The organism is Citrobacter cronae (assembly GCF_016893685.1).
Lineage (GTDB): Bacteria > Pseudomonadota > Gammaproteobacteria > Enterobacterales > Enterobacteriaceae > Citrobacter > Citrobacter werkmanii.
Window position 1 is genome coordinate 3,683,686 of record NZ_CP069763.1, and the last position, 57,457, is coordinate 3,741,142.

Consider the following 57,457-nt stretch of genomic DNA (forward strand, 5'->3'; position numbering starts at 1 on the left):
TGGTTTGCCGTGTTGCTCAAGATACTCGCGGGTGGCCATCATGTAATCAAAGGCTGATTCAGTCTCGCCGAGGCGGAGGTGCATCAGACGGCCAGTAGCATCATCAATAAAGACAAGCAGGCAGCATTTTGGTGCGCGTCCTTCAAACCAGTCATGTGGAGAACCATCAATCTGAACAAGTTCTCCGAGGCAGTCACGTCGGTATCTGGGCTGATGAACGCGAGGCCTGCGACGTGAATAAGGAACCCAGAGTCCATCAACTGTCATCCATTTTCTGAGCGTCTCAACAGATACTCTGATGTTATGACGTTCGCGTAATTTTTCTGCGGCCAGGGTTGGTCCAAAGTCGCTGTAATGATCGTGAAGTAACGACAGAACACGCAGCTTCAGTGACTCAGGAAGCCTGTGATTACCGGGGAGTCCACGCCGAAGGTTTGCCAGACCTGCGGCACCAGACTCACGAAAACGGTTCATTAACCGCTGTGTCTGACGTTCGGTCAGAGCAAGCTGATGAGCAGCATCACGACGGCGCATGCGTTTTTCAATAACTGACTGAATGATGTTGATCCGACTGAGTTCTTTATCTGACATGGTCACAAGCATCCTGATGTCTCCATRGCCTGAGGATTGGATCCTTTATGCMAGAAAAAGTGACATCACTAAATGGGTTAAAAGTGACATTAGAATATTGCAGTTACATTACTGGTGCGCATAATGTATATTATGTTAAATCGTGTGATGTGCACAAAGTCATAGAGTTAAGTCCCCATTAATCTTTCGTTTGCTGGCATTTGGACATTGGTTGACACCACTACTAACTCATCGTTTNATTACGATGTTACCACATCAGCCTATGCTGTCGGTTATGAAAGCCTGTCCCATTTCAGCTGGGAATATTCGAGAATGTTCGGGGAGTTAAATTTTGTAGAACAACGTATTTGCTGCTATCGGAGACTGAACGAAGCCGAAATACTCATAGAATGCCCGAGCTTTGCCATCAATAGCATGTACCATGATGGCTTTGATGCCCACTTGATCGGCTAAGTTGGAAATTCGCAGTACCGCATCATTAAGTAGCCATTTTCCGAAACTATGCCCCTGAGTACAGACATCAACAGCAAGACGTCCCAGCAGAACGACCGGAACCGGATCGGGCATATTCTGACGTAAACTACGGCCTAAATCAGCATGGCTCACGGACCCGGTTGCAATGGAATAGTAACCCACAACACGCTGAGTAGATTCAAGACAAATGACGAATGTGCGCGATGCGTTGAGGTACTGATTTTTAATCGCCCGTCGACGTAGCCAATCATTTAACACGTCATTACCGCAATCAAATGGCTGGAGATCATGCCCTTCGGTCAGCAACACCGGTGTCGTGACGTTTATTTCCATTCGGGCTTCACATTCATCAGGCGTTGACGCCCTTCAACGTTCTGAACCGGCGCTTCAAGCTGTTCAATGAAAGACTGATAACGGGCATCGTCAAGGACGAATACTCGTTGATCCAAAATGATATTCTGGGCCTCATGCACGGCCTTCTCAATGATGAAGTCAGTACGGTTTTTATTGACCAAACTTGCGGCGTAGTCAATTACCGCACGTTCCTCATCAGTAGCCCGGATATTAATTTGCTTATCACGAGTCGGCTTACGGGCGCTGCTTTGCATGGTTATCTCCTGTTGGTAACAAATTGCTATACACTACTTTAGCTAAATTGGTAACGGATTGCTATACGAGAAAGAGTTCTTCTATCGTGATTAGCCTGAAGTGTCAGGTCTGTCCGCCCTCTTCTTTTTACAGTTTCAGCGAATGTTCCTTGGAAGATCAGTGTCGATTTGGGCCATTGCTGGTCGTTCCGCTTTCTTGTAATCTGTCTCGTTGCACGACTGACAAAATCTGGAAATACCGAACTGGACTTCATATGAATGCTCATACTTCAAAAGACCCTTTACATGGCGTAACGCTAGAAATGCAGGTCAATGCACTGGTCGATCGTTTTGGTTGGGCCGAGCTTGCTCAACGCATTAACATCAACTGCTTTAAAAATGAACCGAGCGTTAAATCCAGTTTAAAATTTCTGCGCCGTACGCCGTGGGCGCGTGCTGAAGTTGAAGCGCTCTATCTTGATTCGCTGCATGACGTGACCCCGTTCAACAACACTACACCTGCTATTGATCCCTGGGCTAACAGCCGCAACAAGAAAAAATAAGAGCATAGTCTGATGCCAGCATCCGGTTTCTTTTCAGGAAAATATCAGAAAAAACTGGCGAATATCTTCGTCCGTTGCCATGCCAGATTACCGCGAACCAATCTGAAATGGTTCGCGGTACTTGTGGGCGGTATGTTGTTACTTGGCAGTTGCTCTTCACAGCCGCCCGGTCCCAAAGTCGCCCCACTACCTCCGGTGAGTAAACCGCAACAGAATAAGGAGCCGGTGCGCGGAATCTGGCTGGCGACGGTTTCCCGTCTGGACTGGCCGCCGATCTCATCAGTGAATGTCAGTTCCCCTGCCATCCGTATCAGCCTGCAGCAGAAAGCGTTGACGGATAAGCTGGATAACCTGAAACGTCTTGGCATCAACACCGTTTTTTTCCAGGTCAAACCCGATGGCACCGCATTGTGGCAATCTAAAATCTTGCCGTGGTCAGATACGCTAACCGGCACGATTGGTCAGGATCCGGGTTACGATCCGCTACAGTTTATGCTCGATGAAGCGCATAAACGCGGCATGAAAGTTCATGCCTGGTTTAACCCTTACCGCGTATCCGTTAATCTCAAACCATCAACGATCACCGAATTAAACAGCACGCTGTCGCAGACGCCCTCCAGCGTTTATGTCCTGCACCGGGACTGGATCCGCACCTCGGGCGAGCGTTTTGTGTTAGATCCCGGTATTCCCGAAGTACGCGACTGGATCACCAGCATCGTGGCGGAAGTGGTGGAAAATTATCCGGTCGACGGCGTGCAGTTTGATGACTACTTCTATACCGAGTCTCCCGGTTCAGCGCTTAACGACAGCCAGACCTTCAGAAAATATGGTCAGGGATTTGATTCTAAAGCTGACTGGCGGCGCGATAACACGCAACGATTGATCGCCCAGGTTTCGCGGACCATCAAGAAACTTAAGCCTGAGGTGGAATTTGGCGTCAGCCCCGCCGGTGTATGGCGCAATCGTTCTCACGATCCTGCGGGTTCCGACACCCGTGGCGCAGCAGCGTATGATGAATCTTATGCCGATACTCGTCGCTGGGTACAATTAGGCTTGCTGGACTACATCGCCCCTCAGTTGTACTGGCCTTTTGCCCGTGATGCGGCGCGATACGATGTGCTGGCGAAGTGGTGGGCAGATGTTGTGAAATCAACCAACACCCGCCTTTATATTGGAGTGGCGCTGTATAAAGTCGGCGAACCTTCACGAAAAGAGCCGGACTGGACAGTCAAAGGCGGCGTGCCAGAGCTGAAAAAGCAGCTCGATCTGAACGAGTCCGAACCACACATCAACGGCACCATCCTGTTTCGCGAAGATTATCTCAATCAGCCGCAAACGCAGGAGGCCGTAACCTATATTCACAGCCGTTGGGGGCGTTAATGGTTATCTTTAGGTCAGTGTAGCGACTGAACCTGCATCACCGGGACAGTAACCGGCGGACATTATCGTTAATTTGTTTCTGGATCGTATCCAGCGTGGTTTGCGTTATCTGATCGGGGTATTTGTCACTGGCGATAGCGCTCAGCCCTATCGCAGAGTGGCAGATCTTTTCGATTATGGCGTTCACCTGGTCAGCAGAGAGCTCAGCTTCCTGAACGCCAAGCAACTGAAGGTGCTTTCTTTTGATATCCAGCGCCTCCCCCAGCACGTCCATTTGGTGGTACCCGCCGGGTCCTTCACACCAGGTGACGTCGTAAGCCGGAGCCAGAGTCCAGTTTCCATCGGCTGACATTAAATAAGCAAAGTTCTTCGGATGATCGTCACGATTGTTGAATGCCACGTTGAAAACCACGCGTTCGAACGCTTTCGCCTTTTCTCTGACATCATTGGTACAGATCTGCGTGGCGCGCAGAAAATCCCGGTAATCTAAAGCGCCGGGTAACTGGTAATTTGCGCCGGTTAGAGCCGCCAGACTCTGCATTGGAATACGTATTGACTGGTCACGGTCGAAACGGCGGGTGGCAAAGGCCGCCTGCCCACCAGGCAGATCAAAATATGCCGTATCGGGCGTGCTAATCCCACATTGACGCAAGCATTCAGCATAAACCGCTTCGATGGCGCATACTTCAGCATGCTCATGCCTGGCGGGAAATTTAATCAACCAGCTTTCGCTCCCGGGTAACGGCGCAGTAGTAAATTTTGACGTGACACTGTCACGATAAAGTAGCGCTTTTGGCCTTGCCCCTTGTGGCGAACCGCCCATCTGAAGCAATTTTTGCAAGAATTCCCCGCCGTCTCCACTCAGGACTTCCTGCACCTCAGCGGCCAGTTGTTCGAGAGGCACATCCTCTTTTGAAATCTTCTCGACATCTGACTGAACGGGCTGGAAAGTCATGGCGCCCATCGCGTTGTTGCCGACCCATGTTAAGCGCTCCAAAGGACCTATGCGCGCTGCGTTTAGTCCGCGGCGTTTAAATAATCGGTCCATCAACAGCATACCCCAGCCATCAGGTAACGAATCATAGACTGGTCCAGGCAATCCCAATTGATGAGCCGGGAAATCCCTGCGTAAACGTGGGCCGTTCAGCGGTAACATCAGCCGGGACAGTTCCAGTCCCTTACGTATGGCGTCTTCACTGTATTCAAAGGCGATCAACGGGCGTCCGGTCAGGGCTGTGGAAGACACCAGTTTTCCCCACAGCCATTTTTCACCCCAGCCTTCATAAAAGACATCAACTTGTTCAGGCATCAGAATTTTTCCTTTTCACCCGCTGGCGTGCCGCGCTCTTCTCGTAACGCAAAATATCATCCAGACTGTCAATCCTGGGTTTGAATAAACCCTCCAGCGCATCGCCATAACCTAACACCATTGCGACTTTGACCAGATTCTCAAATCCTACATTCTTACCTGTTTCCAGATTCGAAACGGTATTCACACCGACACCTGAACGCGCGGCAACATCTGCCTGCGTCATTTGCCGCGCGAGTCGTTCTTTACGCAATCTGTCACAGAGTAGTTTGACGATATCAGCAGCCGTATTGAGTGTTAAATCCATAATATTGGCCCTTATTTGGATAAATGCCAGTTTACACACAATATTATAGAGTTAAAGTGAGATTGATACAAAGCAGATAACATATGTTTTGATGGATTTAACGTCATAAATCCGTCATAAGACCCATCATACTATATTTAAATCATGGACGGATGCGGTGGTTAATCTGCCGAAATGCAGATTAAATGCCCGCGATGCAACTGGATCGCCCCCTGTCGTTTTAACCTGGCAAGCGTATCCATAATGGTGCTGCGGGAAAGCCCGGTTCGCTCCCTGATATACTGTACCGCCGGGATTCTTTTTCTGACGTCATCCGGCTCTTGCTGTAAAAGTTCAAGATGTCCCCAAACCATATCAGTTGCGGTTCGACTGGTGATCAGGCGATCGCGCTGGCTCATTACCTGAATAATATACGCTTCAACTATTGCCACAGATTCCCAGAGTCGATCGCGATTAACGATAGTCATGAAATCCGTTTTCTTCACTACGTGAGTAGTACATGGGCTGACTGCTTCGATATCATAAAAGTTATGCCCAGTGGGAAGAAAGAACTCGGCCATTCCCAGCATCATTGGCGCCTGCTGACTGGCCAGGATGAGCCCATCAGTGCGCCGGCGAATGACTATTCTACCTTCGGTCAACAACCAGATCCCATTCTCACCCTGAGAGTCCATAATAAAAGAACCGCTACGATATAGCGACTGGGCTTCAGAAAGTGGCAGTAATGCGTTGAAAAAGTTGATAATAATCAGGCTGAACAGCAACTCCCAGACGGTGTTGCCGCTCAGGTTGCGGTCTATTCAGCTCAGCATTTTGAAGCATTATCATTGCTACGGAAAATACTCTTGCGCATGACCAGTTGGATGCACTACCTGTACCTTGATCATTAATCGACTGTCCGGGTGCAGTGATTGCGCCCGGACCTCACTCGACGCTCAGGCGGTAGCAGGTTCTGGTAATCTAAATGAAGAGACCAGCAACGCCAGTTGTTCCGCCTCTTCTTTCAGGGCCTGGGTACGTGCTGCGGCATCATCAATTAACGAGGCATTCTGCTGAACGGTGCTGTCCATTTCGGTAACGGCCAGCGTGACTTCGGAAACGCCTTTACGCTGTTCTTCGCCTGCAACGCGTATTTCCCCCATCAACTGACGCACCTGCCGTACGTTATTGACCAGTTCTCCCAGCCGTTCGCCTGCATTGTGAATTTGCTGACTTCCGCTACCAACATGAGATACGGATTCATCAATCAATGCTTTAATTTCTTGCGCGGCGGTGGCGCTACGCTGGGCCAGCGTACGTACTTCAGAGGCGACAACGGCGAACCCTCTACCCGCATCGCCCGCTCTGGCGGCTTCAACGGCGGCGTTCAGGGCCAGAATATTGGTCTGGAACGCAATGCTGTCAATCACCGCGACAATTTCCACCATTCTGCCGGATGACGCGCTGACGTTATCCATTGTTGAGATCACGCCCTGCATAACATCGCCACAGCGGTTGGCCGTTTGCGCGGTGCTATCGGATAGCTCATCCGCCAGTTGCGTATTACTGGCATTTTGATGAACGGTCGCATTTAACTGTTCCATCGCCGCCGAACTCTCTTCCAGCGCAGCGGCCTGCTGCGTGACGCGAGATGAAAGTTCCATATTGCTGTCTGCCAGGCTGACGGCATTATTCGCCACCACCACGCTACTGCTTCTGACGGTGATCAGAATGGCTGAGATTTTATCGACGAACAGATTAAACGCCTCGGCGATAGCCGAAATCTCATCTTTGCCGCGCACATCCAGGCGACGGGTAAGATCGCCTTCGCCCTGCGCAATATCATCGAGCGCCTGGCGGGTATCATCGAGACGCGAAATCAGTCGGCGAACCACCAGCCAGGATCCCACCAGCAATAGCGTCATAATTGGGATCAACACTTCCAGCACGTCCTGCATCATCACTTTGGCGAGACCGACGATGCGTGATTCAGGCGTCACCAGCCCCACGACCCAGCCTGTATCCGCCATCGGGAATAGCATTACCCGGGTCGGCGTATTCAACACATTGTCGTTGGCAAGCGTAATCGTCTTAACCCCATCTGCCGGACGTAAAGATTTAAGACCGTTTTCCACCGGGATAAGCCATTGCGCGCTTTGCGCCAGATCGTTAATGGTTTTGTGTTTTGTCAGGTCTGCCTGCGGGAAATAGAGAATTTGTCCCTGTTTATCCACCACGAACGCGTAACCGCCGGTGCTGTTTCCCTGCTGTTGCATAAAGGTGGCAACGTTATCGAGACGAATATCGGTAGTGGCGACGCCGGCAAACTTACCGGCCAGTTGATAAGGAACGCTGCAGGTTACCATGTTGACCCCGGAACTGGCATCCTGGTAAACATCAGACCATAAGCAGCTGTTTTGTGAATGTCCCTTGGCATGCTGATACCAGCTTTCATTGTGGTATCCGCTTGATCCTTCGACGTTATAGTCGTTGGAGTACATCAGCTTTCCTTCAGCGTTACGCGCCCAGAAAAAGCTGCGTTTTTCTACGCCTGCGGTGAAGGCGTCTGGTTCTGGCCAAATGCCGCCGCCGGTAATGATCGATTCTTTATCTTCACCTATCAAATGTGGAACAACGCTTTGATATAGCGATTCATCGTTGGGCAGCACTTCGGCCAGTCGCGACAAACCGACGGTCTCACCTTCAATTCGCGACAACACGGTACTTAACTGGCGGGTTAAACCTTGCCCCGTTTCTTCGATCAGGGCGGTATTGATTTCAACGACGCGCGGCTGCCCTCGCCAGAGCATAATCGCAACAATAACAAGTGTAGTGACTGCAAGCAGCAGAATGCCGCCAATGGTTAAACGCGTTGAAATACGAGTAGGATACCAGGCCATACAAACTCCTTCTGCAAAAGGCTAACTTTTACCCAGTATCGGCACCGGCGTTTTTATCTTTATAAAGTTTCCTTAAGTATTGCAAAATAAATAAGTGACGGCGTCACAAATAGCAAAACCCAGCACTTTGGCCGGGTTTTAATAACGCTTTAATTTTATTTTGATAATTCTTTTTTGATTTCGTCTTTTATTTTACTTAATTCGCTCTGCGGATGTTTTTTACAAAGTTCTACGGTCAGAGGTACTGCGGTCGTGACGGTTTCGTTATAGTCGACGTAATCACCACCTTTGAAATCTTCGTCTTCATTAAGCACCCAGAAAGCCACCGGAGCCATGGTCTGCGGGTTCAGATCAATGAATTCCTGGCAGCTCATGCCTTTCGGCGTCACTTCAGTTTTCGCGCTATCAGTGGCTGCATTGACGCTAACACTGGTTAACAGCGCTGCGACCAGAATACCTGCTGTAGAAAGGGAGAATTTATTCATTGTAGTACTCCATTTATAATATAGATAATATCTACACTCGCGCTTCAAACCGTTAATGTAGTTCGCAAAAAATAATACCCCTACCGTTATAAGAATAAAGATTGCCATTATTGATTTGGCTGAAATTGATATTTCCCATTACCGATTCTGATGTTTGAGGGGAAATGTTGCCGACAATGTGATCGTTCCGACGAAATCAGCAGATTTATACCCCGCTCTCCTGTCGCTGCACCAAAACTGAACTACGCTGCACAAATGTTGATCATTAGTTAATGAATATGGTTTGTGTTTTAACAAAAACAGCCAGCGTATCGCTGTTAGCGACCTGGCACGCGTCCTGCATTGTTAATTCACTAACAGTGAGCCGTCATCTGACAGACAACTAACAGCGAGAAGGTAATGACAGCGAAACCTGAATTATTTACCCGCATAGAACAGACCTTCAGCCAGCTTACGCCGAGCGAAAAGCGCGTAGCCGGATGGCTGTTAGCCCATGGTGTACAGATCCCTTTTGAAACCGCGGATGGCATCGCTAAAGCAGCAGGAACCAGCGGCATTACCGTAGGACGCTATCTGCGTAAGCTGGGCTTTCGCAATCTGGAGGATGCAAAAGCCAGCCTGCGTGAGCTGCCCGTCGTCCCCTATCAGCCCTGGGGAATGAACGAACGGCTGGATTCCTGGCACCAGCAGCAAAGCCTGCCGGATCGCGCGCAGCAGTCGCTGTTACTGGAAATCGACGCCATTACCCATGTCTATCAACTCGCGCAAAGCGAAACATTTTTACGCATTGCGCAGCAGCTGGCGCATGCGGAAGCGGTTTACATCCTCGGGATCCAATCTACACGTGGGATTGCCAACGCCTTTTTTAGTCATCTTGAATACCTGCGGCCTAAAGTCAGCTACTCCGAAGGGCTTTCCGGCAGTTGGGTCGAGTCGCTGAATTCGGGATTTAACCAGCCATACGTGGTGATCACCGACATGCGCGCCTACTCCGCTATCTCCCGACAATATTGCCGTGTCGCGACAGAACGCCATATTCCACTGGCGCTGATCACCGATGTGTGGTGTCCGTGGGCCAGAGATTATGCCCTTGATTTACTCCAGGTAAAAACTGACACCGGACATTTCTGGGATTCTCTGGCTCCCGTGAGCTGTCTGTTCAACTTATTACTTTCTGCGGTGGTGGAGCAACTTGGTGATTCCCTCGCAGGACGCCTGCAAACCAATCGCCAGTTACAACAACAGTTTGGTCAATTCGAACAATAAACAGGAAATGTGCTATGTCAGAAACCCCAGAACTGGTCGATCTGTCGGTGATATTCCCGTCACTGCATATCGATCTCAAATACGCCACTGCCGACAACATTACCGGCGCGCCTATCTACCGGGAAGCGCGCTGCCTGTTACACCGCGAGGCGGTAACCGCGCTGGCTAAAAGCATCAGTATCGCGCAACTGGCGGGCCTGAAGCTTGTCGTGTATGACGCGTATCGCCCCCAGCAGGCGCAGGCGGTGCTGTGGAATGCGTGCCCGGATCCCCAGTACGTCGTCGATGTGGCGATTGGATCCAATCACAGCCGTGGGACGGCCATCGACGTTACGCTGATGGACGATCGTGGCAATGTTCTTGATATGGGCGCTGATTTTGATGAGATGCACGACCGTTCTCATGCCTGGCACCCTTCTGTTCCACCAGCCGCGCAGCGTAACCGGTTGTTACTCAACGCCATTATGTTCGGTGGCGGTTTTGTCGGCATTAACAGCGAGTGGTGGCATTTTGAATTACCTGATGCCGCGCGTTATCCGCTGCTTGACGACCAGATAGCCTGTTTCCCTGTTCCCCCCATAACAACACAACATCCCTTTTAATTCTGGAGCCTGGTTATGAAGACTACACCTGCGTTAAATGCGTTTTTTCGCCCCGCTCTGATCGCCATTGCGCTGGCATTTGCCCTCCCTGCCGCGCAGGCCGCCGTGCCTAAAGATATGTTGGTCATCGGTAAAGCCGCCGACCCGCAGACGCTCGACCCCGCCGTGACCATCGATAACAACGACTGGACGGTCACCTATCCCTCTTATCAGCGTTTGGTTCAGTACAAAACCGAAGGCGGTAAAGGCTCAACGGAAGTTGAAGGTGATTTAGCCAGCGGCTGGAAAGCCTCTGACGATCAGAAAGAGTGGACGTTCACCCTGAAAAACGATGCCAAATTCGCCGACGGTACGCCGGTGACGGCAGATGCAGTAAAACAATCCTTTGAGCGCCTGCTCAAAATTGGCCAGGGACCCGCTGAAGCATTCCCGAAAGATCTGAAGGTTGAGGTCATTGATGACAACACGGTGAAATTTACCCTCAGCCAGCCGTTCGCGCCATTCCTGTATACGCTGGCAAATGACGGGGCCTCAATTATCAACCCGGCAATCTTAAAACAGCATGCCGCAGACGATGCCCGCGGATTCCTGGCGCAGAACACGGCAGGCTCCGGTCCTTTCATGCTGAAAAGCTGGCAAAAAGGACAACAACTGGTGCTGGTGCCAAACCCGCATTATTCCGGGGCCAAACCAACGTTTAAGCGGGTTTCGGTAAAAATCATTGGTGAAAGCGCCTCCCGTCGCCTGCAATTGTCGCGTGGCGATATCGACATTGCCGACGCGCTTCCAGTCGACCAGTTGGCCGCTTTAAAACAGGAAGGCAAAGTTAACGTAGTGGATTATCCCTCGCTGCGCGTGACCTATCTGTATCTGAACAACAGTAAAGCGCCGCTCAATCAGGTGGATTTACGCCGCGCCATCTCATGGGCCACCGATTATAAAGGCATGGTGAATGGGATCCTCAGTGGCAATGGTAAACAGATGCGCGGTCCCATCCCTGAAGGTATGTGGGGTTTTGATGACAAGGCTATGCAGTACAGTTTTGATGAAGCCAAAGCGAAAGCCGCATGGGACAAGGTTGCGAACAAACCCGAGAGCCTGAGTTTCTTGTATTCAGATAATGACCCTAACTGGGAGCCGATTGCCCTCTCTACCCAGGCCAGTCTCAACAAACTGGGTATTAAGGTGAAGCTGGAAAAACTGGCGAATGCCACCATGCGTGACCGCGTGGGTAAAGGGGATTACGACATTGCTATCGGCAACTGGAGTCCGGATTTCGCCGACCCGTACATGTTCATGAACTACTGGTTTGAGTCAGATAAAAAAGGTCTGCCGGGTAACCGTTCATTCTATGAAAACAGTGAGGTCGATAAGCTGCTGCGTAGCGCATTAGCCACCACCGATCCTGTCGCCAGAACCAATGATTACCAGCAGGCGCAAACCATCGTGATTGATGAAGCGGCCTACGTCTATTTATTCCAGAAAAACTATCAACTGGCGATGAACAAAGACGTCAAAGGATTTGTATTTAACCCCATGCTGGAACAGGTCTTCAATATCTCCACCATGAGTAAATAAGCCACGTTGATGCGGAGCCACCCAGGCTCCGCAAGGGGAAGCTAATGACGTTCTGGAGCATTTTACGCCAGCGATGCTGGGGACTTATTCTGGTGGTTATCGGTGTTTGCGTGATCACCTTTATTATTTCGCACCTGATCCCAGGCGACCCCGCGCGGTTGCTGGCGGGCGATCGCGCCAGCGATGAAATTGTTGAAAATATTCGCCAACAGCTGGGGCTGAACCAACCGCTGTATGTGCAGTTCTTTCGCTATGTGAGCGATATCTTTCAGGGCGACTTAGGCACCTCTATTCGCACCGGACGCCCGGTACTGGATGAACTGCGTATCTTCTTTCCCGCCACCCTGGAGCTGGCTTTCTGCTCTTTGTTGCTGGCGCTGGTGATCGGTATTCCGTTAGGTATTTTATCTGCAGTCTGGCGCAACCGTTGGCTTGATCACCTCGTTCGCCTGATGGCGATTACCGGCATCTCCACGCCTGCATTCTGGCTGGGGCTGGGGGTTATCGTGCTGTTTTATGGTCATCTGCAAATTTTGCCCGGTGGTGGACGGTTAGACGACTGGCTGGATCCACCGGCTCATGTCACCGGGTTCTACCTGATTGATGCCCTGCTGGAAGGCAATGGCGAAGTCTTTTTCAATGCGCTCCAGCACCTGATCCTGCCGTCACTGACGCTGGCTTTTGTGCACTTAGGGATCGTTGCCCGCCAGATTCGCTCCGCCATGCTGGAGCAACTGAGTGAAGATTACATTCGTACCGCGCGCGCCAGCGGACTACCGGGCTGGTACATCGTGTTGTGTTACGCGTTGCCGAATGCGCTTATTCCATCAATAACCGTGCTCGGCCTGGCATTGGGCGATCTGCTCTACGGTGCGGTACTGACCGAAACGGTCTTCGCCTGGCCGGGAATGGGCGCCTGGGTGGTAACGTCGATTCAGGCGCTCGACTTCCCGGCGGTGATGGGATTTGCCGTAGTGGTCTCTTTCGCTTATGTGCTGGTCAACCTTGCGGTTGATTTACTCTACCTGTGGATTGACCCACGTATTGGACGCGGAGGTGCTGAATGATGCTCACTCAAGAAACGCCGACCGCCCCACAGACTGCTCGTCGTCGTACGGACTGGGCGAAATTGTTGTGGATGATGAAAAGCAGCCCGCTGACGCTGATAGGCGGGGTCATCATTGTACTGATACTGTTGCTGATGGTGCTGTCACCGTGGATTACGCCTTACGATCCTAATGCCATCAATTTAAGTGCGCGCCTGCTGCCACCGTCTGCGTCCCATTGGTTTGGTACCGATGAAGTGGGCCGCGATCTGTTCAGCCGTGTTCTGGTCGGAAGCCAGCAGTCGGTCGTCGCTGGTCTGGTGGTGGTGGGAATTGCCGGCGGATTGGGTTCGCTGCTGGGTTGTCTGTCTGGCGTCATGGGGGGACGCGCCGATGCAATTATCATGCGAATAATGGACATCATGCTGTCCATCCCTTCGCTGGTACTGACAATGGCGCTGGCCGCTGCGCTGGGACCCAGCCTGTTTAACGCCATGCTGGCGATTGCCATCGTACGTATTCCTTTTTATGTGCGCCTCGCCCGCGGCCAAACGTTAGTGGTGCGTCAGTTTACCTATGTCCAGGCTGCGCGGACCTACGGCGCTTCTCGCTGGCACCTGATTAGCTGGCACATTTTACGTAACTCTTTACCGCCGCTGATTGTGCAGGCGTCGCTGGATATCGGCAGCGCGATCCTGATGGCCGCCACGCTCGGGTTTATTGGTCTGGGCGCACAGCAGCCCAGCGCGGAATGGGGAGCGATGGTGGCGATAGGCCGCAACTACGTGCTTGATCAGTGGTGGTATTGCGCTTTTCCCGGCGCCGCAATTCTGATTACCGCCGTGGGCTTTAATCTTTTTGGCGATGGTATTCGCGACCTGCTGGATCCGAAAGCCGGAGGAAAACAGTCATGACACAACCCGTACTGGAAATTGAGGATTTGCATCTGAGTTTCCCCGGCTATAAAGCTGACGTGCATGCGCTGAATCATGTTTCGCTGCATATCAACCGTGGAGAAATTGTCGGCGTGGTCGGTGAATCCGGTTCCGGCAAGTCCGTGACGGCGATGCTTACCATGCGGCTGCTGCCGGAGGGCAGTTATCATATTCACCAGGGACGCGTTTCGCTGCTGGGTGAAGATGTGCTCAACGCCAGCGAAAAGCAGATGCGCCAATGGCGTGGCGCACGCGTCGCCATGATCTTCCAGGAGCCCATGACCGCGCTTAATCCCACGCGACGTATCGGCCAGCAGATGGTGGAAGTTATCCGCCATCACCAGGCGCTAAGCCGCACGGATGCTCGCCAGAAAGCCATCGCTTTGCTGGAAGAGATGCAAATTCCGGACGCGGCGGACGTGATGAAACGTTTCCCGTTTGAGCTTTCCGGCGGTATGCGCCAGCGGGTGATGATTGCGCTGGCCTTTTCCTGCGAGCCGGGGCTTATCATTGCCGATGAACCGACCACCGCGCTCGACGTCACGGTACAGCTACAGGTGCTGCGTTTATTGAAGCTAAAAGCGCGCGCCAGCGGGACAGCCGTACTATTTATCAGCCATGATATGGCGGTGGTGTCACAATTGTGCGACCGGTTATACGTCATGTATGCCGGAAGCGTGATTGAGAGCGGCCCAACACCAACCGTTATTCAGCATCCCACGCATCCCTATTCCATCGGCTTGCTGAAATGTGCGCCGGAACACGGTGAACCGCGCGCATTGCTGCCTGCCATTCCCGGCACCGTACCGAATTTAACCCGCTTACCGAGCGGATGCGCATTTCGCGAACGCTGTTTTGCCGCCGGTCCTCGCTGTGACGAGACGCCTGCATTAAGCAGTCAGGGAGGCGCGGATCAACAATCGGCCTGCTGGTATCCGCAACTGGAGACAACACATGTCTGAATTTTTACTGGCCTTGCAGGATGTTCATGTCAGCTTTCCCGCGCGTAAAAACTGGCTCGGCAAGGTTACCGAACGGGTGCATGCGCTCAACGGTCTGGATTTACAGATTCGACAGGGAGAAACGCTGGGGATTGTCGGTGAATCCGGCTGCGGAAAAAGTACGCTGGCGCAACTGCTGATGGGGATGCTGCAACCCAGTCAGGGAAACTACTCTCGCCGCGATGGCAAGCAGCACAATGGTATGCAGATGGTCTTTCAGGACCCGCTTTCATCGCTTGATCCGCGCTTACCGGTGTGGCGAATTATCACCGAACCGGTGTGGATCCAGAAGCGAAGCTCCGAGCGTGAACGCCGCATTCTTGCCGAAGATTTGGCGCAACAGGTAGGGATCCGCCCTGAATATCTCGACCGTCTGCCGCATGCGTTCTCCGGCGGGCAGCGTCAGCGTATTGCCATTGCCCGGGCGTTGTCGTCAGAGCCGGACGTGATTGTACTGGATGAACCCACTTCGGCGCTGGATATCTCCGTGCAGGCGCAAATTCTTAACCTGCTGGTGTCATTGCAGGCACGCAGAAATCTGACCTATGTGCTGATATCGCATAATGTGTCGGTGGTTCGCCATATGAGCGATCGCGTGGCGGTGATGTACCTTGGGCAAATTGTTGAACTGGGAGAAACGCAGCAGGTTCTTACTCATCCTGCCCATCCCTACACGCGATTATTACTGGACTCCGTCCCTAAAACGGGAGCACCGCTGGCGGAGGATTTAGTGTTACGGAAAACCGAACTACCGGGGAACCGAACGCTGCCTGAGGGCTGTTTTTTTCGTGACAGATGTCCGTTGGCGATCCGTGGCTGTGAGAATAAACAGATCTTGCTGTCCAGCGAATCAGGATGTGAGGTTCGCTGCTGGCGGGCGGTTAACGTGAGCTGAACGCGGCGGAAAATCAGGCGCAATACGCCTTTTTCAGGGTATCCACCAGCACTTCTGAGGCGGTAGATAACTTATGATGTGCCGAACGCAGAACGCCGATCCGACGCTGGATCACCGGCGTGTCCAGATCGATACAGGTTGCGCCTAATTCAGTCATTTGCGTACGGCACAGCGCGGGTACCGCGCTGCCGCCCAGGCCCTTAGCCACCAGCCGGCCAATGGTCACCAGTTGATGGCTCTCCAGCGCCACCTCCAGCGAATGCCCGCTTTGCACCAACTGTTCTTCCAGCATCAGACGCACAGCGGAAGGTCGTTGCAGAGTGATGAAATCCAGCGTCAGCAGTTCACGCCACGCAATACGATCCCGCCCTGCCAGTCGGCATGTTGGCGGGACAATCGCGATAAAACGATCCACACCAAGCGGGGTGAAATGCAGATGTCCGGAATAGTCTGGTTCGAAGGCAATGCCCATCTCCACCCGCCCTTCACTCACCATCTCAATGACTTGTTCGTTGATCACATCGTGAACCGTTACGTTGATACCGGAATAGGAATCACGAAACGTCTTCAGTACTGACGGCAGGACGTTAGCAGCAAATGAAGGCATGGCGGCAATAGAGATTTTACCGCGTTGCAGCGTGAATCGCTGGCGCATTGCCTCTTCCGTGTTCTCCCAGTCCGCGAGCAACTGTCGCCCCATGTTCAGCAACGTTTCCCCTTCCTGTGTCAGGGTCACCTTGCGGGTGGTTCTCAACAGTAAAGCCCCACCTAACGAATCCTCCAGTCCTTTAATCGCCAGACTTAATGCGGGTTGCGACATATTCAGTCTTTCACTGGCATGAGCAAAATTCAGAGTGTGAGCTACCGCTAAAAACGCGCGTAACTGTTTGATGCTCATTCCCATTTCGCATTCCTTTAACCTGTTGAATACCTTTAATTAACATTAAATTGATAAAAAAACCCAATGAGTGAGTCACAAATTTAAAATTAACAAATCATTTTTCTCCCCCAATGATGTCGGCAAGGACAACAGGAGGGGCAAGTATATGGCTGGACTGGATAAACGGGTCGCCACGTATCAAGAGGCGCTGGAAGGACTGACCGACAACATGACGCTGCTGGCGGGCGGTTTTGGCTTATGTGGCATCCCTGAAAATCTGATTGCCGAAGTACGTCGTCGGGAGGTTCAGGGTCTTACCGTGGTGTCAAACAACTGCGGCGTGGACGGTTTTGGCCTCGGCGTACTGCTGGAAACGCGTCAGGTGCGCAAAGTGGTTGCATCCTATGTGGGTGAAAACGCGCTGTTTGAAAAGCAGGTGCTTAGCGGCGAACTGGAAGCCATCCTGACGCCGCAAGGCACGCTGGCGGAGCAGTTGCGCGCTGGCGGCGCGGGGATCCCCGCTTTCTTCACCGCGACCGGATACGGGACCCCCGTGGCCGAAGGAAAAGAGGTGCGCGAGTTTGCCGGACGTCCGTACATTTTAGAACAGGCTATAACCGGAGACTTTGCGCTGGTCAAAGGCTGGAAAGCCGACTGGTACGGCAATGTTATCTATCGCCATACCGCACAGAATTTTAATCCGCTGATGGCCGCTGCCGGGCGCGTTACCGTGGTGGAAGTTGAAGAGATTGTCCCCCCTGGCGAGTTGGATCCCGCTGCGATTCATACTCCCGGAATTTTTGTTAACCGCATTATTCAGGGGCAATTTGAAAAACGTATTGAACAACGCACCCTGCGCCAGAAAGGAGCCTGACCATGTTAACGCGTGAACAAATGGCAATGCGTGTCGCCCGTGAGCTGCGCGACGGTTATTACGTCAATCTTGGGATTGGTATTCCCACTCTGGTAGCGAACTACATCCCCGATGGTATGGACGTGATGCTGCAATCGGAAAACGGTTTGCTGGGTATGGGGCCGTTTCCCACAGAAGACGAAATTGATGCGGACATGATCAACGCCGGAAAACAGACCGTGACGGCGCGCAAAGGCGCAGCGATTTTCGACTCGGCGCAATCCTTCGCGATGATCCGCGGCGGCCACGTTGACCTGACGGTGCTCGGCGCGTTTGAAGTCGATGTAAACGGCAATATCGCCTCGTGGATGATCCCCGGAAAAATGGTGAAAGGCATGGGCGGCGCAATGGACCTGGTGGCTGGAGCCGACAACATCATCGTGGTGATGACCCATGCCTCCAAAAACGGTGAGTCAAAATTGCTTCCCGCCTGCACCCTGCCGCTGACTGGCGTGGCCTGCATCAAACGCGTACTTACCGATCTGGCGCTGCTGGAGATTGCCGATGGGGCGTTCATTCTGCGTGAACGCGCCCCGGGTATCAGCGTGGATGACATCGTCGCCAGAACCGCCGGCAAGCTGATCGTTCCTGAAAATGTCCCCGAGATGCAATTTAACTGAGGAGCTGACCATGCAGGATGTTGTTATTGTCGCGGCAACGCGCACCCCGATTGGCAGTTTTCATGGCGCGCTGGCGCCGCTTTCGGCGGTTGAACTCGGTTCGGTGGTCATCCGTTCCCTGCTGGAAAAAACGGCCGTGGCGCCTGAGCAAATTGATGAAGTGATTTTGGGTCAGGTGCTCACGACGGGCAGTGGTCAAAATCCGGCCAGACAGACGGCGTTACGCGCGGGCTTACCGGTCACTACGCCAGCGCTAACCATTAATCTGGTGTGCGGCTCGGGCCTGAAGGCGGTGCATCAGGCGGTACAGGCGATTCGCTGCGGTGATGCGCAAATTGTGATTGCCGGTGGGCAGGAGAGCATGAGCAATGCGCCCTATTTCCTCGATGGCGCGCGGGCCGGTCTGCGCCTGGGTCATGCCAGCCTGAAAGACAGCGTAGTGCATGACGGTTTATGGGACGCCTTCAACGACTATCACATGGGCATTACCGCGGAGAATCTGGCAGATAAGTTCGCTATCAGTCGTGAGCAACAGGACGCATTTGCTCTGCATTCCCAGCAAAAAGCAGCTGCCGCGATTGAAGCCGGTCGTTTTAGTGCGGAGATTACCCCGGTCAGCGTTCCGCAGGGGAAAAAAACGCCGCGTGTAGTGGACCGTGACGAACAACCGCGCCCGGATACTCAGGCTGATAAGCTGGCGCAGCTGAAGCCAGCGTTTCGGCCAGGAAACGGCACGGTGACCGCCGGGAATGCTTCTTCAATCAATGATGGCGCCGCGGCGGTGATGCTAATGAGCGCCGCCAAAGCCGCAGAACTCAATTTGCCGGTTCTGGGACGGGTTGCGGGCTACGCGGTCTCCGGCGTCGATCCGGCCATTATGGGTATTGGGCCAGTAGAAGCGTCACTTCAGTGTCTGCAACGGGCAGGCTGGGCGCTGAACGATGTTGATCTCATTGAAGCCAACGAAGCGTTTGCCGCACAAGCGCTGGCGGTTGGCGAATCACTGAACTGGGATAGCAGCAAAGTTAACGTCAATGGCGGCGCGATCGCGCTGGGTCATCCGATTGGTGCCTCCGGGTGCCGGATTCTGGTGACCCTGCTGCATGAAATGGCCCGCAGCAACGCCGCCAAAGGGTTGGCCACACTGTGCGTAGGCGGTGGTCAGGGTGTCGCGCTGGCAGTAGAGCGTCCGGGGGGATCTCATGAAAAATAAGCAAATTTGCGTACTGGGCGCGGGTTTAATGGGCGTCGGCATCGCCACCCACTTTGCCCGCTTTGGTCACGATATCTGGTTGTACGACACCGATAGCAGCCGAATTGCGGAAATTAGCCTTATTGCCAGCGGTATTGTGGATGAGCTTATTGCTACTGAACAATTTGCTCTAAGCGAAAAAGCATCGGTTATGAACCGTCTACACGGTACGACGTCGCTACAGGATATTGCCGCGTGCGGATTGCTGATTGAAGCCATCCCGGAACGCCTCGAACTTAAACATGCGCTGTATGCGCAACTGGAAGAGCTGATCGCACCGGAGGCGGTGATCGCCAGTAATACCAGCGGACTGCCACCCGATGCCCTGGCAGAAAAGCTTGCCTATCCTGAGCGGTTGCTGATTGCCCATTTCTGGAACCCGCCGCACTTTATTCCGCTGGTTGAAATTGTGCCGGGGACGGCAACGAAGGCGGAATATCTCCATGAATTACAACAACTACTGCTGTCGATGCAACTGGAAGCGGTCGTGCTCGATCGCGCCGCGCCAGGGTTTGTCGGCAACCGTCTGCAATTCGCCCTGCTACGTGAAGCGTTGCATATCGTTAAAAGCGGTATCGCCAGCGCGGAGGTGGTGGATCAGGTAATGCGTGCCTCGCTCGGACGACGCTATGCCATGGTTGGTCCGCTGGAGGCGGCTGATATGACCGGTCTTTCTACGGTACAGGACATTTGTCAGCATCTGTTACCCACGCTCGCCACCGGTAGCGACATGATGTCGCTGGTCGCTGACAAGGTCGCCAATGGTGAAACCGGTTTGCGCAGCGGCCAGGGATTTTATCGCTGGGATGATTCGCGCAAGAAGTACATCCAGCAACGCAGAGAGCACCAGCTGCGCTTTGCCCTGAAACCGTAACTTCTCTTTCTGTACCCCACTATAACAATGATATTGAGGAGTCATGATGAGTGTATTAATCGCCCTGGCAGCGCTGGGCCTGCTGATGCTTGCAGCCTATCGCGGATACAGCGTCATCCTGTTTGCCCCCATCGCAGCATTAGGTGCTGTATTGCTTACTGAACCCAGCGCCGTCGGCCCTGCCTTCACCGGCCTGTTTATGGAAAAAATGGTCGGTTTTGTGAAGCTTTACTTCCCGGTATTTTTGCTGGGTGCGGTGTTTGGCAAGTTAATCGAGTTGTCTGGTTTTTCCCGCTCTATTGTTGCCGCCGCCATCAATATTCTCGGGCGGCGTCACGCCATCCCGGTGATCGTGCTGGTGTGCGCACTGTTAACCTACGGCGGGGTATCGCTGTTCGTCGTGGCGTTTGCGGTGTATCCCTTTGCGGCGGAGCTGTTCCGCCAGAGTAATATCCCTAAGCGCCTGATCCCGGCCACCGTTGCGCTGGGCGCGTTTTCCTTCACGATGGACGCCTTGCCGGGCACGCCGCAGATCCAGAATATTATTCCGACCAGCTTCTTTGGGACTAACGCCTGGGCCGCGCCGTGGCTGGGGCTGATAGGCTCGCTGTTTATTATTTTCGTCGGTCTGGTTTATCTCGAACGTCAGCGTCGTAAAGCGCAGGCAAAGAATGAAGGCTATGGCACTGAACTGTTAAACGAGCCGGAAACGCCGGATAACATTAACCTGCCGAACCCGATAATCGCTATCTCTCCGCTGATTCTGGTTGGGGTATTTAACCTGCTGTTTACCCGCTGGATCCCACAGTGGTATGGCGCAACACATCAACTGGAACTGCCAGGCCTTGCCAAACCGATTACCACCGAAGTCGGTAAAATTACCGCTATCTGGGCGGTGGAAGCGGCGCTGATTTCAGGGATCCTGCTGGTGGTGCTGTTCGGCTATCGCAACATTAAAGGTCGCCTGGCGGAAGGCAGTAGAACGGCGGTTGGCGGCGCGATCCTCGCGGCGATGAACACCGCGTCGGAGTATGGTTTTGGTGCGGTGATCGCTGCCCTGCCGGGTTTCCTTGTGTTGTCAAAAGCGCTGGCGGCGATCCCCGACCCGCTTCTTAACGAAGCCATCAGCATCACCACGCTGGCCGGGATCACCGGCTCGGCGTCTGGCGGAATGAGTATTGCCCTCGCCGCCATGTCTGACACTTTTATTGCCGCTGCCCATGCCGCCAATATTCCACTCGAAGTCTTCCACCGCGTGGCGTCAATGGCCAGTGGCGGCATGGATACCCTGCCGCACAACGGCGCGGTCATTACCCTGCTGGCTATTACCGGCCTCAGCCATCGTCAGGCGTACGGCGGGATTTTCGCCATCACCGTGATCAAAAGCCTGGCCGTGCTGTTTGTTATCGGCGTCTTCTACACCACCGGAATTGTTTAAGGAGAATCATCATGAACTTAACGGGAAAAACCGCCCTGGTTACCGGCTCGACCAGCGGTATTGGATTAGGCATCGCTCAGGTGCTGGCACAAGCGGGCGCTTCGTTGATCCTCAACGGGTTTGGTGATGTCGAAGCTGCCAAAGACGCCGTGGCGCAGTATGGCAAAACGCCAGGCTACCACGGCGCGGACCTGAGCGATGAAGCGCAAATTGCTGACATGATGCGCTATGCCGCAAGCGAATTTGGCGGTGTGGATATCCTGGTCAACAACGCCGGGATCCAGCATGTGTCTCCGGTAGAAACCTTCCCGGTTGAAAAATGGAACGCAATTATTGCTATTAACCTCTCATCCGTTTTTCACACTACGCGACTGGCGCTGCCAGGCATGCGCGCACGGAACTGGGGACGCATCATTAATATCGCCTCGGTTCACGGCCTGGTGGCTTCTAAAGAGAAATCCGCGTACGTGGCAGCCAAGCACGGCGTGGTGGGATTAACCAAGACCATTGCGCTGGAAACCGCGCAGACCGGCATCACCTGCAATGCGCTATGCCCCGGTTGGGTGCTCACACCGTTGGTCCAGCAGCAGATTGATAAACGTATTGCCGAAGGCGCTGCGCCTGACGTCGCACGTGACGCCCTGCTGGCGGAAAAGCAACCGTCGCGCGAATTCGTCACGCCGGAGCAGTTAGGGGAACTCGCGTTGTTTTTATGTTCAGACGGTGCGGCGCAGGTACGAGGCGTTGCGTGGAATATGGATGGCGGCTGGGTGGCGCAATAACATCATCGGGTGCCGGATAAGACGTAGTCGCATCCGGCACGCCACGATTAAGACTTCAGCTGATAATCCAGTGTAATTTCCGCGTTCAGTACCTGCGAAACTGGACAGCCGGCCTTCGCTTTCTGGATGATGCCGTCAAACGTGGCGGCGTCTATCCCCGGAACGCTTACCTCACTGTGCAGCGCTACTTTGGTTATCGCAAATCCCGCATCCACCTTATCCAGAGAAACATCGGCAGTGGTATCAATGGCGTCTGGCGTAAAGCCCGCATCGCCCAGCATTAACGAAAGCGCCATTGAGAAGCAGGCGGCATGGGCCGCGCCAATCAACTCTTCAGGATTGGTGCCTTTTACCCCTTCGAACCGCGTATTAAACCCATACGGTTGCTGATTCAGCACGCCACTTTCGGTCGATACGGTACCTTTACCGCGTTTAATGTCGCCTTCCCAGTGTGCCTGACCCTTCTTATGGATAGTCATTACCGTTCTCCTGTGTTGTCGTTGAAGTTACAAGTATAGGACGCCTGAGAAAATGCATGATCCATCCGGGATAGTTCTGCATTTACCGCTTAAGCATTGACCTTTCAGACAAAATGACCGACCATCCTGAAAGCCGTTATTTTAAACATCGGCTTTCTATCAGGTTGTATTTCGTCCGTTGTTATACGGGCTCGCCCTTGAAACCAGAAACAGGATTAAGGAGTTAGAATGAAATCGAACCGTCAGGCCCGTCATATTCTTGGACTGGACCACAAAATCTCAAACCAACGTAAAGTCGTGACCGAAGGTGACAAAACCAGTGTGGTCAACAATCCTACCGGAAGAAAACGCCGCGCTGACGGCAAATAGTCTTTCGCAGGTCTGACTGAATAACGAGATAAACACCATTGCAACCGCAGTGGTGTTTTTGCTTATAAAACCCCATACCCCATTCACAATGCTTTATACTTCGCCCGTTTCCCTGGCGGACAGGCCACATACGATCATAAAGAACGCCAGGGACGGTTATTCAAAAAAGAGTGAGTGACATGGAAAACGAAACTAAAAAACTGCGTTCCCTTTACATCCCCTACGCTGGCCCGGTACTGCTGGAATTCCCTTTACTGAATAAAGGGAGCGCTTTCAGTGTGGAAGAACGCCGTAACTTCAACCTGCTGGGGTTACTGCCGGAAGTGGTCGAGACGATTGAAGAACAGGCTGAACGCGCCTGGATCCAATATCAGGGATTCAAAACCGAAATCGACAAGCATATTTACCTGCGTAACATTCAGGACACCAACGAAACACTGTTTTACCGACTGGTGCATAATCACCTTGATGAGATGATGCCGGTTATCTATACCCCAACGGTAGGTGCTGCCTGTGAGCGTTTCTCTGAGATCTACCGTCGCGCGCGCGGTGTGTTTATCTCTTATCAGAACCGCCACAATATGGACGATATCCTGCAGAACGTACCTAACCACAATATCAAAGTTATCGTCGTCACCGACGGTGAACGTATTCTGGGCCTTGGCGACCAGGGGATCGGCGGGATGGGTATTCCGATCGGTAAGCTGTCGCTGTATACCGCGTGTGGCGGAATTAGTCCGGCCTACACCCTGCCGGTCGTCCTGGACGTCGGTACCAACAATCAGCAACTGCTGAACGATCCGCTGTATATGGGCTGGCGTAATCCGCGTATCACTGATGATGAATACTACGAATTTGTCGATGAATTCATCCAGGCTGTGAAGCATCGTTGGCCGGACGTGCTGCTGCAGTTCGAAGACTTCGCGCAGAAAAATGCGATGCCGTTGTTGAACCGCTATCGCGATGAAATTTGCTCGTTTAACGACGATATTCAGGGCACCGCAGCGGTTACCGTTGGTACGCTCATTGCCGCCAGCCGCGCGGCGGGTAGCCAGTTAAGTGAACAGAATATCGTGTTCCTGGGAGCGGGCTCAGCTGGTTGCGGGATTGCCGAGCAGATCATCGCGCAAATCCAGCGTGAAGGTTTAAGCGAGGAAGCGGCGCGTCAGCGCGTGTTTATGGTCGATCGCTTCGGCCTGTTAACCGACAAAATGCCGAACCTGCTCTCCTTCCAGACCAAACTGGTGCAAAAACGCGAAAATCTGCAGCACTGGGATACGCAAGAGGATGTGCTGTCGTTACTCGACGTGGTGCGTAACGTTAAGCCGGATATCCTGATTGGTGTTTCCGGACAGACCGGCCTGTTTACCGAAGAGATCATCCGCGAAATGCACAAGCATTGTTCGCGTCCCATCGTCATGCCGCTGTCTAACCCAACTTCACGCGTGGAAGCTACGCCACAGGATATTATCGCCTGGACCGAAGGTAACGCGCTGGTTGCGACCGGTAGTCCGTTCGCGCCGGTAGTGTGGAAGGAAAAAGTCTTCCCGATTGCTCAGTGTAATAACGCCTATATTTTCCCGGGTATCGGGCTGGGTGTTATTGCTTCCGGCGCATCGCGCATTACCGATGAAATGCTGATGTCGGCCAGTGAAACACTGGCGCAGTATTCACCGCTGGTGCTGAACGGCGAAGGACTGGTGTTACCGGAACTGAAAGACATTCAGACAGTTTCCCGTGCGATTGCTTTTGCCGTGGGTAAAATGGCCCAGCAGCAAGGCGTGGCTGTGAAAACGTCCGCCGAAGCGCTGCAACAGGCGATTGACGATAATTTCTGGCAGGCGGAATATCGCGACTACCGTCGAACTTCTATTTGACGGTTTGCCCGGCAGCAGAGTCTGCCGGGCAATTTTAAGCGTTCGATGAACGAAATACAGTATGTAGATTACTGTTCTGAAAGTTCCAGCTCAGCGATAACCGGCAGGTGATCGCTCGCCGTAGACCACGTAAATTCGGGTGAGTTATGTGGAATTTCCAGATTTTTGACGTTCCACTTCTGCCCTTTAAACGTGAAAATATGGTCTATATCGATCGCAGGGTTAACGGCTGGCCAACTGCGGGTATCAACCCCTTCTTTCGTCACTTCGTTGAAAAAGTAACGTATTTCTTTCAGCGGCTGCTCGTCCCGGGTCGAATTAAAGTCCCCTGCAAGGATTTTAATTGAGGAGGCGATATCCGGGAAATCTGATGTCGCGTCGCCAATGCTGATATCTAAAAGATAGCGGGCTTGTTCCGTACGCATGGTAGGATCTTTTTGCCAGTCGAGATGGGTCACCATAATGATGGGGGCAGAATCAAACCCAGGCACGTCAACCTGCGCCAGTAACGCCACGCGTTGTTCAGCATTACCCGACGGTAATTTTACCACCTGCGTGTGCAATATTTTATATTTGGAAAGCAGTCCTAACCCGTACTCACCGCCATCAAAATCGAGTGCTTTACCAAAGGCGTAATACAGTTTATTGGCATCAGCGATTTTTTTGAGTTGATCGATCTTTTGACTGCGCCCTGTTTTATTATCAACCTCTGGCACTGCTATAATATCTGCATCTATTCTTTTAATAGCTGAATTAAGTGCCGTAAAATCCGCCACATCAGCAGATGCTTCATTTTTACCAATGTTATAGGTGGCAATCTTTAAATGCGGGTTATTCTGCGTGTAAATTTTGTCAGGAACACCACCCTTTTGCACTTTAAGTATCTCATTACCAGCGAGTTTTTCACTTGCTTGTGCATTTGCAAATAAACATCCCAGCGCAATCATCGTCAATGTCATTGTTTTTTTCATGTCATCTATTCTCCAAATAATAAAATAGTGAGCGACAGCGTACCGGAGAACAGCGATCGTTATTGTGATCCTTAACTCATGCTTTCGACGCGACGAAAATTAACTTTTGCCTGATTTATTTGTCTTGTGATCTGCTGGGCGTTCAAAGCTTGCGCTACCGCGTATGTTGCGCTTACACTTTCATCACCGATTAACATTCTGAAAAACAAAAGGAGGATACTTATGCTGTACTGTGAACGTTTTATCGTTTCACATGCTTTTGGCGATCGCCAGTGCTCAAGCGTTATCGGTATCGTGCTGCGATAACTTCTGCTTGAGCGAAGCTAACTTCTCAATCCCCTTCTCTCGGGCTTACCGGGTTATCGTCAGCGATGTTTGACGAGGCGTTTTTACGCCTGTAACTCTTGAGTAAGCAACAATGAGCACATTACTAACCGCACAATCCTTACACGTTGATACGGCATTTGGCACGCTATTCGACGATCTTTCCTTCACCCTGAAAAAAGGTGACCACATCGGGCTTATCGGTTACAACGGCTGCGGCAAAAGTACGCTGTTAAAACTGCTTGATGGCACGATTTCACCCACCAGCGGGTCTATCGCGCAGGCGAATCACTGTCATCTCGCACGAGTGGAGCAACATTTACCTGACGATATACTGCCGCTTACGTTGCAAGAGGCGGTGCTTGCTCAACTTCCCGAGCATGAACGCGCGAGCCAGCAATGGCGAGTTGAAGCGTTGCTGGCCGAAATGGGTTTCACGCCGGAGAATTTATCTCTGACAGCACAAACGCTGAGCGGCGGACAACACACGCGCCTGTTATTAGCGCGGGCGCTGATGCGAAATCCTGACCTGCTACTGCTGGATGAACCGGGTAACCACCTGGATTTGCCTACATTACTGTGGCTGGAACAGTTCTTACAGAACTGGTCTGGTAGTTTTGTGGTGGTTTCCCACGACCCGCAGTTGCTGGATGCCGTAACTCACGGGACCTGGATCCTGCGCGATCGCACCCTGCATGCCTTCGATCTGCCCTGTAGCGCGGCGCGTCAGGCTCTGGTAGACAGAGACGCCAGCGATGCTTTGCGCCATAAGGCTGAACAAAAGGAGATCGACCGCGTCACCGCCAGCGCCAAACGGCTGGCGACCTGGGGGCGGGTCTACGACAATGAAGACCTTTCCCGTAAAGCCAAGCAGATGGAAAAACAGGTGCTGCGCCTGAAAGAGGTACAAACCGAAGTAACCTCGGGAAGTCAGTGGACACTAACATTGCAGGGTGATGCCCTGCGTGCGGATCGTTTGCTGGAGATGACTCATCTGTCCGTGGCCCCTGCTCCTGGCGCAGATTCGCTGTTTTCGATAGCCGGTATCCGCGTAAAAAGCGGCGATCGCGTGGCGATTGTCGGGCGCAATGGGTGTGGGAAATCATCGCTGTTAAGGCTTATCTGGCAACAGTTTCACTCACAGCTGGCATCGCCTTCATTGGTGTTACACCCGCGCGTTACGCTGGGGTATTACGATCAAACGCTGCACCAACTCGCTGATGACGACTCGCTGTTTGACGCGCTGGAAGCGTTTGCTCCTCAGCCTGATATTCGCAAAATGGCCTTGATTAGCGCGGGCTTTCCATGGGTTCGTCACGCACAGCGGGTCAGTACATTAAGCGGTGGCGAGCGTTCCCGGTTATTGTTTGTGGGACTGACGCTTGCGCGTTATAGCCTGCTGATGCTTGATGAACCGACCAACCATCTGGATATGGAAGGCAAAGAGGCGCTGGCAGAAACGCTGCAAAGCTATCACGGCGGCGTGCTGCTGGTCAGTCACGATCGCCAGCTTATCAGCAAAAGCTGTAACCGGTTCTGGTTTATTGAGAACGGCGAACTCAGCGAATGGCACGATCTCGACGCGATCAACGCGCGAATTCGGGAAACATCTGCTGAGATACCCGTCCCGAAAACGGTGGTTGAAGCGAGAAATGAAATAAGCCGCGACAGTGATGCGTTACTGGAACAACTTCTCGAACTGGAGCAGCGGCTGGCCGACGATCTCGCTCGTAAGCCGAAACATCAAAAACCGCTGTTACAAGCGCAATGGCGTCAGGAGATTGCGCGTCTGAACTCAATACTGGAGTAAACCGCGTAGCCGGATGGCGGGCCTACATCAGCAAAATGCGCCTGTAGGCCCGTCATCCGGCATGCCATGTATTACTGCGGTTTTTTCTCTTTCCAGGCATCCCAGGCCTGTTTGATCTCTTGCTTTGCCGTAGCGGCGTCGTTGAAACCGTTTAATTCTACCTTTTTGCGCCCTTCCGGCAGATCTTTGTACACGCGGAAGAAAGATTCCAGGCGTTGCACTTCAATCTTGGGCAGATCGCTCAACTCTTTGATGTCATCATAAGTCGGGTCAATTTTACTGGCCGGAACGGCGACAATTTTGTCGTCCTTTTCTCCGCCGTCGATCATCTTCAGCACGCCAATCGCGCGCAGCTTAATCAATGTTCCTGGGGCCAGTGGCGCACGGGTATAAAAAATGACGTCCAGCGGGTCGCCGTCACCGGCTAAAGATTGAGTCAACGAGCCGTAGTTGGCGGGATAGGCAACCGGCATTGACTGGAAGCGATCGGCAACGATAAAACCGGTTTTGGCGTCGGTTTCATATTTAATCATTCCACCTGCCGGGATTTCAGTTACGGCATAAAACTCTTCCGGGTTATTTTCCGGCTGAGGAAATTCGAGGATGTTCTGCGCCTGAGCGGACGCACAAAGAAACACGCTGACTGCGAGTAATTTTTTTACCAGATGCATTGTCTTTTAACTCTTCTATTATTAAAGACAACACCTTACGTTGAGCAGATGACAGAAACATGACGTTTTTTTGGCAAAAAAATGGCGCTACTGATGTAGCGCCATTACGTGGAGGTAACGTCAGGGATTAGTTAACCCCTTCCTCGCTCTCTTTTTTCGCTTCTTGTCTTTCGACTTCGCGATACCAGCGCGGGTGATGTTTCTTCGCCCAGCGACGGCTCACTTTCCCTTCGATCATGCCTTTAATAGAGCCTTTCACCCAGAATGCCATATACATATGGATGAGGATGGCGTGCATCAGGATAATGCCTGCCGCCGCATGGATCAGCAGGCTATAACGCACGACCTGCATCGGGAAGAACTGTGCAAAGTACGGACGCCAGATAATAATGCCGGTAATCAGCAGCACGAAAATCATGCTCATGATCGACCAGAACATCATTTTCTGTCCGGCGTTGTACTTGCCCACATCCGCCACTTTATGTTCATTGCCTTTCAGCACTTCCACAATGTTTTTCAGCCACGGAATATCTTTTTTATCCGGGATGTTGTGGTGAACAAAGCGTACAAACATGAACATTAACGCCACGAAGATCAGCAGCCCGAAGAACGGGTGCAAAATACGCCCCATCTGCGGCGTACCGAAAGTTTGCGTCAGCCATTGCAGAGTCGGGAAGAAAAATGAAATCCCCGACAGCGCCACCAGGAAGAAGCAGATCACCACCGTCCAGTGACAGGCGCGGTCGATAAACTTCGTGCGCACAATCATTTTCGACTTACTCATGATGATCCTCCTCGTCGTCGTCCACTTCCTTATTCGGACCAATACCAACGTAGTGGTAAATAAGTCCGGCGAAGGTGGCGATAAATCCGGCTGCGGCCAGCGGTTTCAGCGCCCCTTTCCACAGATTGATAGAGGTATCAATCTGCGGATCTTTCGGCAGGCCGTGGTACAGCTCCGGCTGGTTGGCATGATGCAGAACGTACATCACATGCGTCCCCCCCACACCTTCCGGGTTGTAGAGTCCGGCGTGTTCGAAACCGCGAGCTTTCAGTTTGGCCACCCGCTGTTCGCCCATTTCCAGCATTTCCTGCTTGGTGCCGAAATGTATTGCCCCTGTTGGACAGGTCTTGACGCAGGCAGGCTCCTGCCCGACGCTGACGCGGTCCACACACAGCGTACATTTATACACGCGGTTATCCTCTTTATTGAGGCGCGGAATATTAAATGGACACCCGGCAATACAGTAGCCGCAGCCAATGCAGTGCTCTGACTGGAAATCGACAATCCCGTTGGCGTACTGAATAATCGCCCCGGCAGACGGGCACGCCTTCAGGCAGCCCGGATCTTCACAGTGCATACAGCCGTCTTTACGAATTAGCCACTCAAGCTTGCCGTTCTGTTCGGTTTCGCTAAATCGCATCACCGTCCAGGATTTGGCGCTGAGATCGGCGGGGTTGTCATACACCCCGACGCAATGACCGACTTCATCGCGGATATCGTTCCACTCTGAACATGCCACCTGGCAGGCCTTACAGCCTATACAGGTGGACACATCGATCAGTTTCGCGACCTCTGCTTTGTAATCACGGGCCTGAGGCGGCGGCGTGATGGAGTTTGTTGCGGACCGTTTGATGATGTCCTGCGTTTCCATAGACATATATTCGCCCCCTTACGCCTTCTCGATGTTTACTAAAAACGCTTTGTATTCCGGCGTTTGCGAGTTTGCATCACCGACATTCGGCGTCAGGGTGTTGGCGATATAGCCTTTACGCGCGACTCCTTCAAAGCCCCAGTGGATCGGGATCCCAACCGTTTCGACCTGCTGACCATTGACGTTCAGGGTACGCAGACGACGCGTAACCACCGCAACTGCGCGAATAAATCCACGCTTGCTGCTGACTTTCACGCGATCGCCGTTATTGATACCTTTCGCTGCCGCCAGCGTTTCGCTGATTTCCACAAACTGTTCTGGTTGAGCAATCGCATTCAGCAATGCGTGCTTGGTCCAGGTATGGAAGTGTTCGGTCAGACGATAAGTCGTCCCAACGTACGGGAAGTCCTGTTTGGTTCCCATGCGTAGCTTATCCGCCTCGTACAGACGGGCTGCCGGGTTGGAGATTACGTTTGGGTGCAGCGGGTTGGTACCCAGCGGCGTTTCCATTGGCTCGTAGTGTTCCGGGAACGGCCCTTCCGCCATCTTATCAATGGCGAACAGACGACCCAGACCTTCCGGCTGCATGATAAACGGATTGGTGCCGCTGCCAGGCGCCGCGGTGTTGAAGTCCGGGATGTCGTTCCCCGTCCACTTCGTACCGTTCCACTGGATCAGCATGCGTTTGGGATCCCACGGTTTACCCTGCGGATCCGCCGACGCGCGGTTATACAGAACGCGACGGTTCAGTGGCCATGCCCATGCCCAACCCAGCGTGTTACCCAGCCCTGACGGGTCGGCGTTATCGCGGTTGGCCATCTGGTTGCCCTGCTCGGTCCAGCTCCCGGTATAAATCCAGCAGGAAGATGAGGTTGTGCCATCATCACGCAGAAGCGCAAAGCTATTGAGCAACTGGCCTTTCTTCGCAATCAGCACACCGTTGGCATCATAGAGATCTTCCAGCGCATAGCCGTTGTTCTCTTTCGCCACTTCCTCTGAATGCGGTTCGTCCGGCTGCTTATAGTTCCAACTCATTTTCAGCACGGGTTCAACTGCTTTACCGCCTTCAGTGCGGTACATGTCGCGCAGACGGTGGTAAATGCCGGCCAGAATTTCGCCGTCGTTACGGGCTTCGCCCGGCGCGTCCTGACCTTTCCAGTGCCACTGCAACCAGCGACCGGAGTTGGCAATTGAACCGTCCTCTTCCGCAAAGCAGGTTGACGGCAAACGGAAGACTTCGGTCTGGATAGATGCCGGATCAACGTCGTTTGATTCGCCGTGGTTTTGCCAGAACGTTGAAGTTTCTGTCACCAGCGGATCGATAACGACCAGATACTTCAGTTTGCTCAGGGACTGCACCACTTTGTTTTTGTCCGGGAAGGACGCAACCGGGTTAAAGCCCTGACAGATGTAACCGGTGACTTTTCCGCTGTCCATCATGTTGAAGTATTTGATCACGTCGTAGGACTGATCCCACTTCGGCAGCCACTCAAAGCCCCAGTCATTCTCTTTCTGCGCCGCATTGCCGTAGAAAGATTTCATCAGGCTAACGAAAAACTTCGGATAGTTGCCCCAGTAGTTAACCTGATCGGCCAACGTCGCTTTTGGCGTGTTCGCGGCCAGATAGGTTTGCAGATCTGTCTGTTTCTCTGACGGCAGCGTCAGGTAGCCCGGCAGGCTGGTAGAGAGCAGACCTAAGTCGGTTAACCCCTGAATGTTGGAGTGACCGCGCAAGGCGTTGACACCACCACCGGCCATCCCCATATTGCCGAGCAGCAACTGGATCATCGCCATGGTGCGGATGTTTTGCGCCCCGACGGTATGCTGCGTCCAGCCCAGCGCATACAGGAAGGTGGTTGTACGATCGGCTGCGCTGGTGGAAGCCAGCACTTCGCAGACTTTCAGGAAGTCTTCTTTTGGCGTACCGCAGATATTTTCCACCACATCTGGCGTGTAACGGGATACATGCTGTTTCAGCAGGTTCCACACGCAGCGCGGATGGCTTAATGTTTCATCGCGTTTGGCGTAGCCGTTTTCATCGAACTGATAGTTCCAGGACGATTTATCGTACTGACGTTTTTTCGCGTCATACCCGCTGAACAGACCCTCTTCGAAAGCAAAATCATCCCGCACCAGCAGGCTGGCGTTGGTGTAATGCTTAACGTATTCAGCGTTGATTTTGTTATTTTCAATCAGGTACAGCAAAACGCCGGACAGGAACGTAATATCCGTGCCGGAACGAATCGGTGCGTAAATATCCGCCACCGAGGCTGTACGTGTAAAACGTGGGTCAACAACAATCAGCGTGGCGTCATTGTTGTTTTTAGCTTCCATCGCCCAGCGGAATCCCACCGGATGTGCTTCAGCGGCGTTACCGCCCATCACCATCACGACGTTAGCATTTTTAATATCAACCCAGTGGTTGGTCATCGCACCGCGACCAAATGTTGGAGCAAGACTTGCTACCGTTGGTCCGTGTCAGACGCGCGCCTGGTTGTCTACTGCCAGCATGCCGAGTGAGCGCACAAATTTTTGCGTCAGCATGCCGGTTTCATTACTTGCTGCAGATGCGCACAGCATCCCGGTTGAAAGCCAGCGGTTAACCGTTACGCCCTGCTCATTTTTCTCAATAAAGTTGGCGTCACGGTCAGTTTTCATCAGCTTCGCGATGCGGGAGAAAGCTTCATCCCAGCTGATACGCTGCCATTTGTCGGAACCAGGAGCGCGATATTCCGGGTAACGCAGACGGTTTTCACTGTGTACGTAATCCAGTAATCCTGCGCCCTTAGGACATAATGCCCCCCGGCTCACCGGATGATCCGGATCCCCTTCAATATGGTAAATCGACTCTTTGGCGTTTTTTGCTCCATCACCCAGGCTATACATTAATAGCCCGCAACCTACGGAACAGTATGTGCAGGTGTTTCGGATCTCTTTGGCGCGTAATAACTTATAGTTTCGTGCCTGAGCCAGTGCCATTTTGGGTGCAAAACCCAGAGCGGCTACTGTTGTTCCCGCCATACCGCCCGCGCAGATTTTAAAAAATTGTCTGCGGCTGACGTCCATTGCTTTCCTCTTTTTTGCAGGGATTCGTACAAGAAATCTCTCAAAGTGCGTAATCGAGGCAGCCTGAAAGATGACATGTACAACTTCGCGACGAAACTATCAGCTATATCCATATTTTTTTTGCGTCAAATCAAAAACGAAACGGTTCCGCTACTAAATAGTGCACTTTGTTTAACCCTTGTACCCATAAGGAGGTATGCAAAAGGTAATTAATTAGCGTGCTATGGTGTAAAAGTGCTATAAATTTCAGCTTATTTTTTGCCAGTGGTATGGACAGAGAAACAGAATGACAAAACAAAAAGCAACGTTAATTGGTCTGATTGCCATCGTACTCTGGAGCACGATGGTTGGACTTATTCGGGGAGTGAGTGAGGGACTGGGACCTGCTGGCGGCGCAGCGATGATTTTTTCATTAAGCGGCCTGTTGCTCATATTTACTGTCGGATTTCCAAATATCAGAAAAATTCCTGTTCGCTATTTAATCGCCGGTAGCGTGCTTTTTGTTAGCTATGAAATTTGTTTAGCACTGGCCCTGGGTTATGCCGCTACCCGTCATCAGGCTATTGAAGTCGGGATGGTAAATTATCTCTGGCCAAGCCTGACGATATTGTTCGCCATATTATTTAATGGTCAAAAATCAACCTGGCTGGTCATTCCTGGATTAATTATCGCATTGACCGGTGTTTGTTGGGTATTAGGTGGTGAAAATGGCCTCAATCCTGGCGAAATTATCAGCAATGTTGCCAGTAGTCCGCTCAGTTATTTTCTCGCCTTTCTGGGGGCTTTTATCTGGGCCACATATTGCACAGTGACCAATAAATATGCAAAAGGCTTTAACGGCATCACGGTGTTCGTCTTACTGACAGCCGCAAGTCTGTGGGTTTACTATTTTGTCACCCCTCAGCTGGAAATGGTTTTCAGCACTCCGGTGACGATTAAAATGTTCACTGCAGCATTAACGTTAGGATTTGCCTATGCTGCGTGGAATATTGGTATTTTGCACGGTAATGTCACCATTATGGCGGTGGGTTCTTATTTTACGCCCGTACTGTCCTCCGCGCTTGCCGCCGTGCTACTCAGCGCCCCGCTATCACTTTCTTTCTGGCAAGGCGCGCTGATGGTTTGCGCTGGCTCGCTACTTTGCTGGTTGGCAACGCGCCGCGCCTGAAAAAAAACCGGGTTTTATCACAAATAAATAAAATCCGGCTATACTTTAGCCAGGCTGATGGATAATTATTGCGCATTGCACTTGTGTTTTTTGTTTATATTTGTTTAATTAAATGTTAAATATATGATTATTAGTTAACGCGTGAAAGTATTTCATGTTTATCTATAACCCTCTGCATGTATATATTATACAAGCGAAACTAACGCCATTTAAACCATAGCTGCCATAATAGTCCCCTGCGTAAATATATCTCATCAGATTTGTCACATATTAAGATTAATACAATCAGCTGTATTATGTAGATCTGGATCACACAACTTCAAATATTTCGCAATATTATGAAACTTATTATTGAACTTATACCACTGCGTCATTTAAAAATGGTTTGCCATTGACGAACCCCTTCGTTTAGCAATGGTTTAGGAAACACACCAAGAAAAAATTATAAGGATTATTTAGAATGAAACTTAAATTAGTTGCAGTGGCAGTGACTAGCCTGTTGGCGGCAGGTGCAGTAAACGCGGCTGAGGTATATAACAAAGACGCAAACAAACTGGATATCTACGGTAAAGTTCACGCTCAGCATTATTTCTCTGATGACACCAGCAGCGATGGCGACAAAACCTACGCACGTCTGGGCTTCAAAGGCGAAACTCAGATCAATGACCAACTGGTTGGTTTTGGTCAGTGGGAATATGAATTCAAAGGCAACCGTTCTGAAGATCAGGGTTCCGAAGCAGACAAAACCCGTCTGGCATTCGCTGGCCTGAAATTCGCTGAATACGGTTCTTTCGACTACGGTCGTAACTACGGCGTAGCTTACGACATCGGCGCATGGACCGACGTTCTGCCAGAGTTCGGTGGCGATACCTGGACCCAGACTGACGTATTCATGACTCAGCGTGCTACCGGCGTTGCAACCTACCGTAACACCGATTTCTTCGGTCTGGTTGAAGGTCTGAACTTTGCTGCTCAGTATCAGGGCAAAAACGATCGTAACAATGAAGTAGAAGCAAACGGCGACGGTTTCGGTCTGTCTACTACTTATGAGTACGAAGGTTTTGGCGTTGGTGCGACCTACGCGAAATCTGACCGTACCGACCGTCAGGTTCGTAACGGTAACAACGGTCTGTACGCATCCGGTCAGAATGCGGAAGTATGGGCTGCTGGTCTGAAATATGATGCGAATAACATCTACCTGGCGACCACCTACTCCGAAACCCGCAACATGACTACGTTCGGTAAAATCGACGGTATTGCTAACAAAGCTCAGAACTTTGAAGCTGTTGCTCAGTACCAGTTCGACTTCGGCCTGCGTCCGTCCGTTGCTTACCTGAAATCCAAAGGTAAAGATCTGGGTTATTTCGGCGACCAGGATCTGGTTGAATACGTAGACTTGGGTGCTACCTACTACTTCAACAAAAACATGTCTACCTTCGTTGATTACAAAATCAACCTGCTGGATGACAACAACTTCACCCGCTATGCAGGTGTAAGCACTGACAACATCGTGGCTGTTGGTCTGAACTACCAGTTCTAATTTTGTTGTAGTCTGAATACAAAGCCAGTCCTTTCGGGGCTGGCTTTTTCTCTTGATGTAGTCTCGGTCATAAGGAGTATGCCGTGCAGACGTTCACTGGTCGTTGTCTTTGCGGACAGAGTCATTTTACCGTTGACGTCGAAATGCTGGATGTCTATGCCTGCCACTGTACGTTGTGTCAGAAATGGTCGGGTGGCATCGCTATGTATCTGGAGGCCAGCGCTCATCCGCAGATGTCGCCGGATTCAGCCCAACCCTCACACTTTCCTTCTTCAAATCGTGGTGAACGTTTCTTCTGTTCCGGCTGTGGGTGCCCGCTGTGGTTTACCCTGACGGGTAGCGAACGCTATTTTGTGCCGTGGACGCTACTGGAACTTAACGAGGTAGATCGCCGCCGCCTGGTGTTAGCGGCAGAAATCTATACGGAAACTCAACCTGCATTCTGGAGACTGACGGGGCAATACGCTCGCTTGAGTGGAAAAGAAGTCGAAGAGATGGATTACCCCTGTCATTTAGCCCACTAGTTATTGACGCTGTAGCTTTGCCAGACTGAACCACATCCCTATCGCTAATACGATAAGCATACTGCCAGCGCTGCTTAAGGCCACGCTATGTGACCAGGTAAAGGCTTCTCTGGCAGCCGCCAGCAATGCCTCACTCAGCGACGACGGGAGCGAATGCGCCAGTTGCACCGCTTCACCCATTGATGATGAGGCGCGCTCTATCTCCTGCGGATTAAGTCCGGCAGGTGGCAGAATCGAGGCAGAAAAGCTACGGCTCAACAGTAAGCCAAAGATAGCGATGCCAAGCCCGGCGCCAAGTTCATAAGCCATCGTCTCAATGGCGCCAGCCGCTGCCGCTTTTTCTGCCGGGGCTGCTGCCATGATTGCCGCAGTTGAGGCCAAAAGCGCACTTGCCGCGCTGAATCCGAGCAAGGCCATCAATATCCACGCTTGTATTTGCTGCGTACTGAAATCCGTCATCGCCAGACCGTAAAAACTGACGGCGCTGAGCGCCATGCCCGCCGTTGCCACACAACGTAATCCCAGACGTGACACCAACATGCCGGCAATGGGGCCGCTGAAACCACTTGCCAGCATCACCGGCAGCATAAACAGACCGGCCTGATACGGCGTCAAACCGTGCACAAACTGGAGCTCCTGAGCCATCAGCAATTCGAAACCAACCAGCGTAATCATCGCGGTCATCGCCATCACTACGCCGCTTAAGATAATGCGATGCGTAAACAGCCGCATATCAATCATTGGCCGCGAAGCTGCTAGCTGGATACGGACAAACTGCCCCAACAGCAATGCTCCGGTTAATAATGTCAGCACGATGGCAGTGGTCGCCATATGACCTTTCAGTGCGGTTTTGGCGCTATAGACCAGCAGCAGAATAGCGACAATCAGCATTATCGCATGACCAAAATTTAACGATTGATCGCGACGTCCAGCCTGGCGTGGCACGAAACGAGCCGTCAATGCCATAACCACCACAACAATAGGCACATTGATTAAGAACACGGATCCCCAATAGAAGTGCTCCAGCAGTATGCCGCCTACTAATGGCCCAAACGCCGCGCCGCCGGAACCGACAGCGGCCCAGACGCCGAGCGCCATATTGCGATGACGCTGTTCGGCAAAGGTGGCGCGAATACCCGCGAGCGTAGCCGGAACAATCATCGCCGCCCCGATCGCTAATACCGCCCGCGTGGCAATCAGCCAACTGGCGCTGTGGGCAAACGCTGCGGCCAGAGATGCCAGGCCAAATAACCCCCCGCCCAACAGCAGCAGACGTTTAAAACCGATGCGATCGCCCAATGCCCCCATTGGCAACACCATGCCAGCCATGACCAGCGAATAAATATCAATAATCCACAGCAGCTCGTTACCACTGGCACCCAGCGTCATACTCAGCGTGGGCGCGGCAACGTGCAGCACCGTTGCATCAATCGCAACAGGGATGTAGACCAGTACAATAATGACTAACGTTAACCACTGACGAAACATAAAACTCCCTAACAAAACCGAAACTGGACACATGTCCAGCTTTAGCGATCCTACGGAAAATTGAACGTATGTCCAACTTTTTGTTAGACTGCGTGCTATAGAGATACAGGAGGAATGATGAGCTATCTGAACCGGGATGAACGTCGGGAAGTGATTCTGCAAGCGGCGATGCGCGTTGCACTGGAAGAAGGGTTTACTGCCATGACCGTACGACGTATAGCGGCGGAAGCCCATGTGGCGACGGGTCAGGTGCATCATCACTTTTCCTCTGCCGGTGAACTCAAGTCACAGGCTTTTGTGCGCCTGATCCGTACCCTGCTTGATGCTGAACTGGTCAGCGAAAACGCCAGTTTTCGGGAACGGCTGCATGCCATGCTGGGCAGCGAAGATGGCGGGTTCGAACCCCATATCAGGCTGTGGCGTGAAGCACAGGTGCTGGCAGATAAAGATCCTGAGATCAAAAGCGCCTATCTGCTGACCATGCGGATGTGGCATGAGGAAACGGCTAACATCATCACTCAGGGACAGAAAGCCGGTGAGTTTTTATCCAACCCAGATGCCGCCGATGTCGCATGGCGTTTAATCGCAGTGGTCTGCGGCCTGGATGGTATGTATGTGTTGGGCATAGAGGAAATGGCCGATCCCGCTTTCGAGCACCACCTGGATCGTATGATTACGCTGGAGTTATTTAGTTGATGTTATAGATGAACAAACAATACATCATTTAAGTTTACAATTAGTAACACTTAACCAACATGTAATTCTCCTCTTATCCCGCGTTATTGCGCTTTTTTATCTATTCTTTCAGTCAATATTCCCAAAACCTTTCAATAGTTTCTAAAAAGAAGCCGCGCGGCCTGTATGCGTTTATTTCTTTTTCATGAACGGCATGTGCATGGAGAATAATATGTCATCATCAAATGAGAAAAATAATCGTTATCTTTTGACTGACTGGAAACCAGAAAACCCTGCCTTTTGGGAAAACAAAGGCAAGCACATTGCCCGTAGAAATCTTTGGATATCAGTAAGTTGCCTTTTGCTTGCCTTCTGCGTCTGGATGCTGTTTAGCGCCGTAGCCGTCAATCTGAATAAAATTGGTTTTAATTTCACCACCGATCAACTGTTTTTATTAACGGCATTACCCTCCCTTTCTGGTGCAATATTGCGCGTTCCCTACTCCTTTATGGTACCTATATTTGGCGGTCGCCGTTGGACCATTTTTAGCACGATTATTCTGGTTATTCCCTGCGTCTGGCTGGGATTTGCCGTGCAAAATACCGCTACTCCGTTTGGAGTATTTATTATTATTGCGCTGATGTGCGGTTTTGCTGGCGCTAACTTTGCCTCCAGCATGGGCAATATTAGTTTTTTCTTCCCCAAAGCAAAGCAAGGCAGCGCGCTGGGCGTTAACGGCGGTCTTGGCAACCTCGGCGTCAGCGTGATGCAGTTGATCGCGCCGCTGGTGATTTTTCTGCCCATATTTACCTTTTTGGGCGTCCAGGGCGTACCGCAAGCAGATGGCTCGTTATTGTCGCTGGCCAATGCCGCATGGATTTGGGTTCCACTTCTGCTAATAGCCACCCTGGCGGCAGGTATGGGAATGAATGATATTGCCAGTTCGAAGGCTTCTATTGCTTCCCAGTTACCGGTCCTCAAGCGTTTTCACTTGTGGCTGTTAAGCCTGCTGTATCTTGCAACTTTCGGGTCATTTATCGGCTTTTCGGCGGGCTTTGCCATGCTGGCGAAAACGCAATTTCCTGACGTGGATATTCTGCAACTGGCGTTCTTCGGCCCCTTCATCGGCGCGCTTGCGCGATCGGCGGGCGGCGTTATCTCTGACAAGTTTGGCGGTGTACGCGTCACGTTAATTAACTTCATCTTTATGGCACTGTTCAGCGCCCTGCTGTTTCTTACTCTGCCGGGGTCCGGTGAAGGAAACTTTGTCGCCTTCTATCTGGTGTTTATGGGGCTGTTCCTGACTGCGGGTCTGGGAAGCGGGTCGACCTTCCAGATGATTGCGGTGATCTTTCGCAAAATCACGATTTACCGGGTGAAACTGCGCGGTGGTACAGAGGAACAGGCCCAGCGTGAAGCGGTAACCGACACCGCCGCCGCGCTTGGATTCATCTCTGCCATTGGCGCAGTGGGGGGCTTCTTCATCCCCAAAGCGTTTGGTTCATCCCTGGCGCTAACCGGCTCTCCGGTGGGGGCTATGAAAATATTTTTGGTGTTTTACATCGTCTGTGTGCTGGTGACCTGGCTGGTCTATGGCCGTAAATCACAAAAAAAATAACGAAATGGATACCGCTGGATCGGACATTCAGGCAGGCCTGGTGTGCGATTCATCGTCGGCAATATTATCGAAGCAGGAGTTATGTCATGAGTAAACTGTTAGATCGCTTTCGCTACTTTAAACAAAAGGGCGATACGTTTGCCGAGGGGCATGGGCAAGTGATGCACACCAATCGGGACTGGGAAGACAGTTATCGTCAGCGCTGGCAGTTCGATAAAATTGTGCGCTCTACCCACGGCGTGAACTGTACCGGCTCATGTAGCTGGAAAATCTACGTCAAAAACGGACTGGTGACCTGGGAAACGCAGCAAACTGACTACCCGCGCACCCGCCCTGACCTGCCAAATCATGAACCCCGCGGCTGTCCGCGCGGCGCCAGCTACTCCTGGTATCTTTACAGCGCCAACCGCCTGAAATATCCGTTAGTGCGTAAACGTTTGATCGAACTGTGGCGCGACGCCCTGACCCGCCAGTCCGACCCGGTGCTGGCCTGGGAATCGATTATGAACGACCCGCAAAAATGCCAGAGCTACAAGCAGGTACGCGGTCGCGGTGGTTTTATCCGTTCTAGCTGGAAAGAACTTAATCAGTTGATTGCCGCCGCCAACGTCTGGACGGTAAAGACCTACGGCCCGGATCGCGTGGCCGGATTTTCACCTATTCCGGCAATGTCGATGGTCTCCTATGCCGCAGGCACGCGTTATCTTTCCCTTCTTGGCGGCACCTGCCTGAGCTTTTATGACTGGTATTGCGACTTACCGCCTGCGTCGCCAATGACCTGGGGCGAGCAGACCGACGTTCCTGAATCCGCCGACTGGTATAACTCCAGTTATATTATTGCCTGGGGTTCTAACGTCCCACAGACCCGTACGCCTGACGCGCACTTTTTTACCGAAGTGCGCTACAAAGGCACTAAAACCATTGCCATTACGCCAGACTACTCGGAAGTCGCCAAACTGTGCGACCAGTGGCTGGCACCAAAACAAGGCACCGACAGCGCGCTGGCGATGGCCATGGGCCACGTCATCCTGAAAGAGTTCCACCTCGACAGGCCCAGCGACTACTTCCTCAATTACTGCCGCCGCTATACCGATATGCCAATGCTGGTTCTGCTGGATGCGCGTGAAGACGGCAGCTACGTTCCTGGCAGAATGATGCGCGCTTCAGACCTTGTTGACGGTCTGGGCGAAAGCAACAATCCGGAGTGGAAAACCGTGGCCTTTAACAGCGCCGGTGAGCTGGTCGTGCCGAACGGCTCCATCGGCTTTCGCTGGGGTGAGACGGGCAAATGGAACCTCGAGTCGTTGGCCGCAGGGGCAGAAACAGAACTTTCCCTCTCGTTGCTGGGTCAGCATGATGACGTGGCGGGGGTAGCATTCCCCTACTTTGGCGGTAACGAAACCCCCCATTTTCGCAGCGTCAAACAAGAACCTGTACTGGTACGGCAACTTCCGGTAAAACGCCTCACCCTCGTCGATGGCCGCAGTTGTCCGGTAGTGAGCGTTTATGATCTGGTGCTGGCGAATTATGGCCTCGATCGTGGTCTGGATGACGTTCATAGCGCACAAGATTACAGCGAAGTGAAAGCCTACACCCCGGCCTGGGGGGAACAAATCACCGGTGTGCCACGCCGTCATATCGAACAAATCGCCAGGGAGTTTGCCGATACGGCACACAAAACTCATGGCCGGTCGATGATCATCCTCGGGGCTGGCGTTAATCACTGGTATCACATGGACATGAACTACCGTGGCATGATTAACATGCTGGTGTTCTGTGGCTGCGTGGGGCAAAGCGGCGGTGGCTGGGCGCACTATGTGGGTCAGGAGAAACTGCGTCCGCAAACCGGCTGGTTACCGCTGGCGTTTGCGCTGGACTGGAACCGCCCGCCGCGTCAGATGAACAGCACTTCTTTTTTCTACAACCACTCCAGCCAGTGGCGTTATGAAAAACTCACCGCGCAGGAGCTCCTCTCTCCGCTGGCCGACGCGTCGAAATTTAGCGGGCATTTAATCGACTTTAACGTACGCGCCGAAAGAATGGGCTGGCTGCCGTCCGCCCCGCAGCTTAACCTCAACCCATTGACCGTGAAAGCGAAGGCTGAACAGGCTGGCTTGTCCCCTGTGGAATACACCGCACAGGCGCTGAAATCGGGTGATATCCGTTTTGCCTGCGAGCAGCCGGACAGCGGCCACAACCATCCGCGCAACCTCTTTGTCTGGCGCTCTAACCTGCTCGGCTCCTCCGGTAAAGGGCATGAATACATGCTCAAGTATTTACTGGGTACCGAAAGCGGGATCCAGGGAGAAGCGCTCGGTTCAAGCGAGGGCATTAAACCTGAAGAGGTGGAATGGCAGGCGGCGGCGATTGAAGGCAAGCTTGATCTGCTGGTCACGCTCGATTTCCGTATGTCCAGTACCTGTCTGTTCTCCGATATCGTTCTGCCGACCGCCACCTGGTACGAAAAAGATGATATGAACACCTCGGATATGCATCCGTTTATTCACCCGCTGTCGGCGGCGGTCGATCCGGCGTGGGAATCGAAGAGCGACTGGGAAATCTATAAAGGCATCGCCAAAGTGTTCTCGGAGATCTGTGTCGGGCACCTTGGGCAAGAAACCGATGTCGTCCTGCAACCGCTGCAACACGACTCACCAGCAGAACTGGCGCAGCCGTTTGACATCCTCGACTGGCGCAAAGGCGAATGCGATCTTGTTCCAGGAAAAACTGCGCCTAATATCGCCGTCGTGGAGCGTGACTACCCTGCCACCTACGAACGTTTTACCTCGCTCGGCCCGCTAATGGACAAGCTTGGAAACGGTGGCAAAGGTATCTCCTGGAATACCCAGACCGAGGTCGATTTCCTCGGCCAGCTGAACTACACCAAACGCGAAGGTCCGGCGAAAGGTCGCCCGCTGATCGACACCGCACTGGATGCGTCGGAGGTGATCCTCGCCCTGGCGCCGGAAACCAACGGTCAGGTGGCAGTCAAAGCCTGGGAAGCGCTGGGCGCCATGACCGGACGCGACCATACGCATCTGGCGTTGAACAAAGAAGATGAGAAGATCCGTTTTCGCGATATTCAGGCGCAGCCGCGCAAAATTATCTCCAGCCCGACCTGGTCCGGTCTTGAAAGCGAACATGTCTCCTATAACGCAGGCTATACCAACGTCCACGAGCTGATCCCATGGCGCACCCTGTCCGGTCGCCAGCAGTTGTATCAGGATCACGCGTGGATGCGTGCATTTGGTGAAAGCCTGGTGGCCTACCGTCCGCCTATCGACACCCGCAGCGTTAGCGAAATGCGCGACGTTCCGCCTAACGGTTTCCCGGAAAAAGCGCTCAACTTCCTGACGCCGCATCAGAAATGGGGGATCCACTCCACCTACAGCGAAAACCTGCTGATGCTGACGCTGTCGCGCGGCGGCCCCATCGTCTGGATCAGCGAGACCGATGCCAAAGAGTTGGGTATTGAAGATAACGACTGGATCGAAGCCTTTAACGCCAATGGCGCGCTTACCGCCCGTGCGGTAGTGAGTCAGCGCGTGCCACCGGGAATGACTATGATGTATCACGCTCAGGAGCGAATCATGAATATTCCCGGCTCAGAAGTCACCGGGATGCGTGGCGGGATCCATAACTCGGTCACCCGCGTCTGCCCGAAACCGACGCATATGATCGGTGGCTATGCGCAGTTGGCGTACAGCTTTAACTATTACGGTACGGTCGGCTCTAACCGCGATGAGTTCATCATGATTAGAAAAATGAAAAATATTAACTGGCTGGATGATGAAGGTCGCGATCAGGTACAGGAGGCGAAAAAATGAAAATACGCTCACAGGTAGGCATGGTTCTTAATCTTGACAAGTGTATCGGCTGCCACACCTGCTCCGTCACCTGTAAAAACGTCTGGACCGGGCGCGAAGGGATGGAATATGCATGGTTTAACAACGTCGAGACCAAACCAGGCATTGGTTATCCGAAAAACTGGGAAGATCAGGAAGAGTGGCAAGGCGGCTGGGTTCGCGATGTCAACGGCAAGATAAGACCGCGTCTGGGCGGCAAGATGGGGGTGATTACCAAAATATTCGCCAACCCGGTGATCCCGCAAATCGATGATTACTATGAGCCGTTTACCTACGATTATCAGCATCTGCATAGCGCACCGGAAGGCAAAAACCAGCCCACTGCGCGTCCACGTTCGTTGATCGACGGTAAACGGATGGACAAGATTATCTGGGGCCCCAACTGGGAAGAGCTGCTCGGCGGCGAGTTCTCAAAACGCGCCCGTGACCGAAACTTCGAGAAAATGCAGAAGGAGATGTACGGTCAGTTCGAAAACACCTTCATGATGTATTTACCGCGACTCTGTGAACACTGTCTGAACCCAAGCTGTGTCGCCACCTGCCCGAGTGGTGCCATCTATAAGCGTGAGGAAGACGGCATTGTGCTGATCGACCAGGACAAATGCCGCGGTTGGCGTTTGTGTATCAGCGGTTGTCCATACAAGAAAATCTATTTTAACTGGAAGAGCGGTAAGTCAGAGAAGTGCATTTTCTGTTACCCGCGGATTGAGTCCGGCCAGCCGACGGTATGTTCAGAAACCTGCGTTGGGCGTATCCGTTATCTCGGTGTATTGCTGTACGACGCCGACCGCATCGAGGAAGCGGCCAGTACCGAGCATGAGACCGACCTGTATGAGCGTCAGTGCGATGTGTTCCTCAATCCGCACGATCCGGCGGTCATCGAAGAGGCGTTAAAACAAGGCATTCCACAGAATGTTATCGACGCCGCCCAACGTTCGCCGGTCTACAAAATGGCAATGGACTGGAAGCTGGCGCTGCCGTTACATCCTGAGTATCGCACCCTGCCGATGGTCTGGTATGTGCCGCCGTTGTCACCGATTCAGTCGGTCGCTGATGCCGGTGGCCTGCCGCACAATGGCAATATTTTACCGGCGGTGGAATCACTGCGTATCCCGGTACAGTACCTCGCCAATATGCTAAGCGCTGGCGATACCGCCCCGGTACTACGCGCGCTCAAACGCATGATGGCGATGCGCCACTATATGCGCTCACAAACCGTCGAAGGCGTGACGGATACCCGCGCCATTGAGGAAGTCGGTTTGACCGTTGAGCAGGTGGAGGAGATGTATCGCTATCTGGCTATCGCCAACTATGAAGACCGCTTCGTGATCCCGACCAGCCACCGTGAAATGGCGCGCGACGCTTTCCCGGAGAAAAACGGTTGTGGTTTCACCTTTGGCGACGGCTGTCACGGTTCGGATACCAAGTTCAACCTGTTTAACAGCAGCCGTATTGATGCCATCGACATTACCGAAGTGCGCGATAAAGCGGAGGGTGAATAATGCAAATCCTCAAGGTTATCGGACTGCTGATGGAATATCCGGACGAACTGCTGTGGGAGTGTAAAGACGACGCGCTGGCGCTGGTGTCCAGCGATGCCCCAATGCTTATCGAATTTAGCCAGGCACTGCTCAATGCGCCATTACTGGATAAGCAAGCCGAATGGTGCGAGGTGTTTGATCGGGGGCGCGCCACCTCACTGCTGTTGTTCGAACATGTCCATGCCGAGTCGCGTGATCGCGGCCAGGCGATGGTTGATCTGCTGGCGCAGTACGAAAAGGTCGGGCTCCAGCTAAACTGCCGCGAGCTGCCGGATCATCTACCGTTGTATCTGGAGTATTTAAGCGTGCTGCCGGAGGCCCAGGCCAAAGAAGGTTTACAGAATGTCGCCCCCATTCTGGCACTGCTTGGCGGTCGCTTAAAACAGCGCGATACGCCGTGGTATCAGTTGTTTGACGCCCTGCTGCTGCTTGCCGGTAGTCCTCTTTCAAGTGACAGTGTCACCAGGCAGGTTGGCGCAGAAACACGTGATGATACCCGTCAGGCCCTGGATGCGGTCTGGGAAGAGGAACAGGTGAAATTTATCGAAGATAACGCCACCGCTTGTGACAGTTCACCGTTACAAAACTATCAACGACGCTTTAGCCAGGACGTGGCGCCGCAGTATGTCGACGTCAGCGCGGGAGGTCCGAAATGATACAGTATCTGAACGTCTTCTTTTACGATATCTACCCGTATCTGTGCGGCACGGTGTTTATCCTCGGCAGTTGGTTGCGTTACGACTACGGGCAATACACCTGGCGCGCCTCTTCCAGTCAAATGCTGGACAAACGCGGTATGGTGTTATGGTCAAACTTGTTCCATATCGGCATTCTGGGGATTTTTTTCGGTCACCTGTTTGGCATGCTGACCCCGCACTGGATGTATGCCTGGTTCCTGCCGATTGCGGTGAAACAGCAAATGGCAATGATTCTCGGCGGTTTTTGCGGCGTGTTAACGTTGGTTGGGGGCGCGGGTTTGCTGGTGCGCCGTCTGACTAATCCACGCATTCGCGCAACATCATCCACCGCCGATATTCTGATCCTGTGCATTCTGCTGGTTCAATGCATTCTCGGCTTAACCACTATTCCGTTCTCCGCACAACACCCTGACGGTAGTGAAATGCTGAAACTGGTCGGTTGGGCGCAGTCGGTGGTGACTTTTCAGGGGGGCGCATCTGCGCATCTGGATGGCGTGGCGCCGATATTCCGTGCCCATCTGGTGTTAGGCATGACGATATTCCTACTGTTTCCATTCACACGTCTTGTACACGTGTGGAGTGCGCCGTTTGAGTACTTCACCCGCCGCTATCAAATTGTGCGCTCGCGCCGCTAATTGCCTCTGATGCCTGGTGGCCTAARCGCCACCGATGGACGCATGTTTTCACCCGCAATTGGTATTGTGGAAGATCCAGTCACCGGCAATGCCAACGGGCCGATGGGCGCGTGGCTGGTTCACCACCGACTGATGGCGCATGATGGCAAAACGTTACGTGTTCAGGGGCATCAGGGCCGCGCGCTGGGTCGTGACGGTATAGTTGATGTGACGGTCGCTATTCGTGATAACCAGCCGGAAAAAGTCACCATTACCGGTTCGGCGGTGATCCTGTTTCATGCCGAATGGGCGATAGATTTTTAATCTATTTCTATGGGCCGGATATGGCGATTACGCCGCATCCGGCACTATTCCCGATGGTGTTATTTCCCCGCTTCCGGGTGCGTATCAAACGCCGCCATTACCGTCGCCAATTCTTCTTCAGTAAATCCATGCTTCACATCATCCACGCCCAATCCAAACCGTGCCTGCAATAAGGCGTACAGGCTGGCGACGTCAGGCAGATTAATCTGCTCTACCGCATGGCCATCCTGATAATGGGTAAAATGAAAATTGGTTAACGTAAATTTACCGCCGTCTGGCAGATGACGGCACATCAGCAGATGGTGACGAAAATGCGACTGCGGCCAATGCGCCGACCAGAAGTTGCCCATCAGATAATCGCTCTGATGCTGCATAACCAGGTCAAAACGGTACATTGATTGCCAGTGTTCGTGATGAAGGAACTGCAAAATCCAGTCTTCACCTTCCTGAATCAGACGATACTCTCCGTGTGGTGTGTGCTGTGCAACATCTGCCTGCAGACGAATCGGCGCTGTCAGCGTTTGCCCACCGAATCCGACGTCAGCGATCCACTGCTCTCCCTGCAGCTCAACCAGCAGCAGACGATGCGTGCGTGGCGGTAGGCTTGACGGATTCGCCAGTACCACACGTCCAAGTAAACTGCGAACGGTAAAACCGATTTCGCGGAGCGCCCGCTCAAATAACCCATTTTGCTCAAAACAATAACCGCCGCGACGCGCCGTCACCAGTTTCTCTTCCAGCGATGCGTCGTCGAGTTGCATTTCGCGTGGCAGCAGCACATCGAGATTTTCAAAAGGAATGGCGCTGTTGTGCAGTAAATGCAGCGCTCGCAGGGTTTCAATGTTGACGTTGGCCGAACCTGACCAGCCAATACGGGCAAAATAAGCGTTTAAAAAAGGCGTCATAACAGCTTCCTGTTTGTGTAATGTTGTACTTATAACGCATTTTTAATTTTACGCCGTCGATTTTGTGCGTTGTTCTTCCTCACGAGGCGACAAAATCGCTAATACCGTTAATATCTAAGTTAATTGTGGTGTGTTATCTCTCAGCCAAGGAGCATCCATGAGCCATTTTCGTCCTCTCGAACTAAAACATGCCAGTCGACTGCTAAATCACGGCCCTACCATTTTAATCACCAGTCGGGACGATCATACAGAGCGGCGGAATGTGATGGCTGCTGCGTGGTCAATGCCCGTTGAGTTTGAACCACCGCGTATCGCAATTGTGGTTGATAAAACCGCCTGGTCGCGGGAACTGATTGAACGCAGCGGCATGTTTGGCATCGTTATTCCGGGGGTTGCCGCCGCTAACTGGACCTGGGCCGTTGGCAGCGTTTCCGGTCGCGTGGAAGATAAATTCAACTGCTACGGCATTCCTGTGGTGCAAGGACCGGTGCTGGGTTTACCGCTGATAGAAGCAAAATGCCTGGCCTGGATGGAATGCCGTCTACTGCCTGCAACGGCGGCACAGGAAAAGTATGACACCCTGTTTGGGGAAGTGGTCTCGGCGGCCGCTGATGAGAGAGCCTTCGTGGAAGGACGATGGCAGTTTGATGATGACAAGCTCACTACCCTGCATCACCTTGGGGCCGGAACGTTTGTCTCCATAGGGAGACGCATTACCGCAGGCGAATAATTGTCTGCTAACGAATGGCGGCTCATGCTTTTCATCCCTCACCGTCTTCTTAAAACTTCTGAAAAACCAGTCGGATGAATCGCTGTCCTTCCTTGCTGAATCATTTGCGTGAATTATAGTTAAACTTGCTCTAACTCAAATATCTATTCCAAACCCAATCAGTCAAAGCAGCATCCCCCAACTGTACTTATAAAGTGTCAGAGAGGTTTTACGATGCAACTGAATAGAATCGCACAAAGTTTTATCCTTGCCGGGTTACTCACCTCTGCCTCTGCTCCCCTGATTGCCGCTGAAGCGCCAAAGGACGCAACCGCTTCCACGCAACAAGCGAACAATGCGCTTTTCAATCAACTGCCCTTCTCCGATAACACCGACTTTACCGATGCTCATAAAGGCTTCATCGCCCCAATTCCTCAGGATGTGATCAAAGGTGAGCAAGGAAATGTCATCTGGAATCCACAACAATATGCGTTCATTAAAGAAGGCGATAAAGCCCCGGATACGGTAAATCCGAGCCTGTGGCGYCAGTCYCAGYTGATYAACATCAGCGGMCTGTTTGAAGTGACSGAMGGYGTYTAYCAGATCCGYAACCTCGAYCTKTCCAACATGACKATCATTGAAGGTAAAGAAGGSRTYACCGTYGTYGACCCGCTRGTRTCWGCWGAAACSGCCAAAGTCGGGATGGAYCTYTACTTTAAAAACCGCGGTMAAAARCCMGTTGTCGCGGTGATTTATACGCACAGCCACGTTGACCATTACGGCGGCGTGCGCGGCGTTGTTGATGAAGCAGACGTTAAAGCGGGCAAAGTGAAGATTTATGCACCTGCCGGCTTTATGGAAGCGGCGGTGGCTGAGAATATCATGGCCGGCAACGTTATGAGCCGTCGCGCGAGCTATATGTACGGCAATCTACTAAAACCTGATGCCAAAGGTCAGGTTGGTGCCGGACTGGGAACCACGACCTCCGCGGGAACCGTCACCCTGATTGCSCCAACCAAYATMATTGAAAAAGATGGKCARAAAGARGTYATYGATGGCCTGACCTATGACTTYATGYTGGCCCCAGGSTCMGAAGCSCCGTCWGAAATGTTGTGGTATATCGAAGAGAARAAACTSATYGAGTCTGCTGAAGACGTCACCCACACCCTGCACAAYACCTAYTCCCTGCGYGGSGCSAAAATTCGTGARCCRYTGCCRTGGTCSAARTACATYAACGAAGCSATTGTRCGCTGGGGWGATAAAGCAGAAATYMTSATGGCRCAGCACCACTGGCCRACCTGGGGYAAYGAMAAWGTSGTKAACCTGYTGAAAAGCCARCGWGAYCTSTATCGTTAYATYAACGACCAGACSCTGCGTATGGCTAACGAAGGTCTGACCCGYGATGAAATCGCSGCRAACTTYAARCTGCCGGAYWSMCTGGCGCATACCTGGGCKAAYCGCGGTTACTATGGTTCSGTCAGYCATGAYGTGAARGCGACCTAYGTGCTCTATCTCGGCTGGTTTGATGGCAACCCGGCAACGCTGGATGAACTGCCGCCGGAAGAAGCGGCGAAGAAATTCGTCGACTATATGGGCGGAGCGGACGCCATTCTGCAGAAAGCGAAAGCCGACTATGACCAGGGTAACTATCGCTGGGTGGCCCAGGTGGTGAGCAAAGTGGTGTTTGCCGATCCCAATAACCAGGCCGCGCGCAACCTGGAAGCTGATGCGCTGGAACAGCTAGGATACCAGGCTGAATCCGGTCCGTGGCGCAACTTCTACCTGACCGGCGCGCAAGAGCTGCGTAATGGTGTGGTTAAAGGSCCAACCCCGAACACTGCMAGCCCGGATACSGTRCGYGCYATGACSCCRGAAATGTTCTTYGACTAYCTGGCGGTWCATATTAACGGGCAGAAAGCGGGTGATGCCAAATCGGTGTTTAACATCGACCTTGGCAGCGACGGTGGTAAATATAAGCTTGAACTGGAAAATGGCGTGCTAAACCATACCGCCAATGCCGAAGCAAAAGAGGCTGACGCCACGATCACATTGAATCGCGACACGCTCAATAAAATCATCCTCAAGGAAGTGACGCTGAAACAGGCGCAAGACAGCGGCGATGTGAAGATAACCGGCGACGGCGCTAAACTTGACGCTATGCTCGGCTATATGGATAAGTTCGAATTCTGGTTTAACATCGTTACACCGTAAACCTGTTGAAAACGGGCGGAAAATTCGCCCGTTTTATCTCACATGCTGTAGCCAGGTTTTTTAATTAACGTTGCCATCTGCGGCTTAATCTCCGCATCCCACACGCCCTGCCACGCCTCTGGCTCAACTTGATTCAGCGCCACGCTTACCGAGCTGTCTTTGCTTTGCAAATGACGAATAATGACGTCGGTAATATCCGCCGCCAGCGCGGATTTTTGCTCGTCGCTCAGATCGCGGGGAAAACATTTAATATCAACGTGCGGCATAGCAGGTTCCTTATTGTTTTGGTCAGAAAGTGTGTTTTCTCAAATAATCTTATTGTTTTTCAGCACGGAACGTAGCCGTGGGTGCTGGCAAACCGCATCAGCGATAGCGCTAATATTCGGCGTGTTGTCCTGGAACCAGTCATGTCCCGGCCCCCAGCTACGCATCACACAAATATAGACGTCCAGCAAGGTTAGCTGCTCTCCGAAAGCGTACGGCTCGGCGCTTAGCTGGTCATTCAACCACATATAGAGAGATTTTCGGTACTCAATACAATTTTTTTTCAACTGCGTCGGAGCATCCGGCACCCAGCGTTCAGGATAATCGGCATAGGTGAATGTGGGATAGACATTTGCCACCAGCCATATCAACAGACGCTGGAACTGCTGACGCTCGCTGCGCCCAACGGAGGGCGAAAGCTCGGGACAACGATCGAGGATCATCAGGGCGATCGCCGCTGTTTCCGTCATGACTTCGCCATTTTCCAGTACCAGTGTGGGCACCTGGCATAGCGGATTCATTGTCTTAAGCAACTCCCGCGAAGGACCATCGCTGTCAAAACCGTCGACATTAATAAAACTGTAAGGGATCTCCGCCAGTGTGAGCATCACTTCACTGATGGCCGATCCCCAGCCCGGCACCCCATAGACCTTAATCATGCTGTAACCCTCAACGTTAAAACACTAAGTGTAGAGCAGCATTCAATAACCTATGCAGGCATGATTATTACTCTCATAATAACAATGATCGGATATCGGGAGAAATAAGCGATGCGTTCCAGTATGTTTGAATATATGACCATTTTTATACAGGTTGTTGAGCAAGGTGGATTTGCCAGAGCTGCAGACGTATTACACCTGCATCGCCCCGCAGTGACCAAAGCCATCCAGCATCTTGAAGACGAACTGGGGGCAAAGTTACTTAACCGCACAACCCGTAAAGTGACGCTGACCGATGAAGGTGACGCTTTTTACCAACGCACAAAAATACTGCTTGGCGACGTTGATGACATCATGGCCTCTTTCTCGCCAACCCGCCCGCCACGCGGAAAACTCAGGGTTAATGCCCCTCTGTCGCTGGCGCATTCCGTGTTAGTTCCTGCGCTGAAAGATTTCCAGTCGCGATATCCTGACATCGAGATGGTACTCACCTCCACCGACCGTAAAATCGATATGCTTGCCGAAGGTATCGACTGCATGATCCGTATCGGCGAATTACAAGACTCTTCCCTGATATCCAGGCGACTTGGTGAAGTAAAGATGGTGACCTGCGCGTCACCGGATTATTTGCAACAACATGGCGTACCGCAGACACCAGAGGATTTATCCCGACACCAGGCGCTTAACTTTTTTAGCGAGCGTCACCGGGAAGCGCTGGAGTGGTCCTTCATTAGCGGAGGTAAAACTTTATCGTTCACGCCCACCGGGCGGATAAGCGTTGATAACTCCGATATATTGCTGACCGGCTGTTTATCTGGACTCGGCATCATACGTGGTGTTCATGCCGTGCTGGCCCCCTACCTCCAGTCGGGTCAGCTCGTTGAGGTGCTGGCCGATTACGCCGGAGAATCAAAACCGGTTTCTGTGCTTTACCCCGACAGGCGTCACCTCACCCCTCGCGTACGGGTATTCATTGACTGGCTGTGCGAACTTTTTAGCCAACAAAAACCGCGGCTTCAGGGATTGTTACGAAATGAGTAATAGTGAAGTTCCGCAACTGCGGTTTTTCACTCTCATCTGAATCGTTAAATTGTGCGGACCCAATACAGAACAATTTACTGAGGTCTGCTATGTCTAAGGTCGTAGTTTTTAATCAAATTGGTGACGCTGACGTCCTGAAGATTCAGGACATGCAGGTTCCCGCGCCTGATGCAAATGAGGTTCAGATCCGCGTACGGGCAATTGGTATCAACCGTGCGGAGATTATGTACCGCACAGGTCAGTATATTTACCAACCTCATTTCCCGGCACGGTTGGGTTATGAAGCTGCCGGAGTCGTTGAATCCGTAGGAGACAACGTAGGTGAGTTTGCACCAGGGGATTACGTTAGCGTCATTCCGGCTTTCAGCTTTCATCAATATGGTATGTATGGAGAAGTCGTTAATGCCCCGGCGCACGCGGTCGTAAAACATCCGCAAAACCTTAGCTTTGCCGAAGCCGCCGCCAGTTGGATGATGTATGTGACCGCATTCGGTGCGCTGGTTGAATATGCGGATATTAAACCTGGAGATAATGTGCTGATCAATGCTGCTTCCAGTAGCGTCGGACTGGCGGCAATTCAGATTGCTAATATGCTCGGCGCAAAGCCTATTGCGATGACGCGAACCAGCGAGAAGCGAAGCCAGCTTTTGCAGCTTGGGGCAGCAGATGTTATCGCCAGTCATGAGCAAGATCTTGTCACTGAGATCTCACGCATTACTGATGGCAAAGGAACCCGTGTGGTCTTCGATCCGGTCGGTGGCCCGGGAGTGGCAAAAATTGCCCAGGTGATGCCGGCCGGTGGGATCTTTTTCCAATATGGCTCGCTTGATGCACGCGACCTTTCTATACCGGTCATTGAGATCCTCGGTCGCCATTTGACTTTCCGTGGTTATGAAATTTTTGAAATCACCTCGGACGCAGAAAAACTTTCGCGAGCGAAACGGTTTATCTTTGAAGGATTGCAGTCCGGGCAGCTCAATCCGCTGATTGATAAAACCTTCGCCTTTGATGATATCGTCGAGGCACATCAATACATGGAAGCCAACGGTCAGGTAGGCAAAATCGTTGTCACTGTATAACCCCTGTGCGGCACACCCTTGTGCCGCAATGTGTCTCAAAGCACTTTCGACAAAAACTGCTGGGTGCGCGTGTGGCGTGGATGATTCAGCACCTGCTCGCTGCTGCCCTGCTCGACAATTTTGCCATCGACCATAAACACCACCTGATCCGCCACTTCCCGGGCGAAGCCAATCTCGTGCGTTACTACAACCAGCGTGGTTCCCGACTGCGCCAGCGCTTTGATAACATCCAGCACTTCGCCCACCAGTTCGGGATCAAGCGCTGACGTGGGTTCATCAAACAGCATGACGCGCGGATTTAATGCCAGTGCACGGGCAATGGCGATACGTTGTTGCTGTCCGCCGGATAAGTGACGCGACCAGGCATCGGCTTTATTACGCAGTCCTACCGCATCAAGCAGGGTTAATGCCCGCTCGGTAGCGGCTTTACGTGTTGCCAGACCGTGCGCAATGGGCGCTTCAATCAAATTCTCCAACACCGTTAAGTGCGGGAACAGGTTAAAGTTCTGGAACACATAGCCGACGTTAACGCGCTGACGCAAAATTTCCGCCTCTTTCAGCTCATACAGCTTATCTCCCTGCCGACGATAGCCAATGTAATCGCCATCAATTTGAATAAACCCTTCATCGACGCGCTCCAGATGGTTGATAGTCCGCAACAGAGTGGATTTCCCGGAGCCGGATGGGCCAAGAATAACGGTTACCGTACCGGGCGGGATCTCCAGCGACACATTATCCAGCGCTTTGTGGCGACCGAAGTATTTGCTGACGCCGGTAATAGAAATATGGCCTTCAGGCGAGTGGGACATGGGCGGTCTCCTGCTGTGGACGTTGACGACTGCGTTTTTCTGCACGACTCACCCGGGCGGTATTGATCGCTGAACGTCGTTCGCTACGTGCCAGCGCGCGTTCGACCAGGTGCTGAATTAACGACAGGACGCTGGTGATCACCAGATACCACACCGCGCCGACCATCAGCAGCGGGATCACCTCCTGCGTGCGGTTGTAGATCATCTGGATGGTGTAGAACAACTCAGGCATGGCCAGCACGTATACCATCGCCGTCCCTTTCGCCAGACTGATGATTTCATTGAACCCGGCAGGCAAAATAGTGCGCAGCGCCTGCGGCAGGATAATTCGCAGCGTACGTCGCCATGCCGGTAAGCCCAGCGCCGCAGCAGCCTCGTACTGACCGTGATCAACCCCCAAAAATCCACCACGAATAATTTCAGCGGTATAGGCGCTTTGCACCAGCGTCAGGCCGACTACCGCAGTGGAAAACTGGCCGAGTACATTGATGGTCTCAAAACTGCCCCACTGAATGGGAGTAAACGGAATACCAATCGTCAACGTGTCGTACAGATAGGAGAAGTTGTACAGAACGATTAGCACTACAATCAGCGGTAACGAGCGAAACAGCCAGATGTATCCCCATGCCAGACCGTTCAGCAGCCAGGAAGATGAAAGTCGCGCCAGCGCCAGCAGACCGCCGATGAGAATACTCAACAGCGTACCGATAAGCGTCAGCAATAATGTTTGCCCGAGACCGGACAAGATAACCGGATCGAAGAACCAGCGGGCAAACACGGCCCATTCCCAGCGCGGGTTAAACGCCACGGACTGGATAATCACCGCCAGAACAAACAAAGCAATGATCGCTCCGACGGTACGCATGGGATAGCGCGCCGGTACGACTTTAATGCTATCAGTCGTTTTCATTTTATCTCCTCAGGCTATTCTGGCCTGACCGGCGATGGTTAACAGTTTGGTAAAGCGCAGTCGTCCATCAAACGGCGGCTGGCTGTACTCTTCGGGATCGCGCGCTGTATCAAACTGCGGATCGTAGCCCTGACTTAAATACAGCCGGACGGCCTCCGGCTGGCGAAATCCTGTGGTCAGATAAATCCGGCTGTAGCCCGCGAGTAGCGCCCTACGCTCCAGCTCCTGCACTACGCGCGCCGCCAGCCCCTGCTGTCGCAGGCTGCTTTTCGTCCAGATACGCTTAATCTCGGCGGTATCTTTGTCGTAAGGTTTGTAGGCCCCGGTGGCGATGATCTCACCGTTACGTTCCAGTACTACGAATAGCCCCTGCGGCGCCAGATACCATTCGGTCAGTTCCACCTCTGCGTCGCGAGAAAAATAATCGCCATAGCGGGCGGCATATTCACCAAACAGACCGTTCAAAATGGGTTGCAGCTCGCTGGCTTCAGGTGAGACCACGCGAAATTGATCGCTCACGATAACCTCCTTAGTCGCCTAACCCGGCTGGGTTGATCTCAGATTGCGGAATGCGTTCCACCCCTTCCCCCCAACGGTTCAGTACCTTGTCGTAGTCGCCGTTGCCAATCACGCCGTTGAGGGCGGTTTGCACAGGCAGAACCAAACCGCTGTCCTTTTTCAGCGTCACGGCGATATGTGCCGCTTTTGGCCAACCGCCATCAACGCTACCCACCAATTGTGTTTTACCGTTGAGCGCGGCTTTCCACGCGCCAATAACGTTAGGACCGAAGTAGGCATCAGCGCGACCTGACTGCAGGGCCAGAGTCTGGGCGGCATCGTCTTTGGTATACACTGGCGTAAACGGCTGTAACCCTTTCTTCACGTTTTCATCGTTCCAGGCCAGCAGGATGGCTTCCTGGTTCGTCCCCGAACCG

At 52.5% G+C, this 57,457-nt stretch carries 52 protein-coding genes and 5 pseudogenes (1 of these 57 cut by a window edge); 34 read left to right on the forward strand and 23 right to left on the reverse strand.

The genetic code is table 11. The features are described 5' to 3' along the window. The coding region (locus tag JSN25_RS15905; RefSeq protein ID WP_204525120.1) for an ISNCY family transposase at positions 1-591 on the reverse strand (591 nt) is incomplete at its 3' end. A 240-nt stretch (positions 592-831) separates the two neighbouring features. On the opposite strand from JSN25_RS15905, the pseudogene JSN25_RS15910 reads away from it, so the two are divergent. Further along, positions 832-915, forward strand: a pseudogene (locus JSN25_RS15910) (hypothetical protein); the annotation flags it as partial. Here JSN25_RS15910 and JSN25_RS15915 read toward each other — a convergent pair. Next, on the reverse strand, positions 916-1,398 hold the full coding sequence (locus JSN25_RS15915) for a GNAT family N-acetyltransferase (RefSeq protein WP_085048216.1): 483 nt from the start codon (positions 1,396-1,398) through the stop codon (positions 916-918). Continuing rightward, positions 1,389-1,673 (reverse strand): type II toxin-antitoxin system TacA family antitoxin, encoded by a 285-nt coding sequence (locus JSN25_RS15920; RefSeq protein WP_038640582.1) that lies wholly within the window; start codon positions 1,671-1,673, stop codon positions 1,389-1,391. The genes JSN25_RS15915 and JSN25_RS15920 overlap by 10 nt, the downstream gene beginning before the upstream one ends. 254 nt (positions 1,674-1,927) lie before the next feature. On the opposite strand from JSN25_RS15920, the gene JSN25_RS15925 reads away from it, so the two are divergent. Both JSN25_RS15925 and JSN25_RS15930 read left to right on the forward strand, forming a co-directional pair. Beyond that, positions 1,928-2,215 carry a VF530 family protein gene (locus JSN25_RS15925; protein ID WP_087856619.1) on the forward strand — a complete coding sequence of 96 codons (288 nt, stop codon included), beginning with the start codon at positions 1,928-1,930 and terminating at the stop codon, positions 2,213-2,215. A gap of 12 nt (positions 2,216-2,227) precedes the next feature. Next, a complete protein-coding gene (locus JSN25_RS15930; protein ID WP_204525121.1) occupies positions 2,228-3,595 on the forward strand; it encodes a glycoside hydrolase family 10-like protein in 1,368 nt (455 codons plus the stop codon). A 37-nt stretch (positions 3,596-3,632) separates the two neighbouring features. Here the strand turns inward: JSN25_RS15930 and JSN25_RS15935 are convergent, their stop codons facing one another. From JSN25_RS15935 to JSN25_RS15945, 3 genes are all read right to left on the reverse strand, one after another. Beyond that, entirely contained in the window at positions 3,633-4,904 is a 1,272-nt protein-coding gene (locus JSN25_RS15935) for a type II toxin-antitoxin system HipA family toxin (protein ID WP_204525122.1), read from the reverse strand. Beyond that, positions 4,897-5,211 carry a helix-turn-helix domain-containing protein gene (locus JSN25_RS15940; RefSeq protein WP_085048213.1) on the reverse strand — a complete coding sequence of 105 codons (315 nt, stop codon included), beginning with the start codon at positions 5,209-5,211 and terminating at the stop codon, positions 4,897-4,899. The genes JSN25_RS15935 and JSN25_RS15940 overlap by 8 nt, the downstream gene beginning before the upstream one ends. Before the next feature lie 161 nt (positions 5,212-5,372). Then, positions 5,373-5,885 carry a helix-turn-helix domain-containing protein gene (locus JSN25_RS15945; RefSeq protein WP_204525123.1) on the reverse strand — a complete coding sequence of 171 codons (513 nt, stop codon included), beginning with the start codon at positions 5,883-5,885 and terminating at the stop codon, positions 5,373-5,375. Between the two features lie 60 nt (positions 5,886-5,945). Between JSN25_RS15945 and JSN25_RS22125 the strand changes: the two are divergent. Beyond that, positions 5,946-6,101, forward strand: a pseudogene (locus tag JSN25_RS22125) (hypothetical protein); the annotation flags it as partial. A 45-nt stretch (positions 6,102-6,146) separates the two neighbouring features. Here the strand turns inward: JSN25_RS22125 and JSN25_RS15950 are convergent. Together JSN25_RS15950 and hdeB are read right to left on the reverse strand one after the other, a co-directional pair. Next, complete coding sequence (locus JSN25_RS15950) at positions 6,147-8,090, reverse strand: methyl-accepting chemotaxis protein (RefSeq protein ID WP_085048209.1); 1,944 nt, start codon at positions 8,088-8,090, stop codon at positions 6,147-6,149. 155 nt (positions 8,091-8,245) lie between these two features. After that, positions 8,246-8,575: an acid-activated periplasmic chaperone HdeB gene (gene hdeB, locus JSN25_RS15955; RefSeq protein WP_032939734.1), complete on the reverse strand. Its 330-nt coding sequence runs from the start codon at positions 8,573-8,575 to the stop codon at positions 8,246-8,248. Between the two features lie 399 nt (positions 8,576-8,974). On the opposite strand from hdeB, the gene JSN25_RS15960 reads away from it, so the two are divergent. The 7 genes from JSN25_RS15960 to JSN25_RS15990 are packed head-to-tail and all read left to right on the forward strand — an operon-like array spanning position 8,975 to position 15,898. Beyond that, a complete protein-coding gene (locus JSN25_RS15960) occupies positions 8,975-9,841 on the forward strand; it encodes a MurR/RpiR family transcriptional regulator (protein WP_038640598.1) in 867 nt (288 codons plus the stop codon). Between the two features lie 14 nt (positions 9,842-9,855). Then, positions 9,856-10,443, forward strand: coding sequence for a D-alanyl-D-alanine dipeptidase (gene ddpX, locus JSN25_RS15965; protein ID WP_038640600.1), 588 nt, complete (start codon positions 9,856-9,858; stop codon positions 10,441-10,443). Between the two features lie 15 nt (positions 10,444-10,458). After that, positions 10,459-12,021, forward strand: coding sequence for an ABC transporter substrate-binding protein (locus JSN25_RS15970; RefSeq protein WP_204525124.1), 1,563 nt, complete (start codon positions 10,459-10,461; stop codon positions 12,019-12,021). Positions 12,022-12,065: 44 nt separating this feature from the next. Further along, complete coding sequence (locus JSN25_RS15975) at positions 12,066-13,088, forward strand: ABC transporter permease (RefSeq protein WP_038640603.1); 1,023 nt, start codon at positions 12,066-12,068, stop codon at positions 13,086-13,088. Further along, on the forward strand, positions 13,085-13,981 hold the full coding sequence (gene ddpC, locus JSN25_RS15980) for a D,D-dipeptide ABC transporter permease (RefSeq protein ID WP_038640605.1): 897 nt from the start codon (positions 13,085-13,087) through the stop codon (positions 13,979-13,981). The genes JSN25_RS15975 and ddpC overlap by 4 nt, the downstream gene beginning before the upstream one ends. Continuing rightward, complete coding sequence (locus JSN25_RS15985) at positions 13,978-14,964, forward strand: ABC transporter ATP-binding protein (RefSeq protein WP_199952073.1); 987 nt, start codon at positions 13,978-13,980, stop codon at positions 14,962-14,964. Before ddpC ends, JSN25_RS15985 begins: the two co-directional genes overlap by 4 nt. Next, complete coding sequence (locus JSN25_RS15990) at positions 14,957-15,898, forward strand: ABC transporter ATP-binding protein (protein WP_038640609.1); 942 nt, start codon at positions 14,957-14,959, stop codon at positions 15,896-15,898. Before JSN25_RS15985 ends, JSN25_RS15990 begins: the two co-directional genes overlap by 8 nt. 13 nt (positions 15,899-15,911) lie before the next feature. On the opposite strand, the gene JSN25_RS15995 is transcribed toward JSN25_RS15990, so the two are convergent. Further along, positions 15,912-16,802 (reverse strand): LysR family transcriptional regulator, encoded by an 891-nt coding sequence (locus JSN25_RS15995; protein ID WP_038640611.1) that lies wholly within the window; start codon positions 16,800-16,802, stop codon positions 15,912-15,914. A 142-nt stretch (positions 16,803-16,944) separates the two neighbouring features. On the opposite strand from JSN25_RS15995, the gene JSN25_RS16000 reads away from it, so the two are divergent. From JSN25_RS16000 to JSN25_RS16025, 6 genes are read left to right on the forward strand one after another with little or no spacing between them, the layout of a single operon-like run. Next, positions 16,945-17,652, forward strand: a complete 708-nt coding sequence (locus tag JSN25_RS16000) for a CoA transferase subunit A (RefSeq protein WP_038640613.1) — start codon at positions 16,945-16,947, stop codon at positions 17,650-17,652. A gap of 2 nt (positions 17,653-17,654) precedes the next feature. After that, a complete protein-coding gene (locus tag JSN25_RS16005) occupies positions 17,655-18,311 on the forward strand; it encodes a CoA transferase subunit B (protein WP_038640615.1) in 657 nt (218 codons plus the stop codon). Positions 18,312-18,321: 10 nt separating this feature from the next. Continuing rightward, complete coding sequence (locus JSN25_RS16010; protein WP_204525125.1) at positions 18,322-19,524, forward strand: acetyl-CoA C-acetyltransferase; 1,203 nt, start codon at positions 18,322-18,324, stop codon at positions 19,522-19,524. Beyond that, on the forward strand, positions 19,514-20,437 hold the full coding sequence (locus tag JSN25_RS16015) for a 3-hydroxyacyl-CoA dehydrogenase family protein (protein ID WP_204525126.1): 924 nt from the start codon (positions 19,514-19,516) through the stop codon (positions 20,435-20,437). The genes JSN25_RS16010 and JSN25_RS16015 overlap by 11 nt, the downstream gene beginning before the upstream one ends. A gap of 43 nt (positions 20,438-20,480) precedes the next feature. After that, positions 20,481-21,875, forward strand: a complete 1,395-nt coding sequence (locus JSN25_RS16020) for a GntP family permease (protein WP_199951110.1) — start codon at positions 20,481-20,483, stop codon at positions 21,873-21,875. A gap of 11 nt (positions 21,876-21,886) precedes the next feature. Beyond that, positions 21,887-22,657, forward strand: coding sequence for a 3-hydroxybutyrate dehydrogenase (locus JSN25_RS16025; protein WP_085048200.1), 771 nt, complete (start codon positions 21,887-21,889; stop codon positions 22,655-22,657). Positions 22,658-22,704: 47 nt separating this feature from the next. Here the strand turns inward: JSN25_RS16025 and JSN25_RS16030 are convergent, their stop codons facing one another. Further along, on the reverse strand, positions 22,705-23,136 hold the full coding sequence (locus JSN25_RS16030) for an OsmC family protein (RefSeq protein WP_085048199.1): 432 nt from the start codon (positions 23,134-23,136) through the stop codon (positions 22,705-22,707). Between the two features lie 228 nt (positions 23,137-23,364). Here JSN25_RS16030 and sra point away from each other — a divergent pair, with 228 nt between their 5' ends. Together sra and maeA are read left to right on the forward strand one after the other, a co-directional pair. Further along, the gene (sra, locus tag JSN25_RS16035) at positions 23,365-23,505 is read left to right on the forward strand and encodes a stationary-phase-induced ribosome-associated protein (protein WP_038640628.1); all 141 of its coding nucleotides are present in this window, start codon (positions 23,365-23,367) and stop codon (positions 23,503-23,505) included. Between the two features lie 179 nt (positions 23,506-23,684). Next, entirely contained in the window at positions 23,685-25,382 is a 1,698-nt protein-coding gene (gene maeA, locus JSN25_RS16040; protein ID WP_038640630.1) for a malate dehydrogenase, read from the forward strand. Positions 25,383-25,450: 68 nt separating this feature from the next. Here maeA and JSN25_RS16045 read toward each other — a convergent pair whose 3' ends face one another. Beyond that, positions 25,451-26,353 carry an endonuclease/exonuclease/phosphatase family protein gene (locus JSN25_RS16045; protein ID WP_121529055.1) on the reverse strand — a complete coding sequence of 301 codons (903 nt, stop codon included), beginning with the start codon at positions 26,351-26,353 and terminating at the stop codon, positions 25,451-25,453. A gap of 418 nt (positions 26,354-26,771) precedes the next feature. Here JSN25_RS16045 and JSN25_RS16050 point away from each other — a divergent pair, with 418 nt between their 5' ends. Next, the gene (locus tag JSN25_RS16050; protein WP_204525127.1) at positions 26,772-28,487 is read left to right on the forward strand and encodes an ABC-F family ATP-binding cassette domain-containing protein; all 1,716 of its coding nucleotides are present in this window, start codon (positions 26,772-26,774) and stop codon (positions 28,485-28,487) included. A 70-nt stretch (positions 28,488-28,557) separates the two neighbouring features. Here the strand turns inward: JSN25_RS16050 and JSN25_RS16055 are convergent. From JSN25_RS16055 to fdnG, 4 genes and pseudogenes are all read right to left on the reverse strand, one after another. Further along, positions 28,558-29,158: pseudogene (locus JSN25_RS16055) on the reverse strand (inorganic diphosphatase); the annotation flags it as partial. 127 nt (positions 29,159-29,285) lie between these two features. Next, the gene (fdnI, locus tag JSN25_RS16060; protein ID WP_038640638.1) at positions 29,286-29,942 is read right to left on the reverse strand and encodes a formate dehydrogenase-N subunit gamma; all 657 of its coding nucleotides are present in this window, start codon (positions 29,940-29,942) and stop codon (positions 29,286-29,288) included. Beyond that, a complete protein-coding gene (gene fdnH, locus JSN25_RS16065) occupies positions 29,935-30,819 on the reverse strand; it encodes a formate dehydrogenase N subunit beta (RefSeq protein ID WP_038640640.1) in 885 nt (294 codons plus the stop codon). The genes fdnI and fdnH overlap by 8 nt, the downstream gene beginning before the upstream one ends. Before the next feature lie 12 nt (positions 30,820-30,831). Next, entirely contained in the window at positions 30,832-33,879 is a 3,048-nt protein-coding gene (gene fdnG / locus JSN25_RS16070) for a formate dehydrogenase-N subunit alpha (RefSeq protein ID WP_121529057.1), read from the reverse strand. 286 nt (positions 33,880-34,165) lie between these two features. Between fdnG and yddG the strand changes: the two genes are divergently transcribed. The 3 genes from yddG (at position 34,166) to JSN25_RS16085 (ending at position 37,111) form a co-directional block, all read left to right on the forward strand. Further along, the gene (yddG, locus tag JSN25_RS16075) at positions 34,166-35,047 is read left to right on the forward strand and encodes an aromatic amino acid efflux DMT transporter YddG (protein ID WP_204525128.1); all 882 of its coding nucleotides are present in this window, start codon (positions 34,166-34,168) and stop codon (positions 35,045-35,047) included. Positions 35,048-35,507: 460 nt separating this feature from the next. After that, entirely contained in the window at positions 35,508-36,587 is a 1,080-nt protein-coding gene (gene ompD, locus JSN25_RS16080) for a porin OmpD (RefSeq protein ID WP_038640648.1), read from the forward strand. Between the two features lie 83 nt (positions 36,588-36,670). Next, positions 36,671-37,111, forward strand: coding sequence for a GFA family protein (locus tag JSN25_RS16085; protein WP_038640650.1), 441 nt, complete (start codon positions 36,671-36,673; stop codon positions 37,109-37,111). On the opposite strand, the gene JSN25_RS16090 is transcribed toward JSN25_RS16085, so the two are convergent. Further along, complete coding sequence (locus JSN25_RS16090) at positions 37,112-38,599, reverse strand: MFS transporter (protein WP_087856599.1); 1,488 nt, start codon at positions 38,597-38,599, stop codon at positions 37,112-37,114. A 117-nt stretch (positions 38,600-38,716) separates the two neighbouring features. Here JSN25_RS16090 and JSN25_RS16095 point away from each other — a divergent pair, with 117 nt between their 5' ends. From JSN25_RS16095 to JSN25_RS16125, 7 genes and pseudogenes are all read left to right on the forward strand, one after another. Next, positions 38,717-39,295, forward strand: a complete 579-nt coding sequence (locus JSN25_RS16095; protein WP_121529060.1) for a TetR family transcriptional regulator — start codon at positions 38,717-38,719, stop codon at positions 39,293-39,295. 211 nt (positions 39,296-39,506) lie between these two features. Then, positions 39,507-40,892, forward strand: a complete 1,386-nt coding sequence (locus JSN25_RS16100; protein ID WP_085048191.1) for a NarK family nitrate/nitrite MFS transporter — start codon at positions 39,507-39,509, stop codon at positions 40,890-40,892. An 86-nt stretch (positions 40,893-40,978) separates the two neighbouring features. Beyond that, positions 40,979-44,719 (forward strand): nitrate reductase subunit alpha, encoded by a 3,741-nt coding sequence (locus JSN25_RS16105; protein ID WP_204525129.1) that lies wholly within the window; start codon positions 40,979-40,981, stop codon positions 44,717-44,719. Then, the gene (narH, locus tag JSN25_RS16110; RefSeq protein ID WP_038640659.1) at positions 44,716-46,260 is read left to right on the forward strand and encodes a nitrate reductase subunit beta; all 1,545 of its coding nucleotides are present in this window, start codon (positions 44,716-44,718) and stop codon (positions 46,258-46,260) included. Before JSN25_RS16105 ends, narH begins: the two co-directional genes overlap by 4 nt. Then, positions 46,260-46,955 carry a nitrate reductase molybdenum cofactor assembly chaperone gene (gene narW / locus JSN25_RS16115; RefSeq protein WP_038640661.1) on the forward strand — a complete coding sequence of 232 codons (696 nt, stop codon included), beginning with the start codon at positions 46,260-46,262 and terminating at the stop codon, positions 46,953-46,955. The genes narH and narW overlap by 1 nt, the downstream gene beginning before the upstream one ends. Continuing rightward, a complete protein-coding gene (narI, locus tag JSN25_RS16120) occupies positions 46,952-47,632 on the forward strand; it encodes a respiratory nitrate reductase subunit gamma (RefSeq protein ID WP_087856595.1) in 681 nt (226 codons plus the stop codon). Before narW ends, narI begins: the two co-directional genes overlap by 4 nt. Positions 47,633-47,650: 18 nt before the next feature. Beyond that, positions 47,651-47,935: pseudogene (locus JSN25_RS16125) on the forward strand (PhzF family phenazine biosynthesis isomerase); the annotation flags it as partial. A gap of 59 nt (positions 47,936-47,994) precedes the next feature. On the opposite strand, the gene nhoA reads toward JSN25_RS16125, so the two are convergent. Next, positions 47,995-48,840 (reverse strand): N-hydroxyarylamine O-acetyltransferase, encoded by an 846-nt coding sequence (nhoA, locus tag JSN25_RS16130; protein WP_038640665.1) that lies wholly within the window; start codon positions 48,838-48,840, stop codon positions 47,995-47,997. Positions 48,841-48,997: 157 nt separating this feature from the next. Between nhoA and JSN25_RS16135 the strand changes: the two genes are divergently transcribed. Together JSN25_RS16135 and JSN25_RS16140 are read left to right on the forward strand one after the other, a co-directional pair. Beyond that, positions 48,998-49,570, forward strand: a complete 573-nt coding sequence (locus tag JSN25_RS16135) for a flavin reductase family protein (RefSeq protein ID WP_121529063.1) — start codon at positions 48,998-49,000, stop codon at positions 49,568-49,570. Positions 49,571-49,783: 213 nt separating this feature from the next. Continuing rightward, a complete protein-coding gene (locus JSN25_RS16140; protein WP_204525130.1) occupies positions 49,784-51,760 on the forward strand; it encodes an alkyl/aryl-sulfatase in 1,977 nt (658 codons plus the stop codon). Positions 51,761-51,798: 38 nt separating this feature from the next. Here JSN25_RS16140 and pptA read toward each other — a convergent pair whose 3' ends face one another. After that, complete coding sequence (gene pptA / locus JSN25_RS16145; protein WP_069324916.1) at positions 51,799-52,026, reverse strand: tautomerase PptA; 228 nt, start codon at positions 52,024-52,026, stop codon at positions 51,799-51,801. Between the two features lie 39 nt (positions 52,027-52,065). Then, on the reverse strand, positions 52,066-52,683 hold the full coding sequence (locus JSN25_RS16150; protein ID WP_038640673.1) for a glutathione S-transferase family protein: 618 nt from the start codon (positions 52,681-52,683) through the stop codon (positions 52,066-52,068). 111 nt (positions 52,684-52,794) lie between these two features. Between JSN25_RS16150 and JSN25_RS16155 the strand changes: the two genes are divergently transcribed. Next, a complete protein-coding gene (locus JSN25_RS16155) occupies positions 52,795-53,724 on the forward strand; it encodes a LysR family transcriptional regulator (protein ID WP_069324918.1) in 930 nt (309 codons plus the stop codon). Between the two features lie 89 nt (positions 53,725-53,813). Then, complete coding sequence (locus JSN25_RS16160) at positions 53,814-54,803, forward strand: zinc-dependent alcohol dehydrogenase family protein (protein ID WP_204525131.1); 990 nt, start codon at positions 53,814-53,816, stop codon at positions 54,801-54,803. Positions 54,804-54,838: 35 nt separating this feature from the next. Here the strand turns inward: JSN25_RS16160 and JSN25_RS16165 are convergent, their stop codons facing one another. The 4 genes and pseudogenes from JSN25_RS16165 to JSN25_RS16180 all read right to left on the reverse strand — a co-directional run. Beyond that, positions 54,839-55,612, reverse strand: a complete 774-nt coding sequence (locus tag JSN25_RS16165; protein ID WP_038640679.1) for an amino acid ABC transporter ATP-binding protein — start codon at positions 55,610-55,612, stop codon at positions 54,839-54,841. Next, positions 55,596-56,522 carry an amino acid ABC transporter permease gene (locus JSN25_RS16170; RefSeq protein ID WP_087856590.1) on the reverse strand — a complete coding sequence of 309 codons (927 nt, stop codon included), beginning with the start codon at positions 56,520-56,522 and terminating at the stop codon, positions 55,596-55,598. The genes JSN25_RS16165 and JSN25_RS16170 overlap by 17 nt, the downstream gene beginning before the upstream one ends. A gap of 9 nt (positions 56,523-56,531) precedes the next feature. Then, on the reverse strand, positions 56,532-57,041 hold the full coding sequence (locus JSN25_RS16175) for a GNAT family N-acetyltransferase (protein ID WP_006684497.1): 510 nt from the start codon (positions 57,039-57,041) through the stop codon (positions 56,532-56,534). A 10-nt stretch (positions 57,042-57,051) separates the two neighbouring features. After that, positions 57,052-57,457 (reverse strand): annotated as a pseudogene (locus JSN25_RS16180) (NtaA/DmoA family FMN-dependent monooxygenase) (it continues 1,853 nt past the right edge of the window).

Excerpts from the sequence above, each read along its gene's own strand:
- JSN25_RS15960 (WP_038640598.1), top strand. The coding sequence starts at position 8,975 with ATGACAGCGAAACCTGAATTATTTACCCGCATAGAACAGACCTTCAGC.
- JSN25_RS15990 (WP_038640609.1), top strand. The coding sequence starts at position 14,957 with ATGTCTGAATTTTTACTGGCCTTGCAGGATGTTCATGTCAGCTTTCCC.
- JSN25_RS15915 (WP_085048216.1), bottom strand. The coding sequence starts at position 1,398 with ATGGAAATAAACGTCACGACACCGGTGTTGCTGACCGAAGGGCATGAT.
- JSN25_RS15950 (WP_085048209.1), bottom strand. The coding sequence starts at position 8,090 with ATGGCCTGGTATCCTACTCGTATTTCAACGCGTTTAACCATTGGCGGC.
- sra (WP_038640628.1), top strand. The coding sequence starts at position 23,365 with ATGAAATCGAACCGTCAGGCCCGTCATATTCTTGGACTGGACCACAAA.
- JSN25_RS15975 (WP_038640603.1), top strand. The coding sequence starts at position 12,066 with ATGACGTTCTGGAGCATTTTACGCCAGCGATGCTGGGGACTTATTCTG.
- JSN25_RS16095 (WP_121529060.1), top strand. The coding sequence starts at position 38,717 with ATGAGCTATCTGAACCGGGATGAACGTCGGGAAGTGATTCTGCAAGCG.
- JSN25_RS16165 (WP_038640679.1), bottom strand. The coding sequence starts at position 55,612 with ATGTCCCACTCGCCTGAAGGCCATATTTCTATTACCGGCGTCAGCAAA.
- JSN25_RS16090 (WP_087856599.1), bottom strand. The coding sequence starts at position 38,599 with ATGTTTCGTCAGTGGTTAACGTTAGTCATTATTGTACTGGTCTACATC.
- JSN25_RS15995 (WP_038640611.1), bottom strand. The coding sequence starts at position 16,802 with ATGGGAATGAGCATCAAACAGTTACGCGCGTTTTTAGCGGTAGCTCAC.
- JSN25_RS16150 (WP_038640673.1), bottom strand. The coding sequence starts at position 52,683 with ATGATTAAGGTCTATGGGGTGCCGGGCTGGGGATCGGCCATCAGTGAA.
- JSN25_RS16010 (WP_204525125.1), top strand. The coding sequence starts at position 18,322 with ATGCAGGATGTTGTTATTGTCGCGGCAACGCGCACCCCGATTGGCAGT.
- ddpX (WP_038640600.1), top strand. The coding sequence starts at position 9,856 with ATGTCAGAAACCCCAGAACTGGTCGATCTGTCGGTGATATTCCCGTCA.
- JSN25_RS15940 (WP_085048213.1), bottom strand. The coding sequence starts at position 5,211 with ATGGATTTAACACTCAATACGGCTGCTGATATCGTCAAACTACTCTGT.
- ddpC (WP_038640605.1), top strand. The coding sequence starts at position 13,085 with ATGATGCTCACTCAAGAAACGCCGACCGCCCCACAGACTGCTCGTCGT.
- JSN25_RS15920 (WP_038640582.1), bottom strand. The coding sequence starts at position 1,673 with ATGCAAAGCAGCGCCCGTAAGCCGACTCGTGATAAGCAAATTAATATC.
- JSN25_RS16000 (WP_038640613.1), top strand. The coding sequence starts at position 16,945 with ATGGCTGGACTGGATAAACGGGTCGCCACGTATCAAGAGGCGCTGGAA.
- JSN25_RS16100 (WP_085048191.1), top strand. The coding sequence starts at position 39,507 with ATGTCATCATCAAATGAGAAAAATAATCGTTATCTTTTGACTGACTGG.
- yddG (WP_204525128.1), top strand. The coding sequence starts at position 34,166 with ATGACAAAACAAAAAGCAACGTTAATTGGTCTGATTGCCATCGTACTC.
- JSN25_RS16050 (WP_204525127.1), top strand. The coding sequence starts at position 26,772 with ATGAGCACATTACTAACCGCACAATCCTTACACGTTGATACGGCATTT.
- JSN25_RS16105 (WP_204525129.1), top strand. The coding sequence starts at position 40,979 with ATGAGTAAACTGTTAGATCGCTTTCGCTACTTTAAACAAAAGGGCGAT.
- JSN25_RS15945 (WP_204525123.1), bottom strand. The coding sequence starts at position 5,885 with ATGGACTCTCAGGGTGAGAATGGGATCTGGTTGTTGACCGAAGGTAGA.
- JSN25_RS16020 (WP_199951110.1), top strand. The coding sequence starts at position 20,481 with ATGATGAGTGTATTAATCGCCCTGGCAGCGCTGGGCCTGCTGATGCTT.
- nhoA (WP_038640665.1), bottom strand. The coding sequence starts at position 48,840 with ATGACGCCTTTTTTAAACGCTTATTTTGCCCGTATTGGCTGGTCAGGT.
- narI (WP_087856595.1), top strand. The coding sequence starts at position 46,952 with ATGATACAGTATCTGAACGTCTTCTTTTACGATATCTACCCGTATCTG.
- JSN25_RS16025 (WP_085048200.1), top strand. The coding sequence starts at position 21,887 with ATGAACTTAACGGGAAAAACCGCCCTGGTTACCGGCTCGACCAGCGGT.
- fdnH (WP_038640640.1), bottom strand. The coding sequence starts at position 30,819 with ATGTCTATGGAAACGCAGGACATCATCAAACGGTCCGCAACAAACTCC.
- JSN25_RS16160 (WP_204525131.1), top strand. The coding sequence starts at position 53,814 with ATGTCTAAGGTCGTAGTTTTTAATCAAATTGGTGACGCTGACGTCCTG.
- JSN25_RS16030 (WP_085048199.1), bottom strand. The coding sequence starts at position 23,136 with ATGACTATCCATAAGAAGGGTCAGGCACACTGGGAAGGCGACATTAAA.
- JSN25_RS16015 (WP_204525126.1), top strand. The coding sequence starts at position 19,514 with ATGAAAAATAAGCAAATTTGCGTACTGGGCGCGGGTTTAATGGGCGTC.
- JSN25_RS15985 (WP_199952073.1), top strand. The coding sequence starts at position 13,978 with ATGACACAACCCGTACTGGAAATTGAGGATTTGCATCTGAGTTTCCCC.
- pptA (WP_069324916.1), bottom strand. The coding sequence starts at position 52,026 with ATGCCGCACGTTGATATTAAATGTTTTCCCCGCGATCTGAGCGACGAG.
- ompD (WP_038640648.1), top strand. The coding sequence starts at position 35,508 with ATGAAACTTAAATTAGTTGCAGTGGCAGTGACTAGCCTGTTGGCGGCA.
- JSN25_RS16170 (WP_087856590.1), bottom strand. The coding sequence starts at position 56,522 with ATGAAAACGACTGATAGCATTAAAGTCGTACCGGCGCGCTATCCCATG.
- JSN25_RS15935 (WP_204525122.1), bottom strand. The coding sequence starts at position 4,904 with ATGCCTGAACAAGTTGATGTCTTTTATGAAGGCTGGGGTGAAAAATGG.
- maeA (WP_038640630.1), top strand. The coding sequence starts at position 23,685 with ATGGAAAACGAAACTAAAAAACTGCGTTCCCTTTACATCCCCTACGCT.
- JSN25_RS16045 (WP_121529055.1), bottom strand. The coding sequence starts at position 26,353 with ATGAAAAAAACAATGACATTGACGATGATTGCGCTGGGATGTTTATTT.
- JSN25_RS16005 (WP_038640615.1), top strand. The coding sequence starts at position 17,655 with ATGTTAACGCGTGAACAAATGGCAATGCGTGTCGCCCGTGAGCTGCGC.
- JSN25_RS15925 (WP_087856619.1), top strand. The coding sequence starts at position 1,928 with ATGAATGCTCATACTTCAAAAGACCCTTTACATGGCGTAACGCTAGAA.
- narH (WP_038640659.1), top strand. The coding sequence starts at position 44,716 with ATGAAAATACGCTCACAGGTAGGCATGGTTCTTAATCTTGACAAGTGT.
- JSN25_RS15930 (WP_204525121.1), top strand. The coding sequence starts at position 2,228 with ATGCCAGCATCCGGTTTCTTTTCAGGAAAATATCAGAAAAAACTGGCG.
- JSN25_RS16155 (WP_069324918.1), top strand. The coding sequence starts at position 52,795 with ATGCGTTCCAGTATGTTTGAATATATGACCATTTTTATACAGGTTGTT.
- fdnI (WP_038640638.1), bottom strand. The coding sequence starts at position 29,942 with ATGAGTAAGTCGAAAATGATTGTGCGCACGAAGTTTATCGACCGCGCC.
- hdeB (WP_032939734.1), bottom strand. The coding sequence starts at position 8,575 with ATGAATAAATTCTCCCTTTCTACAGCAGGTATTCTGGTCGCAGCGCTG.
- JSN25_RS15970 (WP_204525124.1), top strand. The coding sequence starts at position 10,459 with ATGAAGACTACACCTGCGTTAAATGCGTTTTTTCGCCCCGCTCTGATC.
- narW (WP_038640661.1), top strand. The coding sequence starts at position 46,260 with ATGCAAATCCTCAAGGTTATCGGACTGCTGATGGAATATCCGGACGAA.
- JSN25_RS16135 (WP_121529063.1), top strand. The coding sequence starts at position 48,998 with ATGAGCCATTTTCGTCCTCTCGAACTAAAACATGCCAGTCGACTGCTA.